The sequence below is a fragment of the Amycolatopsis halotolerans genome (assembly GCF_042647905.1).
Taxonomy (GTDB): Bacteria; Actinomycetota; Actinomycetes; order Mycobacteriales; family Pseudonocardiaceae; genus Amycolatopsis; species Amycolatopsis halotolerans.
In genome coordinates this window covers 111,143-165,462 of record NZ_JBHRWI010000043.1, presented here as the reverse complement: position 1 = coordinate 165,462, position 54,320 = coordinate 111,143, and the positions used below count along the sequence as shown (strand labels likewise).

General features: G+C 69.6%; 57 protein-coding genes and 1 pseudogene (2 of these 58 running past the window's edge). 27 read left to right on the top strand and 31 right to left on the bottom strand.

Annotated elements, in window-relative coordinates:
- Positions 1-15 carry the 3' end of a SpoIIE family protein phosphatase gene (locus ACFORO_RS32815; RefSeq protein WP_377896697.1) on the top strand. The gene continues 1,497 nt to the left of window position 1, outside the view, so only the last 15 of its 1,512 coding nucleotides appear in the window; its start codon lies off the left edge, out of view; it ends in the stop codon at positions 13-15.
- Positions 16-45: 30 nt separating this feature from the next.
- Here the strand turns inward: ACFORO_RS32815 and ACFORO_RS32810 are convergent, their stop codons facing one another.
- From ACFORO_RS32810 to ACFORO_RS32800, 3 genes are all read right to left on the bottom strand, one after another.
- Positions 46-207, bottom strand: a complete 162-nt coding sequence (locus ACFORO_RS32810) for a hypothetical protein (RefSeq protein ID WP_377873490.1) — start codon at positions 205-207, stop codon at positions 46-48.
- Positions 208-323: 116 nt separating this feature from the next.
- Positions 324-1,637, bottom strand: a complete 1,314-nt coding sequence (locus ACFORO_RS32805) for a serine/threonine-protein kinase (protein WP_377873489.1) — start codon at positions 1,635-1,637, stop codon at positions 324-326.
- Positions 1,638-1,712: 75 nt separating this feature from the next.
- Positions 1,713-2,483, bottom strand: coding sequence for an SDR family NAD(P)-dependent oxidoreductase (locus ACFORO_RS32800; RefSeq protein WP_377873488.1), 771 nt, complete (start codon positions 2,481-2,483; stop codon positions 1,713-1,715).
- A gap of 150 nt (positions 2,484-2,633) precedes the next feature.
- Between ACFORO_RS32800 and ACFORO_RS32795 the strand changes: the two genes are divergently transcribed.
- Entirely contained in the window at positions 2,634-3,086 is a 453-nt protein-coding gene (locus ACFORO_RS32795; protein WP_344283554.1) for a MarR family winged helix-turn-helix transcriptional regulator, read from the top strand.
- A gap of 59 nt (positions 3,087-3,145) precedes the next feature.
- Here ACFORO_RS32795 and aspS read toward each other — a convergent pair whose 3' ends face one another.
- Entirely contained in the window at positions 3,146-4,390 is a 1,245-nt protein-coding gene (gene aspS / locus ACFORO_RS32790) for an aspartate--tRNA(Asn) ligase (RefSeq protein WP_377873487.1), read from the bottom strand.
- A gap of 288 nt (positions 4,391-4,678) precedes the next feature.
- Positions 4,679-5,827, bottom strand: coding sequence for a xylose isomerase (gene xylA / locus ACFORO_RS32785; protein ID WP_377873486.1), 1,149 nt, complete (start codon positions 5,825-5,827; stop codon positions 4,679-4,681).
- A 79-nt stretch (positions 5,828-5,906) separates the two neighbouring features.
- Between xylA and ACFORO_RS32780 the strand changes: the two genes are divergently transcribed.
- Complete coding sequence (locus ACFORO_RS32780; protein WP_377873485.1) at positions 5,907-7,040, top strand: ROK family protein; 1,134 nt, start codon at positions 5,907-5,909, stop codon at positions 7,038-7,040.
- Here ACFORO_RS32780 and ACFORO_RS32775 read toward each other — a convergent pair.
- Entirely contained in the window at positions 7,037-7,759 is a 723-nt protein-coding gene (locus ACFORO_RS32775; RefSeq protein WP_377873484.1) for a dienelactone hydrolase family protein, read from the bottom strand. The two genes, ACFORO_RS32780 and ACFORO_RS32775, sit on opposite strands and share 4 nt — an antisense overlap.
- Positions 7,760-7,893: 134 nt before the next feature.
- On the opposite strand from ACFORO_RS32775, the gene ACFORO_RS32770 reads away from it, so the two are divergent.
- On the top strand, positions 7,894-9,123 hold the full coding sequence (locus tag ACFORO_RS32770) for an alkaline phosphatase (protein WP_377873483.1): 1,230 nt from the start codon (positions 7,894-7,896) through the stop codon (positions 9,121-9,123).
- Here the strand turns inward: ACFORO_RS32770 and ACFORO_RS32765 are convergent.
- From ACFORO_RS32765 to ACFORO_RS32755, 3 genes are read right to left on the bottom strand one after another with little or no spacing between them, the layout of a single operon-like run.
- The gene (locus ACFORO_RS32765) at positions 9,118-9,747 is read right to left on the bottom strand and encodes a dihydrofolate reductase family protein (protein ID WP_377873482.1); all 630 of its coding nucleotides are present in this window, start codon (positions 9,745-9,747) and stop codon (positions 9,118-9,120) included. The two genes, ACFORO_RS32770 and ACFORO_RS32765, sit on opposite strands and share 6 nt — an antisense overlap.
- Positions 9,747-10,217, bottom strand: coding sequence for an SRPBCC domain-containing protein (locus ACFORO_RS32760; protein WP_377873481.1), 471 nt, complete (start codon positions 10,215-10,217; stop codon positions 9,747-9,749). Before ACFORO_RS32760 ends, ACFORO_RS32765 begins: the two co-directional genes overlap by 1 nt.
- Positions 10,214-10,549, bottom strand: a complete 336-nt coding sequence (locus ACFORO_RS32755; protein ID WP_354739559.1) for an ArsR/SmtB family transcription factor — start codon at positions 10,547-10,549, stop codon at positions 10,214-10,216. Before ACFORO_RS32755 ends, ACFORO_RS32760 begins: the two co-directional genes overlap by 4 nt.
- Before the next feature lie 509 nt (positions 10,550-11,058).
- On the opposite strand from ACFORO_RS32755, the gene ACFORO_RS32750 reads away from it, so the two are divergent.
- On the top strand, positions 11,059-12,513 hold the full coding sequence (locus ACFORO_RS32750) for an amidohydrolase (RefSeq protein WP_377873480.1): 1,455 nt from the start codon (positions 11,059-11,061) through the stop codon (positions 12,511-12,513).
- A 1-nt stretch (position 12,514) separates the two neighbouring features.
- Here ACFORO_RS32750 and ACFORO_RS32745 read toward each other — a convergent pair whose 3' ends face one another.
- Complete coding sequence (locus ACFORO_RS32745; protein ID WP_377873479.1) at positions 12,515-13,279, bottom strand: SDR family oxidoreductase; 765 nt, start codon at positions 13,277-13,279, stop codon at positions 12,515-12,517.
- A 101-nt stretch (positions 13,280-13,380) separates the two neighbouring features.
- Here ACFORO_RS32745 and ACFORO_RS32740 point away from each other — a divergent pair, with 101 nt between their 5' ends.
- The gene (locus ACFORO_RS32740) at positions 13,381-14,220 is read left to right on the top strand and encodes an MmyB family transcriptional regulator (RefSeq protein WP_377873478.1); all 840 of its coding nucleotides are present in this window, start codon (positions 13,381-13,383) and stop codon (positions 14,218-14,220) included.
- A gap of 8 nt (positions 14,221-14,228) precedes the next feature.
- Here ACFORO_RS32740 and ACFORO_RS32735 read toward each other — a convergent pair whose 3' ends face one another.
- Positions 14,229-14,606 (bottom strand): winged helix-turn-helix transcriptional regulator, encoded by a 378-nt coding sequence (locus tag ACFORO_RS32735; RefSeq protein ID WP_354739551.1) that lies wholly within the window; start codon positions 14,604-14,606, stop codon positions 14,229-14,231.
- An 89-nt stretch (positions 14,607-14,695) separates the two neighbouring features.
- On the opposite strand from ACFORO_RS32735, the gene ACFORO_RS32730 reads away from it, so the two are divergent.
- Complete coding sequence (locus tag ACFORO_RS32730) at positions 14,696-15,538, top strand: NAD(P)H-binding protein (protein ID WP_377873477.1); 843 nt, start codon at positions 14,696-14,698, stop codon at positions 15,536-15,538.
- On the opposite strand, the gene ACFORO_RS32725 is transcribed toward ACFORO_RS32730, so the two are convergent.
- The 5 genes from ACFORO_RS32725 to ACFORO_RS32705 all read right to left on the bottom strand — a co-directional run bounded on the left by ACFORO_RS32725 (position 15,539) and on the right by ACFORO_RS32705 (position 19,652).
- Positions 15,539-16,087 carry a phosphoribosyltransferase family protein gene (locus ACFORO_RS32725; protein WP_370935565.1) on the bottom strand — a complete coding sequence of 183 codons (549 nt, stop codon included), beginning with the start codon at positions 16,085-16,087 and terminating at the stop codon, positions 15,539-15,541.
- 40 nt (positions 16,088-16,127) lie between these two features.
- Positions 16,128-16,997 carry an SAM-dependent methyltransferase gene (locus tag ACFORO_RS32720; RefSeq protein ID WP_377873476.1) on the bottom strand — a complete coding sequence of 290 codons (870 nt, stop codon included), beginning with the start codon at positions 16,995-16,997 and terminating at the stop codon, positions 16,128-16,130.
- 31 nt (positions 16,998-17,028) lie between these two features.
- Positions 17,029-17,907: a helix-turn-helix domain-containing protein gene (locus ACFORO_RS32715; protein ID WP_377873475.1), complete on the bottom strand. Its 879-nt coding sequence runs from the start codon at positions 17,905-17,907 to the stop codon at positions 17,029-17,031.
- 154 nt (positions 17,908-18,061) lie between these two features.
- A complete protein-coding gene (locus ACFORO_RS32710; protein WP_377873474.1) occupies positions 18,062-18,349 on the bottom strand; it encodes a DUF397 domain-containing protein in 288 nt (95 codons plus the stop codon).
- A gap of 1,012 nt (positions 18,350-19,361) precedes the next feature.
- Entirely contained in the window at positions 19,362-19,652 is a 291-nt protein-coding gene (locus ACFORO_RS32705; protein ID WP_377873473.1) for a hypothetical protein, read from the bottom strand.
- Between the two features lie 534 nt (positions 19,653-20,186).
- Here ACFORO_RS32705 and ACFORO_RS32700 point away from each other — a divergent pair.
- The 4 genes from ACFORO_RS32700 to ACFORO_RS32685 all read left to right on the top strand — a co-directional run bounded on the left by ACFORO_RS32700 (position 20,187) and on the right by ACFORO_RS32685 (position 23,279).
- Positions 20,187-20,813, top strand: coding sequence for a maleylpyruvate isomerase family mycothiol-dependent enzyme (locus ACFORO_RS32700; RefSeq protein WP_377873472.1), 627 nt, complete (start codon positions 20,187-20,189; stop codon positions 20,811-20,813).
- A 649-nt stretch (positions 20,814-21,462) separates the two neighbouring features.
- A complete protein-coding gene (locus ACFORO_RS32695) occupies positions 21,463-21,693 on the top strand; it encodes a zinc finger protein (RefSeq protein ID WP_377873471.1) in 231 nt (76 codons plus the stop codon).
- 163 nt (positions 21,694-21,856) lie between these two features.
- On the top strand, positions 21,857-22,330 hold the full coding sequence (locus tag ACFORO_RS32690) for a hypothetical protein (RefSeq protein WP_354739534.1): 474 nt from the start codon (positions 21,857-21,859) through the stop codon (positions 22,328-22,330).
- A gap of 463 nt (positions 22,331-22,793) precedes the next feature.
- On the top strand, positions 22,794-23,279 hold the full coding sequence (locus ACFORO_RS32685; protein ID WP_354739532.1) for a DUF2127 domain-containing protein: 486 nt from the start codon (positions 22,794-22,796) through the stop codon (positions 23,277-23,279).
- A gap of 6 nt (positions 23,280-23,285) precedes the next feature.
- Here ACFORO_RS32685 and ACFORO_RS32680 read toward each other — a convergent pair whose 3' ends face one another.
- From ACFORO_RS32680 to ACFORO_RS32660, 5 genes and pseudogenes are all read right to left on the bottom strand, one after another.
- Positions 23,286-23,987 carry a PP2C family protein-serine/threonine phosphatase gene (locus ACFORO_RS32680; RefSeq protein ID WP_377873470.1) on the bottom strand — a complete coding sequence of 234 codons (702 nt, stop codon included), beginning with the start codon at positions 23,985-23,987 and terminating at the stop codon, positions 23,286-23,288.
- An 88-nt stretch (positions 23,988-24,075) separates the two neighbouring features.
- Positions 24,076-25,905 (bottom strand): ArnT family glycosyltransferase, encoded by a 1,830-nt coding sequence (locus ACFORO_RS32675; protein WP_377873469.1) that lies wholly within the window; start codon positions 25,903-25,905, stop codon positions 24,076-24,078.
- The gene (locus tag ACFORO_RS32670) at positions 25,902-27,167 is read right to left on the bottom strand and encodes a glycosyltransferase (RefSeq protein ID WP_377873468.1); all 1,266 of its coding nucleotides are present in this window, start codon (positions 27,165-27,167) and stop codon (positions 25,902-25,904) included. The genes ACFORO_RS32675 and ACFORO_RS32670 overlap by 4 nt, the downstream gene beginning before the upstream one ends.
- Before the next feature lie 70 nt (positions 27,168-27,237).
- A pseudogene (locus ACFORO_RS32665) lies at positions 27,238-29,014 on the bottom strand (glycosyltransferase family 39 protein).
- A 39-nt stretch (positions 29,015-29,053) separates the two neighbouring features.
- Positions 29,054-30,577 (bottom strand): ATP-binding protein, encoded by a 1,524-nt coding sequence (locus ACFORO_RS32660; protein ID WP_377873467.1) that lies wholly within the window; start codon positions 30,575-30,577, stop codon positions 29,054-29,056.
- Between the two features lie 179 nt (positions 30,578-30,756).
- On the opposite strand from ACFORO_RS32660, the gene ACFORO_RS32655 reads away from it, so the two are divergent.
- On the top strand, positions 30,757-31,287 hold the full coding sequence (locus tag ACFORO_RS32655; RefSeq protein ID WP_377873466.1) for a hypothetical protein: 531 nt from the start codon (positions 30,757-30,759) through the stop codon (positions 31,285-31,287).
- A 1-nt stretch (position 31,288) separates the two neighbouring features.
- Here the strand turns inward: ACFORO_RS32655 and ACFORO_RS32650 are convergent, their stop codons facing one another.
- Complete coding sequence (locus tag ACFORO_RS32650; protein ID WP_377873465.1) at positions 31,289-32,137, bottom strand: fructosamine kinase family protein; 849 nt, start codon at positions 32,135-32,137, stop codon at positions 31,289-31,291.
- A 175-nt stretch (positions 32,138-32,312) separates the two neighbouring features.
- Between ACFORO_RS32650 and tig the strand changes: the two genes are divergently transcribed.
- From tig to ACFORO_RS32620, 6 genes are all read left to right on the top strand, one after another.
- Complete coding sequence (gene tig, locus ACFORO_RS32645; RefSeq protein WP_377873464.1) at positions 32,313-33,704, top strand: trigger factor; 1,392 nt, start codon at positions 32,313-32,315, stop codon at positions 33,702-33,704.
- 144 nt (positions 33,705-33,848) lie between these two features.
- On the top strand, positions 33,849-34,454 hold the full coding sequence (locus ACFORO_RS32640; protein ID WP_067595252.1) for a ClpP family protease: 606 nt from the start codon (positions 33,849-33,851) through the stop codon (positions 34,452-34,454).
- Positions 34,455-34,479: 25 nt separating this feature from the next.
- Positions 34,480-35,133 carry an ATP-dependent Clp protease proteolytic subunit gene (locus tag ACFORO_RS32635; RefSeq protein WP_009081146.1) on the top strand — a complete coding sequence of 218 codons (654 nt, stop codon included), beginning with the start codon at positions 34,480-34,482 and terminating at the stop codon, positions 35,131-35,133.
- A 223-nt stretch (positions 35,134-35,356) separates the two neighbouring features.
- Positions 35,357-36,652 carry an ATP-dependent Clp protease ATP-binding subunit ClpX gene (clpX, locus tag ACFORO_RS32630; RefSeq protein ID WP_009081145.1) on the top strand — a complete coding sequence of 432 codons (1,296 nt, stop codon included), beginning with the start codon at positions 35,357-35,359 and terminating at the stop codon, positions 36,650-36,652.
- A 67-nt stretch (positions 36,653-36,719) separates the two neighbouring features.
- Positions 36,720-37,118 (top strand): hypothetical protein, encoded by a 399-nt coding sequence (locus tag ACFORO_RS32625; protein WP_377873463.1) that lies wholly within the window; start codon positions 36,720-36,722, stop codon positions 37,116-37,118.
- Positions 37,119-37,159: 41 nt separating this feature from the next.
- Positions 37,160-37,654: a hypothetical protein gene (locus ACFORO_RS32620; RefSeq protein ID WP_354739518.1), complete on the top strand. Its 495-nt coding sequence runs from the start codon at positions 37,160-37,162 to the stop codon at positions 37,652-37,654.
- A 16-nt stretch (positions 37,655-37,670) separates the two neighbouring features.
- Here ACFORO_RS32620 and ACFORO_RS32615 read toward each other — a convergent pair whose 3' ends face one another.
- Both ACFORO_RS32615 and ACFORO_RS32610 read right to left on the bottom strand, forming a co-directional pair.
- Positions 37,671-38,600 carry an alpha/beta hydrolase gene (locus ACFORO_RS32615; RefSeq protein ID WP_377873462.1) on the bottom strand — a complete coding sequence of 310 codons (930 nt, stop codon included), beginning with the start codon at positions 38,598-38,600 and terminating at the stop codon, positions 37,671-37,673.
- A 48-nt stretch (positions 38,601-38,648) separates the two neighbouring features.
- Entirely contained in the window at positions 38,649-39,299 is a 651-nt protein-coding gene (locus tag ACFORO_RS32610; protein WP_377873461.1) for a TetR/AcrR family transcriptional regulator, read from the bottom strand.
- A gap of 65 nt (positions 39,300-39,364) precedes the next feature.
- Between ACFORO_RS32610 and ACFORO_RS32605 the strand changes: the two genes are divergently transcribed.
- A complete protein-coding gene (locus tag ACFORO_RS32605) occupies positions 39,365-40,678 on the top strand; it encodes a carotenoid oxygenase family protein (RefSeq protein WP_377873460.1) in 1,314 nt (437 codons plus the stop codon).
- On the opposite strand, the gene fdhD is transcribed toward ACFORO_RS32605, so the two are convergent.
- Positions 40,679-41,503 (bottom strand): formate dehydrogenase accessory sulfurtransferase FdhD, encoded by an 825-nt coding sequence (fdhD, locus tag ACFORO_RS32600; protein WP_354739512.1) that lies wholly within the window; start codon positions 41,501-41,503, stop codon positions 40,679-40,681.
- Positions 41,504-41,656: 153 nt separating this feature from the next.
- Here fdhD and ACFORO_RS32595 point away from each other — a divergent pair, with 153 nt between their 5' ends.
- The 4 genes from ACFORO_RS32595 to ACFORO_RS32580 all read left to right on the top strand — a co-directional run bounded on the left by ACFORO_RS32595 (position 41,657) and on the right by ACFORO_RS32580 (position 44,993).
- A complete protein-coding gene (locus ACFORO_RS32595; RefSeq protein WP_377873459.1) occupies positions 41,657-43,009 on the top strand; it encodes an L-lactate MFS transporter in 1,353 nt (450 codons plus the stop codon).
- Positions 43,009-43,140 carry an MFS transporter small subunit gene (locus tag ACFORO_RS32590; RefSeq protein ID WP_354739509.1) on the top strand — a complete coding sequence of 44 codons (132 nt, stop codon included), beginning with the start codon at positions 43,009-43,011 and terminating at the stop codon, positions 43,138-43,140. The genes ACFORO_RS32595 and ACFORO_RS32590 overlap by 1 nt, the downstream gene beginning before the upstream one ends.
- A gap of 69 nt (positions 43,141-43,209) precedes the next feature.
- Positions 43,210-43,752 (top strand): ArsR/SmtB family transcription factor, encoded by a 543-nt coding sequence (locus ACFORO_RS32585; RefSeq protein ID WP_377873458.1) that lies wholly within the window; start codon positions 43,210-43,212, stop codon positions 43,750-43,752.
- Positions 43,749-44,993 (top strand): MFS transporter, encoded by a 1,245-nt coding sequence (locus ACFORO_RS32580; protein ID WP_377873457.1) that lies wholly within the window; start codon positions 43,749-43,751, stop codon positions 44,991-44,993. Before ACFORO_RS32585 ends, ACFORO_RS32580 begins: the two co-directional genes overlap by 4 nt.
- Here ACFORO_RS32580 and ACFORO_RS32575 read toward each other — a convergent pair.
- Complete coding sequence (locus ACFORO_RS32575) at positions 44,977-45,324, bottom strand: hypothetical protein (RefSeq protein ID WP_354739503.1); 348 nt, start codon at positions 45,322-45,324, stop codon at positions 44,977-44,979. The genes ACFORO_RS32580 and ACFORO_RS32575 overlap by 17 nt on opposite strands.
- Positions 45,325-45,367: 43 nt before the next feature.
- Positions 45,368-46,045 carry a GntR family transcriptional regulator gene (locus ACFORO_RS32570; RefSeq protein WP_377873456.1) on the bottom strand — a complete coding sequence of 226 codons (678 nt, stop codon included), beginning with the start codon at positions 46,043-46,045 and terminating at the stop codon, positions 45,368-45,370.
- 72 nt (positions 46,046-46,117) lie between these two features.
- Between ACFORO_RS32570 and ACFORO_RS32565 the strand changes: the two genes are divergently transcribed.
- The 3 genes from ACFORO_RS32565 to ACFORO_RS32555 are packed head-to-tail and all read left to right on the top strand — an operon-like array spanning position 46,118 to position 48,761.
- The gene (locus tag ACFORO_RS32565) at positions 46,118-46,540 is read left to right on the top strand and encodes a VOC family protein (protein WP_354739499.1); all 423 of its coding nucleotides are present in this window, start codon (positions 46,118-46,120) and stop codon (positions 46,538-46,540) included.
- The gene (locus tag ACFORO_RS32560) at positions 46,537-47,280 is read left to right on the top strand and encodes an SDR family NAD(P)-dependent oxidoreductase (RefSeq protein ID WP_377873455.1); all 744 of its coding nucleotides are present in this window, start codon (positions 46,537-46,539) and stop codon (positions 47,278-47,280) included. The genes ACFORO_RS32565 and ACFORO_RS32560 overlap by 4 nt, the downstream gene beginning before the upstream one ends.
- A 56-nt stretch (positions 47,281-47,336) precedes the next feature.
- The gene (locus tag ACFORO_RS32555; protein WP_377873454.1) at positions 47,337-48,761 is read left to right on the top strand and encodes an LCP family protein; all 1,425 of its coding nucleotides are present in this window, start codon (positions 47,337-47,339) and stop codon (positions 48,759-48,761) included.
- 55 nt (positions 48,762-48,816) lie between these two features.
- On the opposite strand, the gene ACFORO_RS32550 is transcribed toward ACFORO_RS32555, so the two are convergent.
- The 4 genes from ACFORO_RS32550 to ACFORO_RS32535 all read right to left on the bottom strand — a co-directional run bounded on the left by ACFORO_RS32550 (position 48,817) and on the right by ACFORO_RS32535 (position 53,491).
- A complete protein-coding gene (locus ACFORO_RS32550; RefSeq protein WP_377873453.1) occupies positions 48,817-51,129 on the bottom strand; it encodes an FdhF/YdeP family oxidoreductase in 2,313 nt (770 codons plus the stop codon).
- A 46-nt stretch (positions 51,130-51,175) separates the two neighbouring features.
- Positions 51,176-52,519, bottom strand: a complete 1,344-nt coding sequence (locus ACFORO_RS32545) for an MFS transporter (protein WP_377873452.1) — start codon at positions 52,517-52,519, stop codon at positions 51,176-51,178.
- 74 nt (positions 52,520-52,593) lie between these two features.
- Positions 52,594-53,040 (bottom strand): MarR family winged helix-turn-helix transcriptional regulator, encoded by a 447-nt coding sequence (locus ACFORO_RS32540; protein ID WP_377873451.1) that lies wholly within the window; start codon positions 53,038-53,040, stop codon positions 52,594-52,596.
- A 109-nt stretch (positions 53,041-53,149) separates the two neighbouring features.
- Complete coding sequence (locus tag ACFORO_RS32535) at positions 53,150-53,491, bottom strand: hypothetical protein (RefSeq protein ID WP_377873450.1); 342 nt, start codon at positions 53,489-53,491, stop codon at positions 53,150-53,152.
- A 60-nt stretch (positions 53,492-53,551) separates the two neighbouring features.
- On the opposite strand from ACFORO_RS32535, the gene ACFORO_RS32530 reads away from it, so the two are divergent.
- Positions 53,552-54,320, top strand: the start of a protein-coding gene (locus ACFORO_RS32530) for a valine--tRNA ligase (RefSeq protein ID WP_377873449.1). Its footprint extends 1,859 nt past the window's final position; 769 of the gene's 2,628 nt are visible here — the first part of the coding sequence; it begins with the start codon at positions 53,552-53,554; the stop codon falls past the right edge of the window.

The following is a 54,320-nucleotide window of genomic DNA, read 5'->3' as shown; positions in this document are numbered from 1 at the left end:
CCGCGCGCGGAGTGAGCCAGATTTTTCTTGCCCGGCAAGGGGAACTCACTTCCCATGCTGGACTTCCGGCTCCGGTTCGGCCTTCGCCGCCCGATCCGGCTCCGAAACGGTCTCGACGTCCTGCTTCGGCTCGGCGGCGCGGGCGGTTTCCGGGTGCTCGAAGTGTTCTCGGCACTGCCGTCCGAACCGGCGTGCGTGCGCGGTCATCGCCTCCACCTCCCCGCTCGCCACCAGGATCGCGCGCCGGGGACGACTTCGCCACCGAATTGCGCCGGGTCAGCCGACCGGGTGGTCCGGCGGCGGGGGAAACACCCCGCGTCTGTCTAATGTGGAGGCATCCCGCCCGGCGGCCCCTGGCCGGGAGCCTTGGGTTTTTTCGTCTGTCCCGGCGGGGTTTTCGGCGGGTTCCGGTCCGGCGGGTTCGCCTGCCCCGGAGGCATCGGCACGGTGCGGGTCGTCGTGCTGGGCGGAATAGTCGTGGTCTGCGCGGGTGCGTCCGCTTTCGTCGAATGGGCTGTCGGCGCGGACGGGGTCGTCGGCGCGGACGACGAGTGCCGGGGAGCCGAGTCCGGTGAATCGGACGGAGCGGAAGAGGGCGGAGAAACCGGAACCGGAGCCGGCTCGGGGCCGGGCGCGGACCCGGTGCCCGGACGGAGCGGGGTCGCCAGCAGCAACGTGCCCGCCGCGACCAGCACCACCGGCAGGCCCGCCGCGAGCACCGCGCGCCGCCGGGACACCCGGTGGCGGCGGCAGAAGACCGCCAGCCGCGTTTTGATCGGGAGCCGCAACGTTTCCGTGCCGCGCAACGCGCGCGCCACGGCGGTCGCGGAGGGTCTTTCTTCCGGATCGCGCATGGTCATCGCGCGCAGAGTCCTCGCGAGCGGTTCCGGTGTTCCCGACGGCACCCCCGGCGACCGATGCAGCCGCACCACCGCGGTTTCCGCCGCCGTGCCCGGGTATTCGCGGACGCCGGTGAGGCATTCGAGGAGAACGAGCCCCAGCGCGTAGACGTCCGAAGCCGGGCCGGGGTGCTCGCCCAGCACCTGCTCCGGCGAGAGATAGGCCGCCGTCCCGACGACCGCGCCGGTGTTGGTCACGCGGGTCGCGTCCACGATGCGCGCGACGCCGAAGTCGGCGATCCGCGGCCCGTCGTCGGACATGAGGATGTTGGCGGGCTTGAGATCCCGGTGGGTCACCGCGTGCGCGTGCACGTGGGCGAGCGCCTCGGCCAGCTGCGCGCCCAGCTTCACGACCTGGTCGGCGGGCAGCGGTCCGGAGCGCAGCCATTCGGACAGGTTGGGCCCGTGCACGCAGTCCATGACGAGGTACGCGTGCCCCTCGTCGACCCCGGCGTCGACGAATCCGACCAGCCCCGGGTGTCGCACCGCGCGCAAGGCGGCGATTTCCTGGTCGCGGCGGTTGCGGCCCAGCTCGACCGCTCCGGCGTGGAACAGCTTCACCGCGACCGCGGTGCCGGTTTCGCGGTCTTCTGCCTGGTGGACGCAGGCCGTCGCGCCCTCGCCGATCCGCTCGCCGAGCTCGTACCGGCCGGCCAGGACCAGCGGCGCGGGCCCGTATCGGCCCAGCGCGAACCGTCTCGCGGTCGTGCCCGCGTCCGAATCGCCAGCGCCGGTCATTCGCCGATCACCTTTCCCCCGGGTAGCGGGGACAACTTACTCGCCGGAAGGCGAGGGCAAAAGCGGTGGCGCGGTTCAGGGGATGATCGACGAGGTCACGCCGCCGTCCACGCGCAGCGCGCCGCCGGTGGTCGCCGAGGACAGCTCGGACGCGACGTAGGTGATCAGGTTCGCGATTTCCTCCGGCCGGATCAGCCTGCCGAGCAGCGACGTCGGCCGGTCCCCGGCCATGAACCGGCGCTCGGCCTCGGCGAACTCGACGTCCGGGTGCAGGCTCGCGACGAACTCGCGCACGCCGGGGGTGAGTGTCGGCCCCGGAAGGACGGCATTCACCGTCACGCCGGTTCCCGCCAGTTCCTGCGCCATGCCGCGCGACAGGGACAGCTGCGCGGTCTTCGTGAGTCCGTAGTGGACCATTTCGGTCGGGATCTGCACGGACGAATCGCTGCTCACGAAGATCACCCGGCCCCAGCCGCGCTTGGCCATCCGCGGCGCGTAATGCCTGCTCAGCCGTACTCCGGACAGGACGTTGACCTCGTAGAACCGCTGCCATTCGGAGTCCGGGATCTCGAACACCGGCTGCGCGGCGAAGATCCCGGCGTTGTTGACCAGGACGTCGACGTCCGGCAGCTGGTCCACCAGCTCCGCGACGCCCTCGGCGGTGCCGACGTCCGCCGCGATCCCGCGCCCGCCGATCCGCGCGGCGGTCTCCGCGACCCGGCCCGGGTCCCGTCCGTTGACCACGACCTCGGCCCCGGCGGCGGCCAGCGCGGCGGCGGTCGCCGCGCCGATCCCGGAGGTCGACCCGGTGACGAGCGCGGTGCGGCCGGTGAGGTCGAGGTTCATCGGGGAGACCCTCCTGACGGTGCGCGAGTACAGTGGCACCTGGGTACTACCGGCGCGCGCAATACTTGCAGTTACATTGAGATGGGCACGCGCCGATGATGCTCGGGGCCGCGGCCGCCCGCAACCGGGGCCGTCTGGAGGAGGTGCACCATGTCGGTGTCGGACGACGCCGTCGAGGCGCGCGCGCAAGGCTGGCGGACGCTGGCGGCGCTGCACGCGCGGATCGAAGACCGGCTGAACCGGGCGCTGGAGAGCGAGCACGAGCTGTCGGTGAGCGAGTACACAGTGCTCGACGTGCTCGGCCGCCAGGACGGTTTCCACCTGCGGATGAGCCAGCTCGCCAACGCGGTGGTGCTGAGCCAGTCCGCGACGACCCGTCTCGTCACGCGGCTGGAGGAGCGCGGCCTGCTGTCGCGGTACCTGTGCCAGGACGACCGGCGCGGGATCTACACCGAGGTCACGCCGTCCGGCCAGAAGCTGCTGGCCGCCGCCCGCCCGACGCACGACGCGGCCCTTTCCGCCGCGCTCGGCGAGGCGGAGGAACTGCCTGAGCTGGCCCCGCTGGTCACCGCGCTGGGCTCGCTCACTTTCGCTGCCAAGTGACCGTCCGTGAAGGGCTCCTTGAGGGAATCAGATTCCCTCAAGGAGCCCTTCACGGATGATCAGGGCCGCAGGCGGTGCAGGTCGCGGGGGAAGAGCGTCGCCCCGCGTACGTTGGGCACGCCCAGCACTCGCGCGACCCACCGTTCCAGGCCGATCGCGAACCCGCCGTGCGGCGGCATTCCGTACGCGAAGGCGTCGAGGTAGTCGGAGTACTGCTCGGCCGAGTCGCCGAGTACGGCCAGGTAGTCCGCGTACCGGTGGAGCCGCTGGCCGCCGGTGACCAGTTCGAGGCCGCGGAACAGCAGGTCGAAACTGTTCGACTTAACCGGGTTCGCTGGGTCCGGGTGGGTGTAGAACGGCCGTTTCGCCATCGGGTAGCCGGTTACGAACAAGAATTCCGACCCGTGTTCTCGCTCGGCCCATTCGCACAGCCACCGTTCGTGCGCGGGCGCGAGGTCCGGTTCTCCGCGCGGGTCCTCGCCGGTGTGTCGGGCGAGAAGTTCTTGTGCCGCAACGAAATCGATGGACGGAATCTCTTCCGGTACCGTCGGCGCGTCCGGGCCGGCCGCGGCGGCCATCTCCGCTACGACGTCGCGCAGCACTCCCATCACGTCGCGATGGTCGGAGATGAAGCCGAGTTCCGCGTCGAGACTCGTGTACTGGGCCAGATGCCTTGCGGTGTCGTGGGGTTCGGCCCGGAAGACCGGCCCCACCTCATACACGCGCTCGAACACGCCGACCATGGCCTGTTTGAAGAACTGTGGCGACTGCGCGAGATAAGCCGGGCGTCCGAAGTAGTCCAGCTGGAACACATTCGCGCCGGATTCCGTCGCGGTAGCAACGATCTTCGGCGTATGGATCTCGGTGAACCCTTGACCGTCCAATGCCCGTCGAAACGCCGCGACACTGGCTGCGGCGAACTCAAACCGCCTGCGCAGCAACGGATGCCGCAACGCGACCGCTGCGTTATCCAGCACTACAGGCAAACCGGCGGTCACCTCTGGCCGATAAAGGGCAAACGGCGGCTGCTTCTCCGGTGCGAACAAGACCTCCACCGTGGGCTCGCGCAGCTCAACCCCTTGCGGTGCTTGAGGATTAGCGACCACCTTGCCAGTAAGCCGCACGACGGTCTCCTCGGCGACCTCCGGCGGCTCGGCGAAAACCGCCTGCGCGGTACCGGACCGGTCGCGGATGACGAGAAATGCCACGGATTTCAGCACTCGCCGGCGGTGCACCCAACCGGCGATCGTTGCGGTGGAGCCCACGCGGTCACGCAGGCAGGCCACCGGGGTGCGGGTACTCATTCCTTCTCCTGAGCGCACTCGGCGACCCCTTGGGGGTGCGGGCGAGAAGGGACACTCGCGGTGCCACCGCACCTTCGCCGCCAGACGGCGGCCTCGTTCTGACCGGATGACGGCGGCCGGGCCGGCGGGGCATTTCCTCCCCGCACTCAGGAGTGTCTTCGCGCTGGGCCGCGACGCTGCCTTCTCACCGGCGGCAGCTCTCTGTCCCTCGCCGTGCCCTGCGCTACTCGTCTCCGTCAACGTGTTGCCCGCAACGGTAAAACACCGCCGCCACCCGCGTCGCCTGATTTATCGCACCCCGAGCAGGTGCTCCAGTGCGAGCTGGTTGAGCCGGGTGAAGTGGTAGCCGCGTCGACCGGCCGCCTCGACGTCGAATTCGTCGGCAGCCAGGTCGTCGAGGGTCTCGCCGGGCGAGAGCGTCGGCGTGGCCAGCTCCGGCACCCGCGACGCCGCAAGAGCTTCGGCGACTTCCGGATCGGCTCGGAACGCGCGGGCTTTCTCGCGCAGGATCAGATACGTGCGCATGTTCGCCGCCGCGGAAACCCAGACGTCGTCGGGATCCTCGGTGCGCAGCGGTTTGTAGTCGAAGTGCCGCGGGCCGTCGTACCCGCCGTGTTCCAGGAGGTCGACGAGGAAGAACGCGCTGGTGAGGTCGCCGTGGCCGACGATCAGGTCCTGGTCGTACTTCGGGCCGTGCTGGCCGTTGAGGTCGATGTGGAACAGCTTGCCCTGCCACAGCGCCTGCGCGATGCCGTGCACGAAGTTCAGCCCGGCCATCTGCTCGTGGCCGACCTCCGGATTCAGCCCGAACAGCTCGGGCCGGTCCAGTTGCGAGATGAAGCCGAGCGCGTGGCCGATGGTCGGCAGGAGGATGTCGCCGCGCGGCTCGTTCGGCTTCGGCTCCAGCGCGAAGCGAAGGTCGTAGCCCTGCGAGACGGCGTAGTCGGCGAGGACGTCGAGGCCTTCCTTGTACCGGGCGAGCGCGGCGCGGACGTCTTTCGCCGCATCGGATTCCGCGCCCTCGCGGCCGCCCCACAGGACGTACGTCCGCGCGCCGAGTTCCGCGGCGAGGTCGAGATTGCGCCGGACCTTGGTGAGCGCGTACCGCCGGATGTCGCGGTCGTTGCTGGTCAGGCCGCCGTCCTTGAAGACCGGGTGGCTGAACAGGTTCGTCGTCGCCATCGGCACGCGCAGGCCGGTGTCCGCCAGCGCTTTCTTGAACCTGCCGATCGCGGCGTCGCGGTCCGGCTCGGTGGCGAGCAGGTCGTCGTCGTGGAAAGTGACGCCGTACGCGCCAAGATCGGCCAGCCGGTGCACGCTCTCGACCGGGTCGAGCGGCGGCCGGGTGGCGACGCCGAACGGGTCGGCGGCGGGCCAGCCGACGGTCCACAACCCGAACGAAAACTTGTCCTCCGGCGCGGGGGCGTAGTCGGCCATGCCCGTCCCTTCATTTAGTTCACGATGTAGACTAAATACTGCGCCGCGGCCGCCCCGGCCGTCAAGAGCGGAGGTTCGGATGGAGCCGGTTCGGCATGACGCGATGCGTGCGCGGAACCTCGAGCTGGTGCTCGGCGAGATCAGCCGCGGCGGCCCGCTGACTCGCGCCGCGCTGGCGGAGCTGACCGGGCTGACGAAGTCGACAGTGTCCACTTTGGTCGGCTCGCTGCTGGACGCGGGCCTTCTGGCTGAGACCGCCGCGGTGCGGGCGGGAGAACGCGGCCGACCCGGCGTCGAGGTGTCGCTGAGCGGCGGGCGGATCGCGTCGCTGGGGCTTGAGGCCAATGTGGACTATCTCGCCGCGTGCGTCCTGGACTTGACTGGCACGGTCCGGCGGTCAGTCCGGATCGAGCGCGACAACCGTGCTGTGCCAGCGGAAACTGTGCTGGCGGCGGTGCGCGAACTGGCTTCCTCGGAGCTGGCGGAGGCGCGCGAGTTGGGACTGACCGTCGCCGGGGCGGTGTTTGCGGTGTCCGGCCCGGTGCGGGACGGCGTGGTGCTGAGCGCGCCGAACCTCGGGTGGCGGAACGTTCCGGTTGAGCTGGACCTGCCGGTCCCGGTTTCGGTGGACAACGAGGCCAATCTCGGTGCGCTGGGCGAGCTGTGGTTCGGTGCCGGGTCGGCGGATTTCCTTTATGTATCCGGCGAAATCGGCATCGGCGCGGGGCTGGTGGTGGACTCGCGGTTGTTCCGCGGCACCGGCGGCGAGCTGGGGCACGTACTGGTTTCCCCGGCCGGCCCGCCGTGCCGCTGTGGCGCGGTCGGCTGCCTGGAGACCTACGCCGGACAGGAAGCGATGCTCACCGCGGCCGGAGTATCCACAGTGGACGCTCTCTCCACCGCGCTGAGCACGGGCGACGATGCGACGCTGTCAGCGGTCAAAGCGGCGGGGGAGGCTTTGGGGCTGGCATTGGCGTCGGCGGTCAATCTGGTCGATGTGGACCGCGTGGTGCTCGGCGGAGTGTTCGGGCCGCTGTTTCCGTGGCTGGCCCCCGCCGCGGAGGCGGTACTGCGGGCACGTTTGACCGGCCTGCGCGGATCGGTGCCGGTGCTGAACCCGTCCGTCCTCGGCGATTCCGCCGCGACGCTGGGTGCGGCAGGCCGGACGATCCATCAGGTCTTGGCCGATCCGGGGCCGTTCCTCGTCCGTTAGCCCAGGTTTTCGGCGAGCAGAGTCACGACGTCGCGCCAGGCCCGCTCGGCGTGCCGTGCGTGATAGCCGACGCCGGGGACGAGCCGCTGCTTCGGCCCGACCGGCGGGTGGTGGAAGGCGTGCAGGGCGCCGCCGTAGACCGTCAGCTGCCAATCGACGCCCGCCGCCTGCATCTCGGCGGCGAACGCGTCCCGTTGCGCGGGCGCCATGATCGGGTCCTCCGAGCCGACGCCCGCCCACACCGGGCAGCGAATGTTCGCGGCCTCGCCCGGCCGTCCGGTGACCAGCCCGTTGACCGTGCCGATCGCGCGCAGGTCGACGCCCGCGCGGCCGAGTTCCAGCACGATCGCGCCGCCGGTGCCGTAGCCGATCCCGGCGATCCGGCCGGGGTCGGTGCGAGGTTCGGCGAGCAGCACATCGAGCGCCGCGTGGCCGATGTCCCGCATCCGGTCGGGGTCGTCGAGCAGCGGCAGGCAGCGGGCCAGCATCTCGTCGGGATCGGTGAACCAGCGGCCGCCGTGGATGTCGAAGGCCAGCGCCACGTAGCCCAGTTCGGCCAGCGCGTCGGCCCGGGCGCGCTGAAAGTCGTTGAGGCCAGTGCCTTCGGGGCCGATCAGGACCGCGGGCCGACGGCCGGCGCCCGCGGGGAGCGCGAGGCGGCCGACCATGGTGAGGCCGTCGGCCTGGTACTCGACGGTGCGCGTCGTGACGGTCTCCATGAGAACCCACCGTAATGAGCGCCGGGTCCCGGCGGGGTGCTGTTCACCGTCGGCGGACACGTCCATTCAGGTGACCCCCTCGCGGTGCTCTCGGAAACATGTTAGGAAAGCTTCCTAACTAAAGGAGGATCCGGATGCGCAAGACGATGGTGCTCACCGCGGCCGTGCTCGCGGTGGCCGGAGCGGTGCCCGCGGTCGCGATGGCCGGGGACGGTCCCGCCGCGGACTCCAGCGGCTGGCATCCGAAGGCGCGCAACATCGTCTACATCCAGGGCGACGGCATGGGCGCGGCGCAGCGGGAGTTCGTCCGGCTCGCGACGACCGGCCGGGCGGGCGACCTGGCGATGAACCGGCTCCCGGTCACCGGCCTGGTGCACACCGACCCCGCCGACCCGGAAGAACTCGTCACCGACTCGGCCGCCGCCGCGACCGCGCTGGCCACCGGGCACAAGACCCGCAACGGCGCGGTCGGCCAGGACGCGCAGGGCCGTCGGCTGCTGACCGTCCTCGAACAGGCGAAACGCGCCGGCAAGTCGACCGGCCTGGTCACGACCGCGCAGGTCACCGGTGCGTCGCCGGCCGCGTTCGCGTCGCACGTGCCTTCCCGCGACCTGCAGAGCGACATCGCCAAGCAGTACCTCACCGAAAGCCGCCCGGAAGTCCTCCTCGGCGGCGGCGAGGACTGGTGGCTGCCGAAGGGCGACCCCGGCGCGTGGCCGGACAAGCCGGGCGAGGAAAGCCGCAGCACGCACGGCAATCTCATCGAACAGGCGAAGCGCTCCGGCTACACCTACGTCCGGAATGCCAGCGAACTCGCCGCGACCCGCGCGCCGCGGCTGCTCGGACTTTTCGCGAACGAGGACATGGTCGACTACGGCCCGGACGGCAAGGGCGCGTACCAGCCGAAGGTCGCGCTGCCGGTGATGGCGCGGAAGGCGCTGGACACGCTTTCCGCCAACCCGCGCGGCTTCTTCCTGTTCCTGGAAGAAGAAGGCATCGACGGAATGTCCCACGAGAACAACGCACACGGCGTCCTCGACGCGGGCCGAGCACTCGACGCGGCCGTCTCCGAGGTGCTTCGCTTCACCCGCTCGCACCCGGACACCCTGGTGATCATCGGCGGTGACCACGAGACCGGCGGACTGGCCATTGAGGACACTGACGGTGCCCCTGAAGGCAACGAAGACGGTCCGTTCCCCGTTCCCGGCACCAAACTTTCGCTGACCGTCGACTGGACCACCGGCGACCACAGCGGTGTGCCGACCCCCGTCACCGCGACCGGCCCCGGCTCGGACCGGCTCGACGGAACGCTGGACAACACCGACGTCTACCGCGCGATGGTTTCCGCCGCACACCTTTCATGAGGCCAAATTCGTGACCCCTTCGTAGTCGCCGACCGCGGCTTCTCCGGTGACGTCGTACTCCAGCAGCACCAACCCGCTGGGCGTGGCTTCGTGATGGGTGAGCCGTAACCCGGTCGCCGACCCCGGGTGCGGAAACTGCAGACGTCCCGCACCAAGCACCGTCGGCGTCACGACCAACCGGACTTTGTCCACGACTCCCTCGGACAGCAAAGTGTTGCCGAGCCGGGCGCTGCCGTGAATCTGCAGCTCCCGGCCCGGTTGTGCCTTGAGTTTTTCTACGGCGGCCACCGGATCGCCACGCAGCACGGTGGTCGGTGCCCAGTCGCCGGTTTCGATCGTGTTCGACACGACGTACTTCGGCAGCGAATTCATCCGCTCGGCGAACGGATCTCCCGGATCGTCGACGGCAGGCCAGTCTCGCGCGAACGAGGTGTAGGTGCGACGGCCGAACAACAGTCCGTCGGCGCGATCCAGCCACTCAGAGGCGAGCTGGACGAAGCGCTGGTCGAGATGCGGGACGAACCAGCCGCCGCGGCCGAACCCGTCGCTGGTGTCCTCTGTGGACGATCCAGGCCCCTGGCTGACGCCGTCGAGGGTGACGAACGCCGTGATCGTTACCCGCATCAGGAACCGCTTTCCGCGACCTGGGAGAGCTGAGCGGTGACCGTGCCCCATCCGTCCGCGAAGCCGAGATCAGCGTGCCGTTCCCTCGACGCTGGATCACCGTGCCGAACAATAACGCGATAATCCGTACCGTCGGGATGATCGCGAAGGACGACCTCCGCCGTCATCGAGACCGGCTGCGGTTTCGCTGGCCGCCAGCCGCTGTCGAGCGCGTTCGTGAAAACGATCCGCTCGTAGTCCTCGACGACGAGGAAACACGCGTCGAGATGCGGGACGAAGATGTCGCCGTCCTCGCTCATCCGCGTGACGAACGCACCCCCAGCGCGCACGTCCAGTTCGTCGACGCGACACCGCAGCGGCGCGGGAATCCACCACTGCGCGAGGCTGGCCGGGTCGGTCCAGGCGTCCCAGACGCGCTTGCGGGGCGCGCGGATGACGCGGTCGAGGGAGAGATCGAGGTCGGGATTCACGGCTGGTCCTCCTGGCTGGTGACGAACTGCTCGAGCCGGTCGGTGCGCCCGGCCCAGACGCGCCGCTGCTCGGCGAGCCAGTCCTCGACGAGCGCGAACCGCTCACGATTGAGCTCGCACGTCCGCACCCGCCCGGACTTCACGGTGCGGATCAACCCGTGCGACTCGAGCATCCGCACGTGCTTCATGAAGGAGGGCAACGTCATCGGCGCCTCGCCCGCGAGGTCGCCCACGCTTGCCGGACCCCGCCCGAGCCGCCGCACGACCGCCCGCCGAGTCGGATCGGCGAGGGCGGAGAAGACCCCGTCGAGGGTGGTCGAATACTGAGCCATGGGGCTAAGTATTGCGGGTGGGGATAGTTAGCGCAAGGGCTAAGTGTTGGGAGGGGTGATGCGGTGGATTGCGCTCGGGTTCGGCGAGCATGGCCTTCGCTTGTTCTGCGCGGGCTGGCCGAACAGCGCGTCGCTGGTCGTGTCACGGATGAGGGCCGGACATCGGCCCGGAGGAAGCGCTGAGAGAGCTGGATATCTGGACTGGCGGCGGACGGGCGCGAAGATCGGTTGGGGCTGACTGCAGTCGAAGGGCCCCGGTGATCTGCCGCCTCAGCCCGTCGAACGCTGGCGGCCCGGCAGTCCGCGCAAACAAAACCGCGGTTCAGCGGTGAAAGAAGTGGCAACCGAGGGAGTCGAACCCTGCGCGGCTTGTGAAGGCGGCGCTCCTGACCGGCCCTGACCCTTCGGCGGGCGACGGCTGCCTGGCTTGTGGATACCCATTCCAACGTCGGCCCCCGCACCGGAATTCCCGCTTCACCCGAACGGGGGCGGCCTGGCAGGCTGGGCGCATGGACGATCTTCTCCTCCGCCGGGTCCGGGTCGGGTTGCAGGGGCCGCTCGCTGACGTCCGCGTGCGCGACGGCGCCGTGTCGGCCGTCGAGGAACCGGGTGCTGGGGCCGGATTCGCCGCGCGGGTGCTCGACGGGCATGGCGGCACGCTCCTGCCCGGGCTGGTCGACGCGCACGCGCATCTGGTCCAGTGGGCGGGTTTCCGCAGGCGCATCCCGCTGGACACTGCCCAGTCCGCCGTGGGCGCGGTCGAGTTGCTGATGGAGAAGCTGCTCGACGCTCCGGCGCGGGAACTCGTCGTCGGGGTCGGGTTCCGGGACGGGCTTTGGCCGGACAAGCCGCACAAGGATCTGCTGCAGCGGGCGCTCCCCGGCCGTGCGGTCGCGTTGTTCAGCGCGGATCTGCATACGCTCTGGCTCAGTCCGGCGGCGTTGAAGCTGATCGGGCGAGAGCATCCGACCGGCGTCCTGCTGGAGAACGACTGCATGAGCGCCACGGCCGCGCTGCCGTCCGCGCCGGTCGAGATTCAGGACGGCTGGGTCGCGGACGCGCTGACGGCCGCGGCCAAGCGGGGCGTGACGTCGGTGGTCGACTACGAATACGCGGACACGGTCGCGGATTGGACTCGTCGGGCCGCCGCCGCGAAACCAGCGACAAGGGTTTCCTGTGTCATCGCGCGGTATCTGCTGGACGAGACCATCCAAAGAGGGCACCGAACCGGCGACGTTCTCGAAGCAGGCGAAGGATTGCTCACGGTCGGCCCGTTCAAACTGTTCGTCGACGGATCGCTCAACACCCGCACGGCTTACTGCCACGACGCGTACCCGGGATCCGGCGAGAAGGGGTTGCTGGAGCTGCCGCCGGAGGATCTGGTGCCGTTGCTGCGCCGCGCGCACGAGCACGGCCTGACTCCGGCGGTGCACGCGATCGGCGACCACGCCAACACCATCGCGCTGGACGCGTTCGCTGAGGTCGGCTGTCCGGGCCGGATCGAGCACGCGCAGTTGTTGCGGCCCGAGGACGTGCCGAGGTTCGCCGCGCTCGGGCTGGTCGCGAGTGTGCAGCCCGCGCACCAGCCCGACGACCGCGACGTCGCCGACCGGCATTGGCACGGCCGCACCGATCGCGCGTACGCCTATCGCGCCCTGCTGGAGTCCGGTGCCCGGCTGGAACTCGGCTCCGACGCGCCGGTCGCGCCGCTCGATCCGTGGGACGGGATCGCCGCCGCGGTCGGGCGGACCGACGACGAGCGGGAACCGTGGCATCCGGAGCAGGCCATTCCGCTGGCGGACGCGCTGGCGGCGTCCTCGGGCGGCCGCCGTGACGTCCAGGTCGGCGATGTGGCTGATCTGGTGCTGACGGCGGCTGACCCGAGTGGACTGTCCACAAAGGAGCTGAGGAGCATGCCGGTGTCGGCGACGATCGTGGCGGGAAGGCCGACGTACCTGGCGTAGCTCACTTCCCGTGCGGGTCCGCGGCGTTGAGCATCGCCACGACCTGGTGGTAGTCGCCGCGGGCCTCGCCGTACCGGAGGAACTTGACGTTCTCGACCTGGATCTCGGTGGCGTCCGGCTGCGTTTCGAGCAACTCCAGGACCTCGGCGACGAACGTGTCCAGCGGCATCGCGAACTCGCTTTCCTCCTGGCCGGGCAGGAGCGCGGTGCGCACGGACGGCGGCTCCAGTTCGATGACCTGCACCGACGTGTCGGCCAGCTGCAGCCGCAACGATTCGCTGAGCATGTGGATCGCGGCCTTGGACGCGTTGTAGCTCGGCGTGGCTTTCAGCGGCGCGAAGGCGAGGCCGGACGAAACGGTGAGAATGGTGGCGTCCGGACGCGTCCGCAGGTGCTCGACGAACGCGGCGATGAGCCGGATCGGGCCGAGGACGTTGGTGGTCACGGTCGCTTCCGCGCTGTCCAAAAAGGACTCTGGACGGCGCCAGTCCTCGACGCGCATGATGCCCGCCATCGGCACGAGCACGTTGAGATCCGGATGCTTCGCGAGCACTTCCTTGGCCGCGGCTTCGATGCTCGCCGGGTCGGTGGTGTCGATCCGCACGGTGTCGAGACCGGGGTTGTCGGCGGCGATCCGCGCGAGCAGTTCGGCACGCCGGCCGCCGACGATGACGGTGTTCCCCTTCGCCCGCAGTTCGCGAGCGAGGGCGAGGCCGATGCCGCTGGTCGAGCCGGGGATGAAGACGGTGTTTCCGGTGATGTTCATGCCACCGAGTTTCGGCGGCCCGGAGCGACGGCGGCAGAGACCGCATATCGGGGGATCGGCGATCCCTGGCTGGCGCGCCCGGCCGAGCCGATACTGGACACATGGATCGAGCTGAGCTGGCTGTCTTCCTCCGCAGCCGTCGCGAGGGGCTGCGGCCCGCGGACGTCGGGCTGCCCGCGGGGGCGCGACGGCGGGCGGCCGGGCTGCGGCGGGAGGAGGTCGCGGCGCTGGCGGCGATGTCCACCGACTACTACACGCGGCTGGAGCAGCAACGCGGACCGCAGCCGAGCGAGCAGATGCTGGCCGCGCTGGCCAGAGCCCTGCGGCTGACCGACGACGAGCGCGACTACCTGTTCCACCTGGCGGGCCGCAACGCGCCGTCACCGATCGTGGCGGCGACGCACGTCGCGCCAGCGCTGATGCGGGTGCTCGACCGGCTGTCGGACACTCCCGCGCTCATCCTGTCGAACCTCGGCGAGGTGCTGGTGCAAAACCGGCTCGCGGACGCCCTGTACGGCGACCGGTCGCAGTACACCGGGCTGGCGCGCAGCGAGATCTACCGGTGGTTCACCAACCCGGACGAGCGGCTGGTCTATCCCGAGCACGACCGGGACCGGCAGAGCCGCGCGCTGGTAGCGAACCTGCGGGTGGTGCACGGGTCGATGGGCCCGCGATCGCGCGCGGGCGAGCTAGTGCGCGCGTTGACCCGCGAGAGCCGCGAGTTCGCGCGGTTGTGGGACGAACATCAAGTGGCCAAACGGTTTGAGGACCACAAGGTGCTCGTGCACCCGCAGCTGGGGGAGATCGAGGTGGACTGCCAGGTGCTGTTCACCGAGGACCAGTCGCAGGCGCTGCTGGTGCTGACCGCGCCGCCGCGCAGCGAGGCGTTCGAGAAGATCCAGCTGCTGGGCGTGCTGGGGAACGAGCAGTTCGCGGGCTAGCCAGGGCGTCAGCGCGGAAGCGGGCCGGTGTAGGAGTCGCGCGCCTGCTCGACAGCTGGCAGATGTTCGTCAGTCCACTCGGCGAGCGCGGCGAACACCGGCGACAAGCTCCGGCCGAGTTCGGTGATCTCGTACTCGGCCCGTGGCGGCACCTCGGCGTAGTAGTGCCGCTGCACCAAACCGTCGCGCTCGAGCTGGCGGAGCCGTTGCGTGAGGACCTTCCCGGTGGCGCCGAGCCGCCGCTCCAACTCGACGAAACGCACCGGGCCGGACTGGCTGAGCGTCCACAGGATCGGGGTCGTCCAGCGGCTGAACAGCAGGTCGACGGCCGGGCTGATCCGGCACGCGGCGAGCGGATCGGCCCCGGTGCGCTCGGTGGCGGTCATGCGGCTCCAATACTTTCCCTGGGGAACCTACTGTACGGCGGGTTTTAGCCTCGCTGTGTCGCTTTCGACCCCTAGCTGAGGAGCAAGTCTTGATCGTCGTCACTGGTGCCACGGGCAACGTCGGCCGCCTGCTTGTCGAATCCCTGACCGAATCCGGCCACGCCGTGACCGCCGTCTCCCGAGGGGTGACCTCCCCGCCGCCCTCGCTGCCCGGCGTCACCCCGATGGTCGCGGATCTGGCCGACGCGGACAGCCTGGCCCCGGCGCTGAAGGGCGCGGACGCACTGTTTCTGCTGGTCTCCGGCGCGGGAGCGCACGTCGACGGGGAAGCTGTCCTGCAGACCGCCGTCGATGCCGGAATCAAGCGGGTCGTCCTGCAGTCGTCACAGGCCGCCGGTACGCGGCCAAGCGCGGTTTCGCACGCGCCGCTGGCCGCATTGGAGGAGACTGTCCGGTCGTCCGGTCTGGAATGGACAGTCCTTCGTCCCGGCGGGTTCACGACCAACACCTTCGCGTGGATCCCGTCGATTCAGGCGCAGCGCAAGGTTTTCTCGCCGTTCGGCGACGTCGCGCTCCCTGCTGTGGACCCGCTCGACATCGCTGAAGTCGCCGCGGCGGCGCTGACCGAGCACAGCCACGCGAGCCGGACTTATGTCCTCACCGGACCTGAGGCGACGAGCCCGCGGCAGCGCGCGGAAATCCTCGGCGCCGCGCTCGGCGAGCCGCTGGAGTTCGTCGAGCTCGGCCGTGAGCAGGCACGGGAGCAGATGCTGCAGCAGATGCCGGAGCCGGTCGCCGACGGCACGCTCGCCATCCTCGGCGAACCCTTGCCGGAGGAGGTTCGCATCAGCCCCGACGTCGAGAAGGTGCTGGGCCGTCCGGCGACCTCGTTCGTTTCGTGGGCCGGCCGTAACGCCGACGCGTTCCGGTGATCAGAAGTCGCGGGAGTGGAGGAGGGATCGCACGCCGAGCTGTCGACGGGGTTCGTGGCGGCGGAGCCCGTCGACAATCACGGCGACTCCGATCCACGTCGCCCCGGCGTCGGCGACCAGGGCCTGCGCGGCGAAGGCTTGGCCGCCGGTGTCGATCCAGTCGTCCACCAGCAGCGCGCGGTCGCCCGCCCGCAGCAGCCGGCGGCTGAAGCCGAGCCTCAGGTGGCGATCCTGGTAATCCGGCGGCGAGGTGCGCTGGAGCCACCGGTCGGAATCGCAGGCCGGGTACCGGTTTTTGCGCACCTCGACGAAGCCCGCGCCGAGTTCCACCGCGACCAGCGGTCCGAGCAGCGACCCGCGGGATTCGGGGCCCAGCACGACATTCGGCCGCTCGTCGGCGAACAACCCGGCGAGCGCCGGGCCCAGTTCCCGCAGCAGTTCGGGCGCACGCCACCAGCCCGTCGGGTCGGGGAAACGGTGCCGGTCCGTCCGGTCCCCGAGCACGACGGTGGCTTCGCGGATCCGGTCCGCCACAGTGCTCGTACGCATGCGTCGATGGTCGCAGCGGCGGCTGCCCGAAGCGAGCGAATTACGGCTTCTGTGCCGCTCCGGCGAGAATCACCGAATGCGCTGGCGTCAGGAACTCCACCTGCGGCGCGCCCTCGCCGGACTCCTCCGGATGCCACGACGGCGTCCAGGTGAGTCCCGGTTCCAGCATCTCGAACGGCCCGAACAGCGCCTGGATCTCCTCGCGCGACCGCCAGATCACCGGGCTGCTCGACCGGTCGTAGAGCTGCTTCAGCTCGACCAGCCCGTCGTCCACATCGGACGGAACGCCCTGGTCGGTGAGGTGCGAGATGGCGAGAAACGAGCCAGGGGCAAGGAGGTCGCGGTACTGCGCGACGAGCGACGGGCCGAGGTCGTCGGTGCTGCCGCTGTCCTCGGCGGGCGGCTGCTGGACGTGCAGCACCGCGATCAGCAGCAGCGCGAGCGGCTTGTCGACGTCGATCACGCCGGTGGCGGCGATCTGCTCCCACAGCCGCTTCGGATCGCGCATGTCGGCGTGGATCACCGCGTGCCGGCCGAGGTCGCCCGCCTCGCGCAGCAGGGTTTCCGAATGCGCGACGGCGACCGGCTCGTAATCGACGTAGCAGACGCGGCTCTCGCCCGGCGCGAGTTCGTCGGCGACCTGGTGCGCGTGGCCCATGGTCGGCACGCCGGAGCCGATGTCGACGAACTGGCGGACGCCCTTTTTCACCAGATGCCGCACGAGCCGGTGCAGGAACAGCCGGTTGGCCTTCGCGATCGGGCGGATCAGCGGGAACTCGCGGATCACCTCGTCGGCGAAGTCCCGGTCGATCGTCCAGTTGGTGGTGCCGCCGAGGTAGTAGTCGTACACCCGCGCGACGCTGGGGTGGTCGAGATCGACCCCGGGAGGCGGGAAGGGTTCGTCGGCCACCGGTGGCTGTTCCTTTCGTCCGGGACTGCGGTCAGCGGGCGGGCGGTGCGCAGCGGCTCGCCCATTCCTTGAGGTATTGCAGGGATTCCTCGCGCGACAGGGTGGCGGCGAGCTGGGCTTCCCACGACTCCTCGTAGGAGGCGAACTCGTCCTGGCCCTGCGGCACGGTGATCAGCTTGACTTTGCTTTCCTGGTAAGCGAAATCGGGAAGGTCGGGGTGGCCGAAGCGGAGGATGGTGAAGTCCTCGTCCGGGTAGGCGGCCGCGTCGCGCGGGAGGATCCGGACCTCGGCGAAGGGATGCGTTTCGACGATCCGGATCATGTGCTCGAGCTGATCGGTGGCGATGCTGGCCTTGGTGCCGTAGACAAGTTTTTCGATGCAGCTGTACTCCATCATGAAGACCGCCTGCGGACCGGGGCGGGCGTCGAAAAGCCGTTGCCGCGCCTTGCGTTCGGCGACCCGGTCGGTGACCCGCTCCTGGCGGCTGGCCTGGAACTGCGCGAGCATGTAATACTCCGATTGGAGCAGCCCCGGGATGCGGTTCCCGGTCCAGCTGAGGATTTCCGCCGCGGCCTGCTCCCGTTCGAGGATCTCGCGGAACCACTGCGGCGTGATCATCCGGCGCTCGGCCCGGCGTGCGGAAGGATCGTTGGCCTGGTTGAGTTCCCGCAACTGGTCGGCCTCGGCGGGCGGGATGCCGAGTACCTCGACGATCCGCTCGAGGTCGTCGGGCCGGGTGCCCGCCTTGCCGCATTCGATCTTCTGGATCTTGGGCTGTTTGCAGCCGATCCCGTCGGCGAGGTCGACCTGGGTCAGCCCGCGTTCGGTGCGCCACTTGAGGATCCGGGAGCCCAGCCGGGAACGCTGGGTCCGCAGGGAGGGCGGCGGTTGCCGGATCGGCGAGGTCACCAGGGGCTCCGTCATTTCGTCCAGCGGCCGATGTGCGAACCTCTGATGATAATGCGCCGACCCGGCGGGCAAAACTCCGGGTCGGCGCCTTTTTCGCAAGGTGCACTGCGGCCGGACGGCGGTTTCGGCGGGGTGGGATTGTTGTCGTGCCTGGTCAGCCGTCGAATTCCCCGCGCCGCACGGCGGAGACGAACTCGTCCCACTCGCCCCGGTCGAAGACCAGCACGGGGGAGCTGTCGATCTTGCTGTCCCGCACCCCGACGAGCCCCTGGGCGGCCAGGTTGACCTCGACGCAATTGCCGGAATTAGGCCCGCAAGCAGCGGGTTTCCGCCAGGCGTGGTCGGGGAACCTCGCCGCCGGACCGGCCGCCGGGAGGCGATGCGCCCGGGCCGGGTTCGCGTGCGGGTGCTCGTGCGGATCGTGCGGGTCGAAGGTGTCCACTGCAACCCCTCGTTTTCTTGTTTTCGGTTCGGGTAATGGAATATTCCGCGATACACGGAATGTGTTCGGAATATTCCTGAGGGTAGTGGGCCGGTGGATCAATCGCGCGGTGCTTCGGGGAATTCACCTGAATGGACACTTCTCGTGCATTGGGGGGTGCTTTCGCACGTGCAATGCGGAATTGATGATGCGGATTTCGTTGTTGAATTGGATTGGGGTTGCTTTTTTCGTGGTGTTGTGGGGGTGGAGGGCGGTGTGGGGTGTCTGCAGTTGATGACACCTGTTGAGCGGTTGATTAGCCGAGCTGCTTGGTGCTGTTTCGGTTGTGTCGCTTGCGATGCGGACTTCTGGCGCGGCGGACGCGGGACGGCCGCGTCGCGGCTCGGTCGTGCGGGCCGGTCTGGGTTGGCGGGCCAGGATGAGCAGGCGGGCCGAGCGGCGAGCGTGGCCGAGTCGAGCGGCCGGGCTGAGCTGAATCTCGCCGAGCGGCTCAGGGACGCTAGGCCGCGCCTAGCCGGAAACCACGAGCGGACGAGCCGGGCTGCATCTTGTCGAGCTGCTCGGCAGCGCTAGGCCGCGCCTAGTCGAGGCCCGCGAGCGGACGAGCGGAGCGGGGTAGATCGGGTTGAACCGAACGGCCGAGCCGTGCGTCGAGCGTGGCCGAGCCGAGCGGCCGGGTTGAGCGGAATCTTGCCGAGCGGCTCAGGGGCGCTAGGCCGCGCTTAGCCGGGAACCACGAGCGGACGAGCGGAGCAGAGTAGATCGGGTTGAGCCGAGCCGAGCTAGTGCGCAGACGCCGCGCCATGCCGATTCGGCAGCGACCCCCCGGCATCGCCCTTGCCACCGTCGTCCCGCCGCTGGCCGGGCGCTGAGCGGCACCCGCCGCGACTCCGGAAACCAGTCCGCGCGACAGCGACCCTCGTCTCCCGGTGCCCGGCCCTGCCCGGCCGGGCACCGGGAGCGCAGAACGCGGGCGGCCGTGAGCAGCCGCCGGCGTCCGCTTCGAGGGTGGTCAGGCGTCCCGGTCCGCGGTGTGCCGCTTGCGGAGCACCGCGCCGGTGACGTGGACGAGCGCTACTCCGCCCGCGGTGGCGAGTCCGGCCAGGACTCCGGCGGTCGCGAAGACGATCGCGGTCGCCCCGACGAGCAGCGTCAGCAGGAGCGCGATCAGCTGCCACGGCCGAGTGCCGCCGTCCGGCTGCCGCGCGGCCAGTTCGACCGACGTCCGCGCGGTCTTCCACGACGGATACGCCGGGCGCGTGCTCGGCCGCGGCGACGGTACGGCCGGCGCTGGTTGCGGCATGCCTGGTTCGTGAAACGTCACGGTCACCCGTCCGGGGCGTTGACTTACGGCGACCGCATACGGTCTGTTGTCGCCGGTGTCCGATTTTCCTGTCCGACGGTATGCCTGGCCTGCATTTTCCGCGCCAGGACCGGTCATTGTGGATCCTTTCTTGTCCGCCGGAAAAGTGCCGGAACACAGTTCCCAGCCCGCCCCCGAGGGGAACTGGTTCCGGCGACCGCGGCGGGTGTCCGGGGAATGGAATATTCCACCCTCTTAACCACTCCTGCCTGCGGCAACGCTATCTTTGCATGCCCGCTGCCGATCGCGCTAACCCGGGGCGCGAAATTCTTCGCCGAAGCCGCGCGGCCTGGTGTTTCGATGCCCGGTATTCGCGATCTTCCGGACTATTCCGTGCGTTATCAATGCGCACATATTCGACCCGATCGGATGAATGTGCGCAGAGGCACACTTTGGGGTTCGCTGTCCTGTTCAACCCAGCGAACGCGAGGGGGTCGCTGCTACGGTGAGTGTTCGGCGCGGACAGGGGAGAACATGGATGTACGGACGCTGGCTCGCGACGAGCGCGCCGACTTCGCGGACTTCCTCGAGACGCTCACGCCCGAGCAGTGGGATGAGCCGACGCTGTGTGCCGGCTGGAACGTGCGCTCGGTCGTCGCTCACGTCGTGAGCTACGACGAACTCGGCGGACGGCAGCTGGCGCGGCGGTTCGTCCGCGCGGGGCTGTCGCTGAAACGGTCGAACGAGATCGGCCTCGCCGAGTACCGGGTGCGCGCGCCGGAGGCACTGATCGACGTCATGCGACGGCACCCGCAGCCGGGGCGGGTCCTGGGCAAGTTCGGCGGGATGGTCGGCTTCCTCGACGGCCTGATCCACCAGCAGGACATCCGCCGCCCGCTCGGGCAGCCGCGGACGATCCCGGCCGCGCGGTTGCGCCGGGCGCTGGAACTGTCGCTGCGCGCGCCGCCGATCGGAGTGTCGCGCCGGCTGACCGGGCTGCGCGCGGTGGCGACCGACCTGGACTGGGCGTCCGGGAGGGGCATCGAGGTCCGCGGCCCGGCGGAGGCGCTGCTGCTCGCACTGGCAGGCCGTCGCGCGGCGGCGGACGACTTGACTGGCCCGGGACTCGACGTGCTGATCAGCCGCACCATCGTGGCTTGACCCGGCTTGATGTGCCGGCCAAAGCCCGCTGCGTGCTGCCCTCCAGTCTGGCTCGGAGTGTCCACGCTGCACGACTCGGACGCTGCTTCCGGAGTGTGGCGTGATCCGGCTTGATGCTGGCCAACGCCCGTGACGTGCTGTCAGCTGCTGCGACCCTGCCCGGCCCTGGATGTCCACGCTGCATTGCCCAGACGCCGCCTCGGGCGACCTGATCGGTCGCGTCATCGTGGCGTGATCGGGCCCGGTTTGCTGACTATCTGCACCACTGTCGTGTGACAACCCTCGCGCGGGGGTTGCGTATGCGCTTGGCGACAGCGGTCATGGCGGCGACCGCACTCCCGAAAGCGAGGTGATGCCCGCACGGACGCCCGCCGCTCTTCCCCCTCGCAGCACCCGTGACTGCCGCCGCGCCTCGCATCGCTCAGGCGGGCACGGGTGCCGGCAACCGCGGCGGCGTCCGCCCTCCGGGGTGTCACCAGATGGTGACGGCTAACCCGGCGGTAACCCGCGCTCGGCCCCCTGTCGCACGCCGAAAGTGCTTGCGGCTGAGGGAAAATCCCGACTTCGATGATCACCCGGACCGGGGGCTTGCGTTACGCGCGGGCGACATCCCAAATGGGACTCCAAGCACCACAAGGGGAGGAGTCCGGTGTTCAGGTGGCAGCAGGCGGAAGGAAAACGGCACGCACTGGACGGGCCGTTCGCACCGCGACCCGGGGAAACGTTCACCGCACTGTGCGGGGCCGAAGTCACGGTCGCCCGCCGAGACGTGCCGCAACTCGGCGGCCATTGGTTCGATCCGACGTGTGCCGAATGCGCGGAGGAATGGCTCCGTCAGGAGGGACAGGCCTGCTCGAGCGAGGCCCGGTGCCTGGCGTGAGCAGTGCGGTGACCGCCTTGCGCGCGCGGATCGCGGCGAGGGCGGATGCAGCGCGCGGGACGCTGGCAAAAGCATCGAAGTCGGGATCGAGGTGCGGTGAATCTGGTGTCTGGCGCGTGAACGGCGCGGGAAATGGCCACGCGATGCCCGCGGGGAACGGCGCATGACCGGACGCTGGAGCAGGCTGCCGGAGCAGCGCAGTTCGGCGGTGGGGCTCACCGGACCCGAACTGGTGACCTGGATTCGTGACCTGCAAGCCACCCTGGCACTCGACCTCGCCTTCCTGACCCGGGCGCTCGACGAACGATCCCCGCGCCCGGACGCGGTGCGGGACCTCGGCGAGCGGCTCCTCGACCTCGGCCGGGCGTTGATCCGGCGGGCCGATCACCTGAACGAGGCCGTCCTGGCGAGCCTGCCCGCGCACGGCTGGCTGCCCCAGGCTGGCGCGCCGGAGAACGCGGCACGGCTGGCGCATCAGGTCGGACGCCGTCCGCTTCGCTGCGGGCCGGTGTATCTCGGACTGTGCGGGGCGGCGTGTTTTCCGGTGTTCGGGCAGGATCCGCACGATCACACGAAAAGGTACGAGCGCTGTCCGGAATGTCTGAGCAAGGGCGGTGCCGCGATGCGCATCGAGTGAGGGAAAGCCAGGGCGCGGTAACAGGCCGGACGGTGGAGTTGTGAGCCGTGGGCCGGAACGAGTTCGGCCGAGGACGGGTTGAGTCGCGGGAGCGTAGCGGCACAGTCGGTGGGCGAACGCGGGTTCGCGAGCTGTCGGGCAGGCTGCTGGGTGCCAGCCTGGGCCAGCGCGCCTAGACCCCCGGTGGTGGGGTGTGCATGACCGGGGCGCTGGGCGGAGACCCGAGCGGCAGGGTGAGCAAGACCGGAACACCGGGCCAAGACCCGAGCGGCGGGGCGCAGAACCGATCACTGGCCCGAGACCCGAGCCGTCGGTGCCACATCATGGGCCAGAGCACTGTGCCGGAGCGCTGAGCCGAAACCCGAGCCGAAACCCCGAACCACAGGTCACGCAAACCGGATCACCCGCCCGAAACCCGGCCGTCAACCCAGCACCCCGCGGGATTTTCCGGTTTCCTGTACCGATGAGCGAGGAGACCTCCACCCGTTCCACCGAGCGGCTGTTCCGGATCGCGATCACGCTGAAGGGCCTCGACGGAGCCCTTCAGCTGATCGGGGCGCTGATCCTGGCGTTCATCCCCGCGACGGCCGTCACCGGGTTCGTGAACGCGGTCATCACCCGCGACCTGCTCGGCGATCCCTCCGGCACGCTCGCCCGGCATCTCGAAACCGCCGCCGAGCACTTTGTCGGCGGGGGGACCAAGACGTTCGCCGTCGCGTACCTGCTGGCGCACGGGTTGCTCAAGCTCGGCCTCGTGTGGGCGCTCGCGCGCAAGTGGGTACGCGCCTATCCGGTCGCGATGGTCGTGCTCGCCGCGTTCGTCGTGTACGAGATTTACCGTGCCTTCGAAACCCACTCCATCGCGCTGCCGTTCTTCGCCGCGCTCGACGCGGTGATCATCGTGCTTGTCTTTCGCGAGTACCGGAACCTCAAACGCGATCACGCCTGACCTCGCTCAGGCGGCAGCGGGAAACCTTTCCGTCACCAACGTCGCCACGTCCGCCGGTTCCACGAACAGGGCCGTCGCGTTGTCGCGGCCGCCCAGGGCGATGGCGGTCGCGACCAGCGCGGACGCGCCGCGGGCCGGGTCGGCCAGGATTTCGTCGATCGTGGCGGGCGTCAGGACCTTGTGGACGCCGTCGCTGGTGAGCAGGAGACCTCCGCTCGACGTCTCCGTTGTGCCGATCTCCTCCGGTTTCGTCGTGCGGACGCTGGTGGTTACCAGGTGTTCCATCCGCGGCGAGTACGGCTGGTGCCGCGAGCGGAAGTACTCCGCCATCGTGTGGTCCTGCGTGAGTTTGTGGATCATCGACCCGTCCCAGGCGTACGCCCGCGCATCGCCGACCCACGCGATCCGGTACCCGCCGGCGAAGGGCATCGCCACCACCAGCACCGCGTCTCCGGTGCCGCCCAGCCGGTGAACTGCTTGCTGTGCGGCCAAAATCGCCTTGGCCGGGCCGAATTCGACGGGGGTGCGCGCGGCGGCCGCGGCGGCGACCTGCGCGGCCCGACCGGCGCCGGGGTCGTCCCCGACGCCGTCGGCGAGCGCGAAGGTGATTCCGCGCGCCCCGGCGGCCGCGTAGGCGCTCACCGCGTCGGCGTTGCGCTCGCGCGGCCCCTGCTCGCTCGCGGTGTGCCAGCGTGGATATCCGGCCATCGTGACCTCCCGGGCATTCGCTGCGGATGACTCTCCGTGCTTTCCAGAATGCGCCTCGTTCCTGGGAAGAGGCTGAGGATCCGCCGTCTCACCGGGTGAGCTGGTAGACAGTTTCGCCACCGACAGTGGTCGCGGTGAAGTTCGCGGCCACCCACTCGGAGATGTCGTTCGACCCGCCGCCGGGACCGCCGCCCCGCCCGCCGTCCACGTAGTACGCCACTTCGCCCGCCGCGACGTACTGCTTGAACTGCTCCAACGTGGGAGCCGGGTCGCTGCCGTCCCATCCGCCGATGCCGATCACCGACTTGCCGCTCGCCAGTTCCAGGCTCGCCGCCGATTGCGACCCGGTCGTCGCGGCGGCCCACTTCGTCGTCGTGCCGCCGAGCAGCTGACCGACGGAGCCGTTGGTCTCTTCCATGCCGCCCCCGAAACCGCCCATGCCACCAGTACGCGGACCCGAGGTAGGGATAGAACCGCTGTGCGGCAAGGAAACCGTCTCCACGGCGTACCCGGCGGTACCGACCCCGAGCGTCAGGACGATCGCCGCTGCGAGACCGATCAAAACGGTCCGCGTTCGCGGCACTCCGACCACCACAACGGTGCTCACGAGCAACCCCAGCACCACGATCGCCCAGCGTAGCAACGGGAACCAGTCCGGCGTGCGGTCGAGCAGGATGAAGTCCCACACCGCGGTAGCCGCGATCATCCCGCCCAGCACCATCCTCGGCGCGGGGTGCGCCCGGCCGCGCCACAGCGCGCGCCCGGAAATCGCGACCAGCGCGGCGATCGCGGGGGCGAGCTGCACCGCGTAGTACGGGTGCACGGTGCCGCTCATGAAGCTGAACACCAGCCCGGTCACGAGCAGCCAGCCGCCCCAAACGACGAGCGACGCCCGGGTCCGGTCGGTGCGCGCAGCCCGCCGGGTGAACCACAACCCGGCCACCAAGCCGATCAGCGCGGCGGGCAGCAGCCACGAGACCTCGGTGCCGAAGCTCGCGCCGAACATCCGCCCGAGACCGGAACTGCCGCCGAAAGCGCTGTTCCCGCCGCCGCCGAAACCGCCGCCCATCCCGCCGCCGTTGCCCTGCCCGCCGAAGATCCGCCCGAGCCCGTTGTACCCGAGCGCCAGCTCCAGCAGGCTGTCCCCGGTCGACCCGCCGATGTACGGCCGCGACCCCGACGGCCACAGCTCCACCAGCGCCACGAACCACCCAGCCGATACGACCACCGCGACCCCGGCGTAAACCAAGTGCAGCAACCGTTTCCCCAGCCCGGTCGGCGCGGCGATCAGGTACGCCAGCGCGAACGCGGGCAGCACGAGGAACGCCTGCATCATCTTCGTCAAGAACCCGAATCCGATTGCCACGCCAGCGAAAACGAGCCATCGAGGACTGGCCTTCTCGATCGCCCGCACCGTGCAGTACGCGCCGGCGATCAGCAGCAGCGTGAGCAACGCGTCCGGGTTGTTGAAGCGGAACATCAGCGCGGCGACCGGCGTCAGCGCGAGCATCGCACCAGCCAGCAATCCCGGCAGCGGCCCGGAAACGCGACGCACGGTCAGGTAAAGCAACCCGACCGAGCCGACTCCCATCAGTGCCTGCGGGGCGAGCACAGTAAAGCTGGAGAACCCGAAGACTCGCGCGAAAGCCGTCCCCACCCACAGCGCGGCAGGCGGTTTGTCGACAGTGATCACGTTCCCGGCGTCCAGCGAACCGAACAGCCAAGCCTTCATGCTCTGCGTGCCCGATTGCACGGCCGCGGCGTAGAACGAGTTGCCGAACCCGGAAGCGGTCAGGTCCCAGAAGTACAGGACAGCGGTGAGCGCCAAGAGCCCGAACACCGACGGACGGATCCAGCGAGGTGTCGCGCGATCCGGCGCGTCCGGGGCGGCAGGCCGGGCGGACAGGACAGTGGTCAAGACGACTCCTCGGTAGCGGTGCGGCGCGGATTGAAGACCCAGCCCCGGAGCAGCAGGAAGCGGAGCACCGTGGCGGCGAGGTTCGCCAGCACGAGCACGGTCGTTTCCAGGACGAGCCCGGGATGGGTGGTGTGGTTGAGCAAGGCGAGCGAACCGCTGGTCAGCGCCAGCCCGAGGCCGAACACGATCAGCCCTTCGAACTGATGCCGTCCGGCGCCGGTGCGGCCGCGGACGCCGAAGGTCACCCGCCGGTTCACCGCGGTGTTCGCGATGGCGGTGACGAGCAGTGCGGTGAAGTTGGCCGCCTGCGCGCCGACCATCGTCCGCAGCAGCAGGAAAAGCAGCAGATACGCGACGGTGCTGGCGACGCCGACCGCGGCGAAGCGCACGAGTTGTTTCACCAGGCTCGGGGACACTCCGGGGGCCTCCACGCCGATCGGTTCGCGGCCGAGCTGTTCGCGCAGCCGGTGCACGGGAATCTCGCCGGTGAAGGTCGCGCGGGTGACCCTGGCGATGCCTTTGAGGTCGGCGGTGGCGGTCGCGATGAGGTCGACCGACGAGTCCGGATCGTCGACCCAGTCGACCGGCACCTCGTGGATCCGCAGCCCGGCGCGCTGGGCGAGCACGAGCAGTTCGGTGTCGAAAAACCAGCCGGTGTCGCGCACGTGGGGTAGCAGCGCGCGGGCGACGTCGGCGCGGATCGCCTTGAACCCGCATTGCGCGTCGGAGAACCTCGCCGCCAGCGTGCCGCGGAGGATCAGGTTGTAGCAACGGGAGATGAACTCGCGCTTCGGCCCGCGCACCACCCGGGCGCCGCGGGCCAGCCGGCTGCCGATCGCGACATCCGAATGTCCGGACAACAGCGGCGCGACGAGCGGGGCCAGCGCGGCGAGGTCGGTGGACAGGTCCACGTCCATGTAAGCCAGCACCGCCGCGTCCGAAGCGGACCAGACCGCCTGCAGCGCGCGGCCGCGGCCCTTCTCGTCCAGGTGGCGCACCTCGACCTCGGGGAACTCGCGGGCCAGCCGTTCGGCGACAGCAAGGGTTTTGTCGGTGCTCGCGTTGTCCGCGACAGTGATCCGGTACGGGTAGCCGGCGCGTTCGGCGAGGTGTGCCTGTAGCCGGCGGATGCACGGCTCCAGGTCGGTTTCCTCGTTGTAGACCGGGATGACGACGTCCAGTACGGGCTGGGGGCCGCCGAGGCCGACCGGAGTCGTCCCGGGCCGCGGAGCGCTGCTGCGGGAGGGGGCGGTGGCGTTCATGAGACCACCGTCGTCCGCCGGGCTTTGGCCACGTTGTGGTGTTCCTGTGCCTGCGCTGTGCGACCGTGAATCAGGCAGTCAGGTCGTACACGGACACACCGTCCACTGTGGTCATTCGGTAGTTCTCGGCCACCCACTGCGCGATCTGTTCGGCGGCGTCGCTTCCGCTGCTGGAGCCGCGCATCGTCATGCCGTCGCCGAGGAAGTAGCGAATCTGTCCTTGCCGGACGTACTGCTCGAACTGTGCGAGGGTCGGATACGCGTCGGTGCCGTTGAACCCGCCCACCGCGAGCACGGGTTTGCCGCTGCCGAGCTGGTATCCGGCGGCGTTGTTGGACCCGACCGTCGCCGCGGCCCATCGGTGATCGCCGGAGTTCCGCAGCAACGCCGTCAGGTTCTCGCCGGGCATGGTGGTGCCGAGCAGTCCGCCCGCGCCGCCTCCGCCGAACATCTGCCTGGTGTTCGGTCCGGCGGACGGGATCGCGCCGGTGTGCGGAGTGGATGCGGTGGCGAGGCTGTACGCGCCGGTTCCGGTGAGCAGCACGACCAGACCCAGTACGGCGGCGATTCGGCCGAAGTGCTGGACGAAAAACAGTGCGATAGCGGCTAGAAGCCCGAGGATGAGCACTGTCGGGGCGAGCCACGGTTGCCACGCCGCCGCTCAAAAGCCCTACGGCGGCCGGATTGCCGCGGATCCGCCACAATTGGACGGCCGCGATCCCGACGAGCGCGGCGATCGCCGGGGCGAGCGCGACGGTGTAGTAGGGATGGATGATCCCGCCCATGAAGCTGAACACGACGGCGGTCACGATCAGCCAGCCGCCCCAGAGCAGCAGCGACGCGCGGCTGCGGTCAGTACGGGGCGCGTAGCGGGTGAACCACAGACCAGCGCCGAGTCCGAGCACCGCCGCGGGCAGCAGCCAGGCGATGCCGCCCGCCATTTCGCTGCCGAACAACCGGAACAGTCCGGTGCTGCCCCAGCCGCCGCCCGGGCTTCCGCCGACGCTGCCGGTCTCGTCGCCGGTGATCCGGCCGAAACCGTTGTACCCCAGGGTGAGTTCGAGCAGGCTGTTGTTTTGCGACCCGCCGATGTACGGCCGGTCGGCGGCTGGCCACAACGCCACGACGGCGAGGTACCAGCCTGCCGAAACCACGACGGCGGCGAGTCCGGCGAGCAGGTGCAGGAAACGTTTGCCGAGAGTGATCGGCGCGGCCACGAGGTACGCGAGTGCGAAGGCGGGCAGGACGAGGAACGCTTGCAGCATCTTGGCGAGAAAGCCGAATCCGACTGCGACGCCCGCGAAAACGAGCCATCGAGGGCTGGCCTTCTCGATCGCCCGTACGGTGCAATAGGCGGCCGCGATCAGCAACAGCACAAGCAGCGCGTCCGGGTTGTTGAAGCGGAAGATCAGTGCCGCAGCCGGGGTGAGCGTAAGCACCGCGCCCGCGAGCAATCCCGCTGCCGCACCGGAAGTGCGTCGCACGGTCGCATACAGCAGCCACGTTGAGCCGACACCCATCAATGCCTGCGGCACCAGGACGCTCCACGCGTTCACTCCGAACAGCCGTGCGGACAGGCTCATCACCCAGAGCGCGGCGGGAGTTTTGTCGACGGTGATGCCGTTGGCCGCGTCGGTGGAGCCGAAGAACAGTGCCTTCCAGCTTTGCGATCCGGCTTGTGCGGCGGCGGAGTAGAACGCGTTGGCCCAGCCGGATGCGCTCAGATCCCACAGATACAGCGCGGCGGTCGCGACCAGGAGCAGCGCGAGGCTTGGGCGCACCCACCTCGGTTCGGCGCGCTGTACCGGCGCGGCGGGGACGGCTGGATGGGGCGCGACTGCGGTCATGCGGTCAGCCTCGTGGCGCGACCTGGGGCCGGGATGTGCCTACCCTGTGTGCCCGCTGTGGGACCTGGGGTCATGGGCTAGCGGCGTGCGCTGCGCCGGGACCGCGATCGGCAGACGGACGGCGAAGGACGTTTGGCCGGGGCAGCTGTGCATCGTGATGGCGCCGTGGTGTGCGGTCAGCACTGCCGACACGATCGCCAGGCCCAGGCCGGTTGACCCGGCTGCCCGCGATCGCGACGAATCTCCGCGCGCGAAGCGTTCGAACACCGCGGGCCGCAGTTCGGGCGGGATGCCGGGGCCGTTGTCGGTCACGGTCACGACAGCGCTGCCGTCTGCGGATCGGGTCAGGGCGGTGATGACGGTGCTGCCCGGTGGCGTGTGGACGCGGGCGTTCGCTAGCAGGTTCGCCAGAACTTGGTGCAGGCGCTGGACATCGCCTAGTACGAGGATCGGTTCGTCGGGCAGGGCGAGTTGCCAGACGTGGTGCGGACCGGCTACGTGGGCGTCGCTGACCGCGTCCGCGACCAGGCGGGTCAGGTCTACTTCGGCGACGTCTAGCGGGCGGCCCGCGTCCAGGCGGGCCAGCAGGAGGAGGTCTTCGACCAGGGCCGTCATCCGGTCCGCCTCGGATTCGATTCGGGTCATCGAATGGGCGACGTCCGGTGGGGCGTGGCTGTCGGATCGTCCGGCCAGTTCGGCGTAGCCGCGGATGGCGGCTAGCGGGGTGCGCAGTTCGTGGCTGGCGTCGGCGACGAATCGGCGGACGCGCAGTTCGCTGGCGTGGCGGGCTTCCAGGGCGGTGGAGATGTGGCCCAGCATGTGGTTCAGTGCCGCGCCGACTTGGCCTACTTCGGTGCGGGGGTCGGTGTCTTGGGCTGGGACTCGGACGGACAGGTCTACGTCGCCTCGGTCTAGGGGGAGTTCGGAGACTCGTGATGCGGTTTCCGCTACGCGTTCGAGCGGGCGCAGGGTTCGGCGGACTGCGAAGGCGCCTAGGAAGGCCGCGCCGGTTACTCCGGCTGCGGCTACGCCGAAGAGGATCAGGCCGACGGTCAGCAGCGTCTGGTGCACCGAGGCCAGCGGTACGCCGGTGACGACCGTGCCGTCGCCGGTCGGAGCGGCGGTCAGCCGGTAGTCGCCGAGATCGCCGACGGCGCGGGTATAGGGGTGGCCGTCGACCGGAAGGCCTTGCAGCACCGCGAGTTCGTCGGAGGTGAGCGAGATGCGCTGACCGTGCTGCGAGAGCCAAGCACCGGTGGCCGGGTCGCCGTCGGAAGAGAAGCGCGCGGTGACGGTTCCCGCTCCCTGCCCGGGTGCGTCGAGGGGGTTGTGCTCACCGTCGCCGGGCGGGCCGCCGCGGGTGGCGAAATCCAGCGCGCGGGAGGCGGCGGCGGAGAGCTGGTTGTCGGTCTGCGAGATCAGGAACGCGCGCAGGGCGAACTCGCTGATCACACCGATCACCAGACAGACGAGGGACAGCAGGATGACGACGGACACCGTGAGTTTCGCGCGCAGGGACCGGCACCCGAACCGGGCAGCGGCGAACCTCCTGCGTGAACTCATGCCCCGAGCGTGCGTTCCGACGGTGTGGGGGCGATGTGTGCTTCCTGTGAGTGCGCTGTGCGGTCGCGCCCGGTTCCGGTGATGTGCGGGGCCACAGGCGGGACTTGCCGTCCGCACAGGACCGGCACAGCCGCCGTGCGGACGGTGGGATCAGCAAGCCTCGAACGAAGGAGAACGCCGTGACCGCACCGCATCCCGCGCCGCAACGGCCCGTCGCCCCCGAACCGGCCTGGGGCGCCGCGCCCGAACCCGGCCCGGCTCGCAAGAACCGGTCCGCCTGGATCGCGGGAGGGACCGCCGCGGTGCTCATCGCGGGCGGTGGCGCCGCGGTCTGGGCGGCCACGTCGTCTTCGTCGTCCGCCGCCGAACCCCCGGCTTCGGCGCCGGGCGGACAGAACAGTCCGGGCGGTCCCGCCGGTCCGGACGGCGGGCTGGGCTCCGTCCTCCACGGCGAGTTCGTGACCAGCGCCGACGGCACCTCGAAGTTCACGCAGACCGGTGAGGTCACTGCGCTGAGCGCCACCTCGCTGACCGCGAAAAGCACCGACGGGTTCACGAAGGTCTACGTCATCGACTCCGCGACGGCCACCGGGATCAAGACCGGCGAGGACGTCACGATCGTCGCGACGGTGAACGGCGCCACCGCGACCGCGACCTCGGTCAGGGAGGCCGGAGCCCAACCCGGCGCCGCCGGACCCGGCGCGGGCTGACTCAGCCCAGCGAGCGTGCGGCGGCGGTCGCTTGTCCGGCGTAGGAACGTCCGAACAGGACCGTGTGCACCAGGAGCGGGAAAAGCTGATGCAGCGCGATCCGCTCCCGGTAGCCGTCCGCCAGCGGTGCGAACTCGTCGTAAGCGGCCACGATTCGCTCCAGTTGCGGGCAGCCGAACAGGTGCAGCATCGCCAGATCCGTCTCCCGGTGTCCGCCGTGCGCGGCCGGGTCGATCAGCACCGCTCCGTCCGCGTCCCACAGGACATTCCCGCTCCATAGATCTCCGTGCAGCCGTGCGGGCGGTTCCGTGGGGCCAGCTATCGACGGGATTCGTGTGCAGGCGCGTTCGAAGACCGCCGTGTCGAGAATCTCGGACGCCATCCGGACGTAGGGGAGGATTCGGTATTCGGCGTACCACTCGGGCCATGACTCACCAGGCGAGTTCTCCATCGGCGCGGTCCCGATCCACGCGTCCGCCAAGCCGTCCGGCGGAGGGGCGCCGAATGCGGGGGCTCCGGCTGAGTGCAGCCGGGCGAGGTTGCGGCCGAACTCCTCGGCGTGCGACGGGCTGGTCTCGGTCACCCGGTCCAGCACCAGCCATGTGTCGTCGGCGCCGTGTACCTGGGGGATCCGCACTGCGTCCGCCGCTGCCAGCCAGTGCAGTCCGGCCGCCTCGGCCCGGGTCGCGCCCGGAGCGTGGCCGCGCTTCACCACAGCGTCGAAATGCTGGTGGCCGTCGGTCAACGTGATCTCACTGAGGGCGCCTGAAAACCCTCGTGAGACTGTCCCGAACCCGGTGAGCCGCGCCGCCGCCGCGGCCGGACCTTCGCTCTGTTGCCCGGAAACCACGTCCCCGACGCTACGGGCGCGCACCGGCGCGTGCTGAGCGGCTCTGCCTCGGCAGGTGCCCCGCAGCCGGTCTTGTCAACCCTCTGGCCTAGACTCGGATATCCCGGTCAGCAGGTGACCGGGGCGGTCCCGAGGGACTGTCCGCCCCCATCGTTTACCGCTCGAGGAGAAGACCTTGAAGAGCACCGTCGAGCAGCTCAGCCCGACGCGAGTGAAGATCAATGTCGAGGTGCCGTTCGACGAGCTCAAGCCGAACTTCGACGCCGCGTACCGGAAGATCGCCCAGCAGGTGCGGGTCCCCGGTTTCCGTCCCGGCAAGGTCCCCGCTCGCGTCCTGGAAAGCCGGATCGGCCGCGCGCCGGTGCTCGACGAGGTCGTCAACGAGGCCATCCCGGCCAAGTACATCGAGGCCGTCCGCGCGGGCGAGGTCCGGACGCTCGGCCAGCCCGAGTTCGAGGTGACCAAGCTCGAGGACCGCGAGGTGCTGGAGTTCAGCGCCGAGGTCGACGTGCGGCCGGAGATCGAGCTGCCCGACCTCGCCGGCCTCGAGATCAGCGTCGACGACGTCGAGACCACCGACGAAGAGGTCGCCGAGCAGCTCGACGAGCTGCGCGCCCGCTTCGGCACCCTGACCGGCGTCGAGCGCCCGGCCCAGACCGGCGACTTCGTGTCGATCGACCTCTCGGCCAGCGTCGACGGCAAGGCCGTCGAGGAGGCCTCCACCACCGGCCTGTCCTACGAGATCGGCTCCGGCCAGCTCGTGGACGGCATCGACGAGGCCATCGTCGGCGCCAGCGCCGAAGAGACCAAGGTGTTCACCACCAAGCTGGTCGCGGGCGAGTTCGCCGGCCAGGACGCCGAGGTCACCGTCACCGTGCAGTCGGTCAAGGAGCGCGAGCTTCCCGAGGCCGACGACGAGTTCGCCCAGCTGGCGAGCGAGTTCGACACGATCGACGAGCTGCGCGAGGACCTGCGCACCCGGCTCGGCCGCGTCAAGACGATGCAGCAGGGCGTCCAGGCGCGCGACAAGGTCCTCGAGATCCTCCTGGAGCGCACCGAGGTGCCGCTGCCGGAGAAGGTCCTCGAGGCCGAGATCGAGAACCGCAAGCACGACGCGATTCACCCGTTCGACCACGACGAGGAGCAGTTCGCCAAGGCCCTCGAGGCCGAGGGCCGCACCCTCGACGAGTTCAACGCCGAGGTCAAGGAGGAGTCGGAGAAGGCCGTCCGCACGCAGCTGCTGCTGGACACCATCGCCGACAAGGAGAAGACGTCGGTCAACGACGGCGAGCTCACCGAGCGGATCATCTACCAGGCGCAGCGCTTCGGCGTCAGCCCGGACGAGTACGTGCAGCGGGCCCAGCAGTCCGGCCAGCTGACCGCGATCTACGCCGACGTGCGCCGCGGCAAGGCGCTCGCCTCGGTCGTGCGCGGCACCACGGTGAAGAACGAGTCCGGGTCGGAGGTCGACCTGACCGAGCTGTTCGGCGCTGACGAGTCGGACACTGCGGCCGCCGAAGAGGAGACCCAGGTCACCGAAGAAGCGGCGGCGACCCCCGCGGAGTAAAGCTGTGAGCGAACTTGGGCGGTGTCAGGCATTCTGCACCGCCCAAGTTCGTTAGGGTCGGTTGCAAGATCTCAAGCATCTGAACACGACAGCGGCGGCGCGGCTCTCACAGGCGGCCCGCCGCCGGTGAAAAGGCAGGCAGACGTGAAGCAGCACATGCCCGAGGGGCGGACCGGCACCGCGGGGCTCAACCTCACCGACTCGGTGTTCGAGCGGTTGCTCCAGGAGCGCATCGTCGTTCTCGGCTCCGAGGTCAACGACGAGGTCGCCAACCGGCTCACCGCGCAGCTCCTGCTGCTCGACGCGGACGACTCCGAATCCGACATCCGGTTCTACATCAACTCGCCGGGCGGCTCGGTGACGGCCGGGTTCGCGATCTACGACACCATGCAGCTGATCAAGCCGGACGTGGCGACCTACGCGATGGGCATGGCGGCCTCGATGGGGCAGTTCCTGCTCTCCTCGGGCACCCCCGGCAAGCGCTACGCGCTCCCGCACGCGCGCATCCTGATGCACCAGCCGTCCGCGGGCGTCGGCGGCACCGCCTCCGACATCGCGATCCAGGCGGACCTGTTCAACAAGTGGAAGCAGGAGCTCGCGAAGATCACCGCCGAGCAGACCGGGCAGACCACCGAGCAGATCATCAAGGACGGCGACCGCGACCGCTGGTTCACCGCGCAGGAGGCGAAGGACTACGGCTTCGTCGACCACGTGCTGACCCGCGACAGCGGCCTGACCTCGAGCAACTGAGCCCGCAAGCACACAGGAGAGCGTCATGAGCAACTTCCGGCTCCCGGGTGACTTCCGGGCCCCGCAGACTCCCCAGTCGCGGTACATCCTCCCGTCCTACGTCGAGCGCACCAGCTACGGCGTGAAGGAGTCCAACCCGTACAACAAGCTGTACGAGGAGCGGACGATCTTCCTCGGCGTGCAGGTGGACGACGCGTCGGCCAACGACGTGATGGCCCAGCTGCTGCACCTCGAGCACGAGGACCCGGACCGCGACATCAGCATCTACATCAACTCCCCGGGCGGGTCGTTCACGTCGCTGATGGCGATCTACGACACCATGCAGTACATCCGCCCGGACATCTCGACCGTGTGCCTCGGCCAGGCCGCCTCGGCCGCCGCGGTGCTGCTGGCGGCGGGCACGCCGGGCAAGCGCATGGCGCTGCCGAACGCGCGCGTGCTGATCCACCAGCCGGCCACCGAGGGCACCTACGGGCAGGTCTCGGACCTGGAGATCCAGGCCAACGAGATCCAGCGCGTGCGCCGCCAGATGGAGGTCATCCTGGCGAAGCACACGAACAAGGAACCGGACGAGATCAAGGCCGACATCGAGCGGGACAAGATCCTCACCGCCGAGGAAGCCAAGGCCTACGGCCTGATCGACGAGGTGCTTCCGTACCGGAAGGCCTCGGCGAACTGACCGCGACGGGCCGGTGCGCGGCGAATCCGCGACGCGCACCGGTCCGCTGGTCTACTGTCGGTCGTCGACGTGCCCTATGGGGGTCGGGTGTTCCCGCCCGCGCCTTCGGGCGGGTACCGTCGGTGGCAATGCGTGTTGGTCCCGGGAACGCCTGGCAGTCCCGGGGCCGCCATCCAGTAGTGCAGGTGCGCCCCGCGCACCGGAGGGGACGAGGTCAACGGCCATGGCACGGATCGGTGACGGCGGCGACCTGCTGAAGTGTTCTTTCTGCGGCAAGAGCCAGAAGCAGGTGAAGAAGCTCATTGCCGGGCCGGGGGTCTACATCTGCGATGAGTGCATCGACCTCTGCAACGAGATCATCGAAGAGGAACTGGCCGAAGCCGGCGACGTGAAGCTCGACGAGCTCCCGAAGCCCGCCGACATCCACGAGTTCCTCGAGCAGTACATCATCGGCCAGGACGACGCGAAGAAGACGCTCGCGGTCGCGGTGTACAACCACTACAAGCGGATCCAGGCCGACGACAAGTCCGGCCCGAAGGACTCCAAGGACGAGCCGGTCGAGCTGGCCAAGTCCAACATCCTGATGCTCGGCCCCACCGGCTGCGGCAAGACCTATCTCGCGCAGACGCTGGCGAAGCTGCTGAACGTCCCGTTCGCCATCGCCGACGCCACCGCGCTCACCGAGGCGGGCTATGTCGGCGAGGACGTCGAGAACATCCTGCTGAAGCTGATCCAGGCGGCGGACTACGACGTCAAGCGCGCCGAGACCGGCATCATCTACATCGACGAGGTCGACAAGATCGCCCGCAAGAGCGAGAACCCGTCGATCACCCGCGACGTGTCCGGCGAGGGCGTGCAGCAGGCGCTGCTGAAGATCCTCGAGGGCACCACCGCGTCGGTGCCGCCCCAGGGCGGGCGCAAGCACCCGCACCAGGAGTTCATCCAGATCGACACCACGAACGTGCTGTTCATCGTCGCGGGCGCGTTCGCCGGGCTGGAAAAGATCATCAACGAGCGGGTCGGCAAGCGCGGCCTCGGCTTCGGCGCGGAGATCCGCACGAAGGCCGAGATCGAGGGCAGCGACGTGTTCTCCGAGACCATGCCGGAGGACCTGATCAAGTTCGGGCTGATCCCGGAGTTCATCGGCCGGCTCCCGGTCGTGGCGACGGTGAACCACCTGGACAAGGAATCGCTCGTCTCGATCTTGACGCAGCCGCGCAACGCGCTGGTGAAGCAGTACAAGAAGCTCTTCGAGATGGACAACGTCGAGCTGGAGTTCACCAAGACCGCGCTCGAGGCCATCGCCGACCAGGCCGTGCTCCGCGGCACCGGCGCCCGCGGCCTGCGCGCGATCATGGAGGAAGTCCTCCAGCCGGTCATGTACGACATCCCGAGCCGCGAGGACGTGGCGAAGGTCGTGATCACCGAGCAGACCGTGCGGGAGAACGTCAACCCCACGATCGTGGCCCGCCAGCCGTCGCGCCGCACCCGCAGCGAGCGCGGCGAAAAGTCGGCCTGACCCGGCCGCCGGGCGTTAGCAGGAGTCGGCTGTCCGGGTGTCGGCGGCAGGCGCGATAATGGACAGGATGACAACCGTGCCGCTGACCGCACCCCGGGGGGACGAGACTGCCGACCCCGGCGAAGCGGTTCCCGCCGAGACCGAGCGCGCAGCCGCGCCGGTCGTCGGCATCCTGGAGTTGAGCGAGCGGGTAGCCGCGTCCGTGTTCACGCGCTTCCCGTGGCTGCCCCGCGCCGCCGAGATCATGCTGGCGCTGTGCACGCTGGTCTGCCTGGTCGCGGTCGGCACCCGGCTGTCGGCGCTGCCGCTGCTGCCGATCCCGCTGTTCGTGGTGGCGTGGCTGTTCCTGCGCCAGTGGCGTGCCTCGGAGACCCGGGCGCTTCAGCTGCGCTGGTCGCTGCTGACGGCGCTGGCGGCGATGGTCGGGTTCTGGGTGATGTCCGTCGTGGCCCGCTGGGTCTCGTAACTCGCTCGCGGCGAGCGTCCTTCGCGGTGAAGGATGCCGCTATGGATGCGGTAGTGCAGTGGGTGTGCACCTCGTGGACGAAGAAATCCCGAGGTGGTGCGGAGGCGGCTCGCCGCAATGCGGCCCCGATCGCGTTCCCGCTTCCGGCGTTGACCGCGCCCTTCACCCACGTGGTGCGGATGGGCGAAGAGACGGGTTTCGAACCGCGATGTGAGGCATGGGAAGGCGAGCGGGAAAAAGCGCCGTCGCCGCTGGATTCGACGGTCCGCCTCGACGTGGCCGAAGACCGGCTGCGGGTGAAGCTGGAAACCACCCAGTTCGGGAGGCGCTCCGGCCGCCCGCGCCGCCCTCCGGCGTACCGCCTGGCACGCGGGGAATGGCTGCGGTGGCAGGTGAATTACCGCTTCACCGGTTTCCGCAGCGGCAATTGGCATTACCGGCTGGACACGCTGAATGTCGCGTACGGGCCGGTGACGCCGGAACTGTTCCTGGGCACGCCGACGCATGCGATCGACGAACTGGGCTTTCTCCGCTGATCTCGGCGTAGCAGGCTCAGACCTTCTGCCGCAAATGCTTCCCCAAGAACCCCACCATGCTGGGCACCGTGGTCCGGAAGAACGTGTCGCTGTGCTTCCCGTGCGCCGTATACCCAATGGTCGGGTGCGTTTCCGCGATATACCGCCGCACGCCGGTGATGAACGGGTCTTCCGTACCGCAGTAAACCGCCGTCGGAATGCCCTGCAAGGACGCCTGATGGCGCAGCGGGTCGAGCGAAGTCCAGTCCGTCATGCCGGTGAAAATGCGGCGTTTCGCCATTTCCGGCCACGACGTGAGCAGTGCGGGCGCGATCGCGGCAACCGCGGCGGGCGGCTGGCGGCGTTCGGCGCGGCGGCGGGCGTACAGCAGTGCTCCGAAGCCGCCCATCGACACTCCGGCGCACGCGAACGGCAGGCCGTCCGTGCCGCCGAAACCGCGGGCGCGCAGCCACTGCGGGACCTCTTCCAGGAGCATCGCCATCGGGTCGTCGCCCGGGTGGACCTGGTGCCAGTAGTTGTCGCCGCCGTCGACCGCGACGAAGCCGTACGCCGGCACGGCTTTGCGCGCGACGTCGCTGCCCAGCTGCTTCAGCAGGCCGCTCGGCGCGGCGGAGCGCGCGGATCCGTGCAGGCCGTGCAGCATCAGCGACATCGGCAGACCGGCCGGCGGCTTCTTGCTCGGCAGCTGGAAAACAAGGTCCACTTCCCGGCCGCGGGCGTGCGAGTAGACGCGTTCCACCCGCATGCTGCCGAGCTGGGTGACCGGCGTCGACGACGTCACGCCCAGTGCCCGCTGCATCGCTTGGTTGAACGGCACCACGCCGGTCGCGCTCCCCACCGCGAGCCCGGCGATGCCGAGGCCCGAGGCGCCCGCGATCAGCATGGACCGGCGGCTCACCCGCCTTCGGCCCTCAGTCTCCTCGTTCACCCAATCCCCCTCACCCATATAGCGTAAGACGTGGCGAAGGGACAAAACGTTGCCTTCAGAAGATCTTCACACGGTTGTTGTGACCAGACCCACGGACGCCCGAGCGGCGGCAGGACTGTCTCCGAGCCCGACGACGAGCGTCACGCAGAGTGGCGAGAGCACCTCGGCCACCCCTCGGTCGCCCCGGCCGAAGTGGCCCAGCAGTTCGAGGGTGACATAGCCGTGGATCGCACTCCAGATCTGTGAGGCGACCGACAGCGGGTCGCCCTTGAGCCGTCCGGCCTCGATCGTGCGCGAGACGGCCGCGACCATGCCGCGGAACGACGCCGCGGCCTCGCTGCTCGGGCTCTCCTTCATCAGGTCGCCCACTGCTTGCCCGCGCGCGCCCGCCTCGCGGAACATCAGCGTGAACAGTTCCGGGTGTTCCACCGCAGTGCGGCGGTAGGCCAGCGCCAGGCCGTACAGATCGGCCACCGGGTCGTCGCTCTGCCCGACCGTCGCCATGTTCGCGATCAGCCGCCGAAACCCTTCTCGCGCAACGGCATCCATGAGCGCGGCCATCCCGCCGAAGTGGGTGTAGACGGCCATCGTGGACGCGCCGATCTCGGTCGCGAGCTTGCGGGCCTGCAGTGCTTCCGCGCCGCCGTCGGCCAGCAGCCGGATCGCTGCCTCGACCAGTTGGGTCCGCGCGTGTTCGCCCCGAGTCCGCTCGCTCATGCTTGCCAGTATCCCATAACCCTGTTATACCGGTGCCCATAACCACGTTATGGACGGAGCGTGTCATGGGCAATCTCTTCCTCGAAGGCAACTTCGCGCCGGTCGAGCGCGAGTACACGAGCACCCGGCTGACGGTGACCGGGCAGTTGCCCGACTACCTCGACGGCCGCTACCTGCGCAACGGGCCGAACCCGACCGACCCGGATCCGGAAACGCATCACTGGTTCCTCGGCCGCGGCATGGTGCACGGCGTGCGGCTGCGCGACGGCCGGGCCGAGTGGTACCGCAGCCGCCGGGTCGGCACCGACGAGGGCGGGGCCAACACCAACGTCATCGGGCACGCCGGGCGCACGATCGCGCTAGTCGAGGGCGGGATGCCGCAGTGGGAGCTCAGCGAGGAGTTGGACACCCTGGGCATCTGCGACTTCGACGGCACCCTCTCCGGGTACACCGCGCACCCGAAGCGCGACCCGAGGACCGGCGAGTTGCACGCTGTCTCGTACCAATTCGGACTGGGGAACAAGGTCCAGTATTCGGTGGTCGGCACCGACGGACGGGCGCGGCGCACGGTCGACGTCGAGGTCACCGGTGCGCCGATGATGCACGACTTCTCGCTCACCGAACGGTATGTCGTGTTCTACGACTTGCCCGTCACCTTCGATCCGGACCAGGCGCCGGTGCCGGTCGACGTGCCCGATCCGCTGACCGCGCGCACCGGCCGCGGCGTGAGTTCCTTGCCGTACCGGTGGAATCCGGACTACCCGGCGCGCATCGGCGTGATGCCGCGCGAGGGGGACAACGGCGACGTCCGCTGGTTCGACGTCGGCCAGTGCTACGTCTTCCACCCGCTCAACGCCTACGACGAGGACGACCGGATCGTGCTCGACGTGGTCCGGCACCCGAAGATGTTCGACCGCGCGCTGCACGGCCCGGCCGAGGGCGAGCCGACGCTCGACCGCTGGACCGTCGACCTCGCGCTCGGGAAGGTCGTCGAGGAACGGATCGACGAGCACGGCCAGGAGTTCCCGCGAGTGGACGAACGTCTCGTCGGCTTGCCGCACCGGTACGGCTACGCGACGGCGCTCGACGACCGGTCCCGCAGCGTCGGCGCGGTGTACAAACACGACCTGCGCAAGGGTTCCGTGGCGGCGCACCGCTTCGGTCCCGGGCGTGAGCCGGGCGAGTTCGTGTTCGTTCCGTCCCGTGCGGACGCGGGCGAGGACGAGGGCGTGCTGATGGGTTACGTCTACGACGCGGCCGAGGCGCGCAGCGATCTCGTGCTGCTCGACGCGGGCACCCTCGAAACCGTTGCCGCCGTGCACCTTCCGGACCGGGTCCCGCACGGTTTCCACGGCAACTGGGTGCCCGCCGAAGGGTGATCAGGTGAGCAGCCGCCGGTCTCCGGTGTAGAGGTTCATGCTGTCGCCGCGCAGGAAGCCGATGAGCGTCATGCCGTTCTCCTCGGCCAGTTCCGCCGCGAGCGACGACGGCGCGGACACCGCGGCGAGGAGCCCGATGCCGGCCATCGCGGCCTTCTGCACCAGCTCGAACGAGGCGCGGCCGGAGACCAGCAGCCCCAGGTCCGGGGCGGGGATCCGGCCCGCCTGCAGGGCCCAGCCGAGCACCTTGTCCACCGCGTTGTGCCGTCCGACGTCCTCGCGCACCACGACCAGCTGACCGTCTGAGGTGAACAGTCCGGCGGCGTGCAGGCCGCCGGTGGACGAGAACACCTTTTGCTGTTCCCGCAACCGATCCGGCATCTGGGTGAGGACGTCGGACTTCACAGTGAACTCGGACTCGCCGGGGGAGAACCGGCTGCGCAGCTTCACCGCGTCGAGCGCGGCCTTGCCGCAGACACCGCACGACGAGGTGGTGTAGAAGTTCCGCTCGACGCCGGTGTCCGGCGGGGCAACTCCCTCGGCGAGTGCGACGTCGAGCACGTTGTAGGTGTTGCGGCCCTGGTCGTCGACCCCGTCGCAGTAACGCGCGACGGCCACGTCCTCACGGGACCCCAGCACGCCTTCGGACAACAGGAAGCCGTGCGCCAATTCGACGTCGTGGCCCGGAGTGCGCATTGTCACTGCCAGCGCCTTGCCGCCGACCCGCAGCTCCAACGGCTCCTCGGCGGCCAGCGAGTCCGGCCGGCGCCGCTCGCCGGTCGCGGAGATCCGCCGTACCGGCCGCCGTACCGTCACTCTGCCCATCGCCTGCTCCGCTCGTCCTCGTTGTCCACTTCGGCGTCGATTTTTGGTGTCATCGACAAGACATTCTCAAGTCATTCGACAGTCATCCGGCGGAGCGCTGAGGATCTGGTAAACCATTCCCAGCACCTCGTCACTGTTGGGAGGAGACCGCCGATGGCTGTCCCCGGCTTCCTTGCCCGTTCCCGCATCGTCGCACCGCCTGGCTGGACCCGCTGGCTCGTGCCGCCCGCTGCGCTGTCCATCCACCTGTCGATCGGCCAAGCCTACGCGTGGAGCGTCTTCAAGACGCCGCTGGAGAAGACCCTGGGACTGTCCGGCACGCAATCCGGGCTGCCGTTCCAGCTCGGCATCGTGATGCTGGGCCTGTCCGCCGCGTTCGGCGGCACGCTCGTGGAGAAGAACGGCCCGCGCTGGGCCATGGCCGTCGCCACGGTCTGTTTCTCCGCCGGGTTCCTGCTCGCCGCGCTCGGCGTCGCGACCGGACAGTTCTGGCTCGTCGTGGCCGGTTACGGCGGCGTCGGCGGGATCGGGCTCGGCATCGGCTACATCTCGCCGGTGTCGACGCTGATCAAATGGTTCCCGGACCGGCCGGGCATGGCCACCGGGATCGCGATCATGGGCTTCGGCGGCGGCGCGCTGATCGCGTCGCCGTGGTCGTCGGCGATGCTCGGCACCTCGCCCACGACCGGCGACATCGCGACGGCGTTCCTCATTCACGGGATCGTGTACGCGGTGTTCATGACGCTGGGCGTGCTGATCGTCCGCGTCCCGGCCGACGACTGGCGTCCGGCGCGCGCGGCGGCGCAGACCGCGGCCAAGCCGATGATCTCCACGGCGAACGTCTCGGCGGCGAACGCGCTGAAGACGCCGCAGTTCTGGTGTCTCTGGATTGTCCTGTGCCTCAACGTGACCGCGGGCATCGGCATCCTGGAGAAGGCCGCGCCGATGATCAGCGACTTCTTCAAGCACACCTCGGCCCCGGTGAGCACCGCGTCCGCCGCCGGGTTCGTCGCGCTGCTCTCGCTCACCAACATGCTGGGCCGGTTCGTCTGGTCCTCCACGTCGGATCTGGTGGGGCGCAAGAACATCTACCGGTTCTACCTCGGCGTCGGCGCGCTGCTGTACCTGGTGATCGCGTTGACCACCAACTCCTCCAAGCTCGTGTTCGTGCTGTGCGCGATGCTGATCCTGTCCTTCTACGGCGGCGGGTTCGCCACGCTCCCGGCGTACCTCAAGGACCTGTTCGGCACCTATCAGGTCGGCGCGATCCACGGCAGGCTGCTGACCGCGTGGTCGGCGGCGGGCGTGCTCGGGCCGCTGATCGTGGACGGGATCGCGGACAGCCAGAAGGCGGCGGGCAAGACCGGGCCGGATCTGTACCAGCTGTCGTTCTGGATCATGATCGGCCTGCTGGTGGTCGGGTTCGTCGCGAACGAATGCGTACGGCCGGTGAAGGAGAAGTTCCACGAGCCGACCGGGCAGACCGCGGTGGGGAGTGAGGCGTGATGACGAGTGCCGAGGGCCGCTCCGGCGGCCGGACCGCCCTGCTGGTGATCGCCTGGCTGTGGGTGCTCGCCCCGTTCGCCTACGGCGTGGTCGAGCTGATCCGGAAGGTGGTCGGGCTGTTCGGCGGCTGAGCCGCTGGCCAACGCTGCTCCGAAAATAAGCACTGGACAAATGGTCAAGAGTCGTTGACCATTGTCCCCGTGACTGGGGACGACCAGGCGGGCTATGTCCCGCCCCAAGAATCTGTCCAGGTGGAGACGACCGATCAGCTGCGCGCGGTGAGCAACGTCGTGCGGCACCGCGTGCTCGCGGTGCTGCGCGACGGGCCCGCGACGATCACGCAGGTCGCCGAGCAGCTGGACATCGCGAAAGGCAGTTCCAGCTACCACATGCGGGTGCTGGAGCGGGCCGGGCTCGTGCACGTCGTGCGCACGCGGAAGGTGCGCGGCGTGCTGGAGCGCTACTACGCGCACGTCGGCAAGAGCATCGAGCTGCCCGAACCCGCCGCGGGACAGCGGGATGTGCTGATGCAGCACGCGATCAACGACCTCTCGACCGCGCCCGAGGGCTCGCACCGGTTCGTCCGGATGCAGCACACACGGATCAGCGAGACGCAGTTCGACGAGTTCGAGCGCCGGCTGGCCGGACTGCTCGACGAGCTTCGGGACGCGCGCGACGCCGACGAGGCGGCTGCCACGGTCGCGGTCGCGTTCTTCCGTCCGGGGCCGGGTGCGGCCAGATGACCAATCCGAAGATGCCGCCCGCGTTCAGTCGCTTGTGGACAGCCGCGACGGTCAGTTCTCTCGGCGACGGCGCGTATGTCGCGGCGTTGCCGTTGCTGGCGCTGCTGCTGGACAGCGATCCGCTGGTGGTCAGCCTGGTGACGGTGGCGGTGCTCGCGCCGTATCCGGTGGCCGGGCTGTTCGCCGGAGCGCTGGTCGACCGCTGGGATCGGCGGCGGACGATGTGGATCGCCGACCTGGCGCGGGCGGTGTTGCTGGTGCTGACGGTCGCCGCTGGCGCGTTCGGCTGGCTCAGCATTCCGGTCCTGCTCGTGGTGGCGTTCCTGCTCGGCACTGGCACGCTGTTCTTCGACACCGCCGCGCAGGCGTACCTGCCGGATCTGCTCGCGCGGGACCAGACTTTGCTCCGCCGGGCCAACGGCTATCTGCGCGGGGCGTCCACTGCCGCCGGGCAGTTCGCCGGGCCGCCGGTCGGGAGTTTCCTTTTCACCGTGGGAAGAACGCTGCCGTTCGCGGTGAACGCGCTGACCTACGTGGCCAGTGCGGTGCTGATCCGGACGCTGCCGCCCGCACCGGTGCCGAAACGCGAACCGGGTCGCTCGGTGTGGGCGGACTCGAAGGAGGGTTTCGCTTACGTAGTCAAGGATCGGCTGCTGCTCGGCCTCGCCTTGCGGCCCGCCGTCGGGAACCTGGCGTTCGGCGCTTTCGGGGCGGTGCTGGTGGTGTTCGCGAAGGATGCGCTCGGCCTGCACACCGCTGGGTACGGCTTCCTGCTCGCCGCGGAAGCCGCCGGGGGATTGGTGGGCGCGATGGTGCTCGCCGGGCCGCTGGAGAAATGGCTGGGCACCGGAACCGCGCTCACCGTCACTGCGGTGATCGAGGGCGGCGCGGTGCTGGTGTTCGGCCTCGCCCGCGACCCATGGCTCGCCGGGGCGATGTTCGCCCTGTGCGGCTGTGCCATGGCGGCGACCATGGTGCTCGGCGGCTCGCTGCGACAGGTCGTGGTCCCGGCACGGCTGATGGGCCGAGTCGCCGCGGCGTCGCGCCTGGTCTCGGCCTCGGCCGCACCGGCAGGCGCCGCGCTTGGCGGCTGGCTCGCCGCGACGGCCGGGGTGCGGGTGCCGTATGTCGGGGCGGCGGGGGTGCTCGTATCGATGACTCTGGTGACGATGAGCATGACGAGCAACAAGCGGATCGAAGCGGCGCTCGCGCGGGCGAAAGAGGCTACCCCAGTCGCATAGAAGCCACGACGGCGAAGAGGATCGGGAACACCAAGGTGAGCGGGCAAACCGTGAGCCACACGCGGCGCGCTGGTCGTTTCGGCTGGCCCAGAGAAGCGACCAGTGCGCCGATTCCGGCCGCGACCGGCAGCGCGAAAAGCCCCCACTGCGCGAAGGAAGCGAGCACGATGATCCCGAGCACGACCGGCAAGCTCAGCCCCTTCGAACCAGCCGCCACTCCAGCCGCGAGCGCGCAGAGCACCAAGGCGCTGACCAGGAACGCGCCCGCGCCGTGCAGTGCGCCGGCAAGCGCGGGGCGCGCTTGGGTCGGTTCGCTCGGGTCCGGGTCCACGCAAGGATCCTGGCAGGTCGGCAAGCGCGGCGGATGCGTGGAACTACTCGGTTCGGATACGGCCGAGCAGGCTTTCCCGGGCGGACTCCACGTGATGTTCGGCCACTCGGGCCAGCCGTTCCCGGTCTCCGGCACGAATCAGCTCCGCCAATTCCCGGTGCTCGGCGACCACTCGGGCCCGGTAATGCTCGTGTCCCAGCGAAACCCGCTGCAGCTGGAACAGGAACACCTGCGATCGCACGGCTTCCCAAGCCTCGGTGAGCCGTCCGTTACCCGCCGCCGCGTAAACGCGGTCGTGGAACGCGATATCCAGCGCCAGCAGCCGCGGGCCGTCCGCTTTCGTGCGGACGGCCGTCGCCAACTCCGCGACTAACGCGTCCAGCGCGTCCAGATCCTCGGCGGTCGCAGTGGTGCGCGCGGTGACCGCGGCGAGCCGGTCGAGGGCGGCGCGCACCGAGTAGACCTCTGCGACATCCTCGGCGGTCACGTCGACCACCGTGGTCGGGCGATGCCAGCCGCAGCGGACCAGGCCTTCCCGGGCCAGCTGGGCGATGCCCTCGCGTACCGAACCGCGGCTGATTTCCAGCGACGCGGCCAGTTCGACCTCGCGCAAAGGCGCGCCGGGCCGGAAATGGCCGGCGAAGATCGCTTCGCGCACCCGGTCGGCGGCCTCGTCGGCGAGCCCGCGGCGCGCGGCCTTCCTCAGGGGGGTGACTTCCACGTCCTAATGTTGACATTCGAACATTGGCCAGTCAACGTGAAGAGACCGATCCCCGTGCCGAAGGAGTGCCCCATGGCCGTCCGTCCCGCCTTCCACCTGGCCATACCGGTCGACGACCTGCCGAAAGCGCGCGAGTTCTACGGCACCGTGCTCGGGCTGGCGGAGGGCCGCTCGGCGGACGCGTGGGTCGACTGGAACTTCCACGGCCACCAGGTCGTCACGCACGTGGTCCCGGGCGCCCGCGCGGAAGCCGGCCGCAATCCGGTCGACGGGCACGACGTTCCGGTGCCGCACTTCGGGCTGGTGCTCGACGTCGACAGCTTCCAGGAGCTGGCCGGACGGCTGCGCGCGGCGGGCACCGAGTTCGTGATCGAGCCGTATCAGCGGTTCCCCGGCGAGCCAGGGGAGCAGTGGACGATGTTCCTGCTCGACCCGGCTGGGAACGCGCTGGAGTTCAAGGCTTTCCGCGACGAGACGCGGTTGTTCGCGAAATGAACGTCCTCGTCACCGGAGCCTCGCGCGGGATCGGCCGCGCCATCGCCGTCGCCTTCGCCACCAGGGGCGACCGGGTCGCTGTCCACTGTGGATCCAACCGGGAGGCCGCGCGCGAGACGCTCGAGGCGCTGCCCGGGTCCGGCCACGTGCTCGTGTCCGGCGACCTCGGCAACCCCGACGCCGCGCAGTGGATCGCCGACGTCGCCGAGGAGCAGCTCGGCGGGGTCGACGTGCTGGTCAACAACGCCGCGGTCGGGACCACTCCGGCCACCCGCACCTCGATCAGCGAAATGTCCTATGCGGACTGGCAGGAGGCGTGGCGGCGCACGCTGGACGTCAACCTCCTCGGCGCGGCCAACGTTTCCTTCCACGTCGCCCGCCATCTCATGGCTCGCGGCGTGCCCGGCCGGATCGTGAACATCGGCTCGCGCGGGGCGTTCCGCGGCGAGCCCGAATACCTCGCGTACGGCGCGAGCAAGGCCGCGCTGCATTCGTTCGGCCAGTCGATGGCGGTTCAGCTGGCACCGCACGGCATTTCGGTTACGTCCGTGGCCCCGGGCTTCACCGCGACCGAGCGCGTCGCCGACCGGGTCACTGACCAGGTGCGGGAGCAGAGCCCGTTCGGCCGGGTCGCCGAGCCGGAGGAGATCGCCGAAGCGGTGGTGTTCCTGGCCTCGTCGGACACGCCCTGGGCGTCCGGCTCGATCCTGGACCTGAACGGGGCCTCGCACCTGCGCTGAGCTGTGAGCTGTGTCACGAATGCAGCAGATCGGGGCCGCCGGACGTCCAGAGGGGCGTGCGGATCGCAGGGAAAGTTATCGCCGGCACGCTGTCGATGGTGGTGTTCGCCGGCACGGCCTACGGGTTCTCGACGCTGTCGGCGCTGGACGACATCACGCGCAGCGACGTCATCGGCACCGGCGGATCGGTGGAGGAAGGCCAAAAGCACGCCGACGGGGCGCTGGACATCCTGTTGGTCGGCCGGGACGCGCGCAAGGGCCCGGACGGTACCCCGCTGCCGCAGAGCGTCCTGGACGAACTGCGCGCGGGCGCGAACGGCGACGACCTCACCGACACGTTGATCGTGCTGCGGATCCCGGACGGGCAGCAGGAGGTCAAGGCGTTCTCCATCCCGCGCGATTCGTACGTCTCCATGCCTGGCGGGAAAGGCAAGATCAACGCCGCGTTCGGCCGCGGCAAGGCGGCCGAGGCCTCGAAACTGCGCGCGGCCGGGGAGACGGACAAGGACAAGATCGAGAAGGACTCGATGACCGCGGCGCGCAAGTCGACGCGGCAGGCGGTCGAGGATCTCACCGGCGTCACCATCGACCACTACGCCGAGGTCAACCTGCTGAGCTTCTCCGAGATCAGCAAGGCCGTCGGCGGGGTCGAGGTCTGCCTGAAGAAGGCCACCAAGGACGAGAACTCGGGCGCGGACTTCCCGGCGGGCAAACAGCGGCTCTCCGGCGGCGCCGCGCTCTCGTTCGTGCGGCAGCGAGACAACCTGCCCGGCACCGACTTCGGCCGGATGCGGCGGCAGCAGGTGTTCCTCGCCTCGATGGCGCACGAGGTGCTTTCGGCCGGGACGCTCGCCGATCCGGGCAAGCTGAGCGATCTCATCGACGCGGTGAAGCGGTCGGTGGTGCTGGACCAGTCGTGGAACATCCTGGACTTCGTCAGCAAGATGCGCGGGGTGTCCGGCGGCGGCATCCAGTTCACGACGATCCCGGTGGTGAACCCGGACTACCGGTACGACAAATCCCATCCCACGGCGACCGCGGTGCAGGTGGATCCCACGCAGGTGAAAGCGTTCGCGTCCGGGCTGATCGGCGCGGCCGCGCCCGCCGCGCCGCCGGATGCGCCGAAGGCGTCGGTGGAGATCTCCAACGCCGGCGGCGCGTCGGGCCTCGCGGCGCGGGTCGCGGATGTGCTGAAGGGCAAGGGATTCGCCGCCACCGCCGAGGGGAACGCGCCGTCGCAGCGGACGTCGATCGTGCGCTACCCGGCCGCGCTCGCCGCCGAGGGCGCGGAGGTGGCGAAGGAACTGGGCGGACTGTCCGCTAAGGAATCAGCGGACGTTCCGGCGGGGCACATCCAGGTGGTGCTCGGGAAGGTCTACTCGGGACCGGGGGTGTCGGACGGCGGGTCTGCGGCTGGGGTGCCGGCGAAGGCCGACCAGCCGCAGCCCGTCACGTCAGACGGTGACAACTGCATCGACTGACGCCTCGCGGGTGGCGGTGCCGGGGTTCTGACCGGCACCGCCACTCACGAGCAGGTCACGCGTGGTTGTGCGGCTCCAGCCGAATCACCACAGCCTTCGACACCGGCGTATTCGACTTCTCCGCAACAGAATCCAACGGCACCAACGCATTGGCCTCCGGGAAATACGCAGCCGCACACCCGCGAGCCGTCGGGTAAGCCACCGCCCGGAAGCTCGGCGCGCGCCGGTCCCCGTCCCGCCACTCCGAGACCAGGTCGACGATCTCGCCGTCCGCCACCCCGAGCGCGGCCAGGTCGTCCGGGTGCACGAACACCACCCGACGCCCGTCCTCAATACCGCGATAACGGTCCGACAGCCCGTAAATCGTGGTGTTGTACTGGTCGTGGCTGCGCAGGGTCTGCAGCAGCAACCGGCCCTCGGGAACTTCCGGATACTCCAGTTCCGACACCGTGAACGTGCCCTTGCCGGTAGCCGTGCCGGTGAATTCCCGCGAGTCGCGCGGTGCGTGCGGCAGCACGAAACCGTCCGGCTCGCGGACGCGCTGGTTGTAGTCGTGGCAGCCCGGCACCACGGCGGCGATGCGGTCGCGGATCAGGTCGTAGTTCTTTTCGAACGACCGCCACGGCACCGAGTGGTCGCCGCCGAGCAGCTTCTCCGCCAGGCGGCACACGATGGCGACCTCGGACAGCAGCTCGTCGCTCGCCGGAGCCAGCCGTCCGCGCGAGGCGTGCACCTGCGACATCGAGTCTTCGACGGTCACGAACTGCCGTCCGGATTCCTGTTCGTCACGCTCGGTGCGGCCGAGCGTCGGCAGGATCAGCGCGGTGCGGCCCGGGACGACGTGCGAGCGGTTGAGTTTCGTCGACACGTGCACGGTCAGCGAGCACGCCCGCAGCGCGTCCGCGGTCCGGTCCGAATCCGGGGTGGCGGAGGCGAAGTTGCCGCCCATCGCGAAGAACACCTTGCCGCGGCCGTCGAGCATCGCGCGGATCGAGTCGACGGTGTCCCAGCCGTGCTTGCGCGGCACGGCGATGCCGAACTCCCGGTCGAGCGCGTCCATGAACGGCTCGGGCATCTTCTCCCACACGCCCATGGTGCGGTCGCCTTGCACGTTCGAGTGGCCGCGCACCGGGCACAGGCCCGCGCCCGGCTTGCCGATCATCCCGCGCACCAGCGCCAGGTTCACGACCTCGGCGATCGTCGGCACCGCGTGCTTGTGCTGGGTCAGCCCCATCGCCCAGCAGTAGATGGTGCGCTCGGACGTCGCGATCATCCGCGCGATGTGCTCGATCTGCTCGCGGGCCAGACCGGTCGCCTTCTGGGTCTCCGGCCAGTCGATCTCGCGCAGCTGCTTGGCCCAGTCCTCGAAGCCGTGCGTGGACTTCTCGACGAACTCAAGGTCCACAATGGACCCCGGCGCGGCGTCCTCCCACTGCAGCAGCAGATGCCCGACCGCCTGGAACAGCGCGAGGTCGCCGCCGAGCCGGATCTGCGCGAACTCGTCGGCCAGCGGCGTGCCCTTGCCGACGACGCCGCGCACGTTCTGCGGGTTCTTGAACCGCATCAGCCCGGCCTCGGGCAGCGGGTTGACCGCGACGACCTTCGCGCCGTTGCCCTTCGCCTGCTCCAGCGCGGACAGCATCCGCGGGTGGTTCGTGCCGGGGTTCTGCCCGACGACCACGATCAGGTCGGCCTGGTGGATGTCGGCCAGCGACACCGAACCCTTGCCGATGCCGGTGGTCGCCGACAGCGCCGCGCCGGACGATTCGTGGCACATGTTCGAGCAGTCCGGCAGGTTGTTCGTGCCGTACGCGCGCACCAGCAGCTGATACGCGAACGCGGCCTCGTTGCTGGTGCGGCCGGAGGTGTAGAAGATCGCCTCGTCCGGGCTCGCCAGGCCGTTCAGCTCGTCGGCGATCACGCCGAACGCCTCGTCCCAGGAAATCGGCTCGTAGTGCGAAGCGCCCTCGCGCAACACCATCGGCTCAGTGAGCCGGCCTTGCTGGCCAAGCCAGTAGTCGGTGCGCTCGTTCAGCTCCGACACCGGATGTGCGGCGAAGAACTCGCGGCCGACGCGCCGTTTCGTCGCTTCCTCGGCGACCGCCTTCGCGCCGTTTTCGCAGAACTCCGCGAACTTCCGCTTCTCGCCGTCGACCTGCCGCGGCTCCGGCCAGGCGCAACCGGGGCAGTCGAAGCCGTCCCGCTGGTTCAGCAACCGCAGCGTGCGCGCGGTGCGGACCGGGCCCATCTGCTCCACTCCGCGCGCGAGCGAAACCGCGACGCCCGGGATTCCGGCCGCCCAGCCTTTCGGCTTGCCCACTTCGAGGCGGGCTTCGTCCACGTCACCAGTCGGAGCTTCGCGAGTCATGGGCTCATCGTCCGCCTTTGCCTCGCAGAACCCAAGACGGGGGTGGTCACACTGCCGCCTCGCGGTCCCGTTCCCGGCGTTCGGCCCGCAGCAGCGCGCGGTCCGCGGCGGTCACGATCAGCAGCAACCCGCTGGTCACGATCAGCACGACGGCCAGCCGGTGCAGCCCGCCGGAGTCGGCGTGCCCGCCATAGCACTGCGCGATGACCGTGGCCGCGACTATCGCGCCGAGGTATTGCGCGGTCCGGAAGAGCCCGCTCGCGGTGCCCATCGTCTCGGACGGGGTCTCGCGGTACAGCGTCGTTTGGTTGGCGACGCTGGTGAGCCCTTGCGCCAGACCGAACAACGCGGCGAGCACGAGGAGCCAGATCAACGCGGTGTCGTCGTTCACGAACAGCAGTGCGACGGAGCCCGCGAGGAGTGCGGCGCCGACGAGCAGCAGCCTCAGCCGGACACCAGTCGGACGGCCCGACAGCGCGGCCGCGCCCACTGCGACCCCGGACATCGGCAGAAGCATCAGCCCAGCGGCGGATTCGGCGAACCCGCGAGCCTCTTCCAGCCATTGCACGTAGCCGAACATGATCGTGTAGATCGCGAGGAAACTCAGTGCCTGCCGCAAATACGTGCGCAGGACCGCGCCGTTCGCGGCGAGCATCCGCAGGTCGATGAACGGCTTCCGGGCGCGCAGTTCCACTCGCACGAACAGCGCGCCGAGCACGATCGCCGCGGCCAGCAGCCACAGATCGCCGATGCCGGGCGCCATCAGGTAGCACAGCAACACCAGCAGCGCGGCGGAAAACAGTGCGATCCCGGCGACGTCGATCCGCTCGGTCGGCTTCTCCGCCGGAGTGTCCTTCGGCACCCACAGCAGCGTGAGCACCAGCGAAATGCCGGCCAACGGCAGGTTCACCGCGAAGATCGCCGGCCAGCCGAAGAGCGCGATCAGCACGCCGCCGAGCGTCGGGCCGATCACCATGACCGTCTGCGCGGACATCGCCAGCACGGACAACACCCGCGCGGGCACGCCTTCGCCGATCTCGTCGGCGCGTCGCCGCAGCACCGCCATCGCGGCCGGGAACCCGGCGCAGGTGCCGATGCCGAGCACCGCTCGCACGCCGGTGAGCCATTCGACCGAGATTGGGATCATCCCGGCGATCCCGGCCACCATCACCACGGACGCGCCGCCGAGCAGCACGCGCCGCGCGCCGTAGCGGTCCACGAGCAGTCCGACGACCGGCTGCCCGACCGCCGTGGCCAGGTACAACGAGGAAATCAGCCAGGCCGTGCGGCCCGGTCCGGCGCCGAAGGCCTGCCCGATCGGGACGAGCGCGACGGCGATGAGCGTGGAGTTGATCGGGTTCAGCACGGCGCTCGCGACCAGCGGGGTCACCAGGCGCGCGCCGAAGCGGGATTTCGCGGGGGCGGTCGCGGTGTTCGTCAGTGCTCCTCAGGTTTCAAGGGGGGTCAGCGCTGGGCGATCCGCTGCAGCAAGGGCAGCGCGCGCCGGACCGTTTCGAGTTCGTCCTCGGTGAGCTCGTCGGCCAGCGCGGCGGCGAGCCATTCGTCGCGGTGCTGCCGGATCCCGATGACGGTCTTGGCGCCGAGATCGGAGAGCGAAATCACGACGCGCCTGCCGTCGGCGGGGTCGCGCGTGCGGTTGAGGTAGCCGAGCGTGTCGAGCACCCCGAGGGTGGCGGCCATGGACTGCTGCCGGACGTGCTCCGCCGCGGCCAGCTCGGCCTGGGTCCCGGGACCCTCGCGATGCAGCCGGTTGAGCACGGCGGTCTGCGTCGGCGTGAGGATCTCGGCGTTGTCGACCTGCCGCAACCTGCGATGCAGTTGGCCGACGACGCCGCGGATCCACCCGGCGGACTCGGCTACCCGCGGCGGGACGGACGGGTGTTCGGACATAAGCACAGTCTAGCCTGTTGAGTCCAGGCTGTGCATCCTCGGGTGAAAAGCAGTGAAGGGCTCCTTGGGGGAATCTGATTCCCTCAAGGAGCCCTTCACGGACTTCGAGCTAGAGCGGCTGGCTGCTTGGCGCGGCGGACGAACCGAGCCCGACGATGTACCCGATCTTCTCGTCGTTCACCCCGATCGGCTGAACCTGGTGCACCACGATCGCCGCCGCGAGCAGCAGCACCAGGCCGACGATCGCCGCGATCCCCGGCAAGCGGCTCGGGGCCGCGCCGCCGCGGCCGTAGACCGCGGCCGGGGCGGTGCGGCGTTCGCGCTTGCGCCGCTTCTTCATGTCCTTCTTCGCGCCGAGCCACGCGTCCCGCTGGGCGTGCTTGCGCCACTCCGGGTCCATGAGGTCCGGATGGGTTTCCATCCGGTCGTCCGGATCCTCCGGCCGAGTCATCGGCGCACCGCCTTTCCCCCTGCGTAACCCCGCCGCGGCGGGTTCGTAGACTTGTCCATTGTGACCGAGAACGCTCCGCAGCAGAAAACCGACCTTCCGGGTGCCTGGGACCCGGCCGCCGAGGAAGCCCCGATGTACGACCGCTGGGTAGCCGCGGGCTATTTCACCGCGGACGCGGGGTCGGACAAGCCGCCGTTCTCGATCGTACTGCCGCCGCCGAACGTCACCGGCAGCCTGCACATGGGCCACGCGCTCAACCACACCCTGATGGACGCGATGAGCCGCCGCCGCCGGATGCAGGGCTACGAGGTGCTCTGGCTGCCGGGCATGGACCACGCGGGCATCGCGACGCAGAACGTCGTCGAGCGCCAGCTGGCCGGCGAGGGCCTGTCGCGCCACGACCTGGGCCGCGAGAAGTTCGTCGAGCGCGTCTGGGAGTGGAAGGCCGAGTACGGCGGCAAGATCCTCGGCCAGATGAAGCGGCTCGGCGACGGCGTCGACTGGTCCCGCGAGCGCTTCACCATGGACGAGAACCTGTCCAAGGCCGTCCAGACGGTGTTCAAGAACTTCTACGACGCCGGCCTGATCTACCGCGCCGAGCGGATCATCAACTGGTGCCCGCGCTGCCAGACGGCGCTGTCGGACATCGAGGTCGACCACAGCGACGACGACGGCGAACTCGTGTCGATCCGCTACGGCGACGGCGACGCCTCGATCGTCGTGGCCACCACCCGCGCCGAGACGATGCTCGGCGACACCGCGGTGGCCGTGCACCCGGACGACGAGCGCTACGCGCACCTGGTCGGCACCGAGATCGAGCTGCCGCTGA

What these genes read in the sequence shown, in the direction of transcription:
- ACFORO_RS32810 (WP_377873490.1), bottom strand. Translation starts at nt 207, where the DNA reads ATGACCGCGCACGCACGCCGGTTCGGACGGCAGTGCCGAGAACACTTC.
- ACFORO_RS32805 (WP_377873489.1), bottom strand. Translation starts at nt 1,637, where the DNA reads ATGACCGGCGCTGGCGATTCGGACGCGGGCACGACCGCGAGACGGTTC.
- ACFORO_RS32800 (WP_377873488.1), bottom strand. Translation starts at nt 2,483, where the DNA reads ATGAACCTCGACCTCACCGGCCGCACCGCGCTCGTCACCGGGTCGACC.
- ACFORO_RS32795 (WP_344283554.1), top strand. Translation starts at nt 2,634, where the DNA reads ATGTCGGTGTCGGACGACGCCGTCGAGGCGCGCGCGCAAGGCTGGCGG.
- aspS (WP_377873487.1), bottom strand. Translation starts at nt 4,390, where the DNA reads ATGAGTACCCGCACCCCGGTGGCCTGCCTGCGTGACCGCGTGGGCTCC.
- xylA (WP_377873486.1), bottom strand. Translation starts at nt 5,827, where the DNA reads ATGGCCGACTACGCCCCCGCGCCGGAGGACAAGTTTTCGTTCGGGTTG.
- ACFORO_RS32780 (WP_377873485.1), top strand. Translation starts at nt 5,907, where the DNA reads ATGGAGCCGGTTCGGCATGACGCGATGCGTGCGCGGAACCTCGAGCTG.
- ACFORO_RS32775 (WP_377873484.1), bottom strand. Translation starts at nt 7,759, where the DNA reads ATGGAGACCGTCACGACGCGCACCGTCGAGTACCAGGCCGACGGCCTC.
- ACFORO_RS32770 (WP_377873483.1), top strand. Translation starts at nt 7,894, where the DNA reads ATGCGCAAGACGATGGTGCTCACCGCGGCCGTGCTCGCGGTGGCCGGA.
- ACFORO_RS32765 (WP_377873482.1), bottom strand. Translation starts at nt 9,747, where the DNA reads ATGCGGGTAACGATCACGGCGTTCGTCACCCTCGACGGCGTCAGCCAG.
- ACFORO_RS32755 (WP_354739559.1), bottom strand. Translation starts at nt 10,549, where the DNA reads ATGGCTCAGTATTCGACCACCCTCGACGGGGTCTTCTCCGCCCTCGCC.
- ACFORO_RS32750 (WP_377873480.1), top strand. Translation starts at nt 11,059, where the DNA reads ATGGACGATCTTCTCCTCCGCCGGGTCCGGGTCGGGTTGCAGGGGCCG.
- ACFORO_RS32745 (WP_377873479.1), bottom strand. Translation starts at nt 13,279, where the DNA reads ATGAACATCACCGGAAACACCGTCTTCATCCCCGGCTCGACCAGCGGC.
- ACFORO_RS32740 (WP_377873478.1), top strand. Translation starts at nt 13,381, where the DNA reads ATGGATCGAGCTGAGCTGGCTGTCTTCCTCCGCAGCCGTCGCGAGGGG.
- ACFORO_RS32735 (WP_354739551.1), bottom strand. Translation starts at nt 14,606, where the DNA reads ATGACCGCCACCGAGCGCACCGGGGCCGATCCGCTCGCCGCGTGCCGG.
- ACFORO_RS32725 (WP_370935565.1), bottom strand. Translation starts at nt 16,087, where the DNA reads ATGCGTACGAGCACTGTGGCGGACCGGATCCGCGAAGCCACCGTCGTG.
- ACFORO_RS32705 (WP_377873473.1), bottom strand. Translation starts at nt 19,652, where the DNA reads ATGCCGCAACCAGCGCCGGCCGTACCGTCGCCGCGGCCGAGCACGCGC.
- ACFORO_RS32700 (WP_377873472.1), top strand. Translation starts at nt 20,187, where the DNA reads ATGGATGTACGGACGCTGGCTCGCGACGAGCGCGCCGACTTCGCGGAC.
- ACFORO_RS32690 (WP_354739534.1), top strand. Translation starts at nt 21,857, where the DNA reads ATGACCGGACGCTGGAGCAGGCTGCCGGAGCAGCGCAGTTCGGCGGTG.
- ACFORO_RS32685 (WP_354739532.1), top strand. Translation starts at nt 22,794, where the DNA reads ATGAGCGAGGAGACCTCCACCCGTTCCACCGAGCGGCTGTTCCGGATC.
- ACFORO_RS32680 (WP_377873470.1), bottom strand. Translation starts at nt 23,987, where the DNA reads ATGGCCGGATATCCACGCTGGCACACCGCGAGCGAGCAGGGGCCGCGC.
- ACFORO_RS32670 (WP_377873468.1), bottom strand. Translation starts at nt 27,167, where the DNA reads ATGAACGCCACCGCCCCCTCCCGCAGCAGCGCTCCGCGGCCCGGGACG.
- ACFORO_RS32660 (WP_377873467.1), bottom strand. Translation starts at nt 30,577, where the DNA reads ATGAGTTCACGCAGGAGGTTCGCCGCTGCCCGGTTCGGGTGCCGGTCC.
- ACFORO_RS32635 (WP_009081146.1), top strand. Translation starts at nt 34,480, where the DNA reads ATGAGCAACTTCCGGCTCCCGGGTGACTTCCGGGCCCCGCAGACTCCC.
- clpX (WP_009081145.1), top strand. Translation starts at nt 35,357, where the DNA reads ATGGCACGGATCGGTGACGGCGGCGACCTGCTGAAGTGTTCTTTCTGC.
- ACFORO_RS32625 (WP_377873463.1), top strand. Translation starts at nt 36,720, where the DNA reads ATGACAACCGTGCCGCTGACCGCACCCCGGGGGGACGAGACTGCCGAC.
- ACFORO_RS32620 (WP_354739518.1), top strand. Translation starts at nt 37,160, where the DNA reads ATGGATGCGGTAGTGCAGTGGGTGTGCACCTCGTGGACGAAGAAATCC.
- ACFORO_RS32615 (WP_377873462.1), bottom strand. Translation starts at nt 38,600, where the DNA reads ATGGGTGAGGGGGATTGGGTGAACGAGGAGACTGAGGGCCGAAGGCGG.
- ACFORO_RS32610 (WP_377873461.1), bottom strand. Translation starts at nt 39,299, where the DNA reads ATGAGCGAGCGGACTCGGGGCGAACACGCGCGGACCCAACTGGTCGAG.
- ACFORO_RS32605 (WP_377873460.1), top strand. Translation starts at nt 39,365, where the DNA reads ATGGGCAATCTCTTCCTCGAAGGCAACTTCGCGCCGGTCGAGCGCGAG.
- fdhD (WP_354739512.1), bottom strand. Translation starts at nt 41,503, where the DNA reads ATGGGCAGAGTGACGGTACGGCGGCCGGTACGGCGGATCTCCGCGACC.
- ACFORO_RS32595 (WP_377873459.1), top strand. Translation starts at nt 41,657, where the DNA reads ATGGCTGTCCCCGGCTTCCTTGCCCGTTCCCGCATCGTCGCACCGCCT.
- ACFORO_RS32590 (WP_354739509.1), top strand. Translation starts at nt 43,009, where the DNA reads ATGACGAGTGCCGAGGGCCGCTCCGGCGGCCGGACCGCCCTGCTGGTG.
- ACFORO_RS32580 (WP_377873457.1), top strand. Translation starts at nt 43,749, where the DNA reads ATGACCAATCCGAAGATGCCGCCCGCGTTCAGTCGCTTGTGGACAGCC.
- ACFORO_RS32565 (WP_354739499.1), top strand. Translation starts at nt 46,118, where the DNA reads ATGGCCGTCCGTCCCGCCTTCCACCTGGCCATACCGGTCGACGACCTG.
- ACFORO_RS32560 (WP_377873455.1), top strand. Translation starts at nt 46,537, where the DNA reads ATGAACGTCCTCGTCACCGGAGCCTCGCGCGGGATCGGCCGCGCCATC.
- ACFORO_RS32550 (WP_377873453.1), bottom strand. Translation starts at nt 51,129, where the DNA reads ATGACTCGCGAAGCTCCGACTGGTGACGTGGACGAAGCCCGCCTCGAA.
- ACFORO_RS32540 (WP_377873451.1), bottom strand. Translation starts at nt 53,040, where the DNA reads ATGTCCGAACACCCGTCCGTCCCGCCGCGGGTAGCCGAGTCCGCCGGG.
- ACFORO_RS32535 (WP_377873450.1), bottom strand. Translation starts at nt 53,491, where the DNA reads ATGACTCGGCCGGAGGATCCGGACGACCGGATGGAAACCCATCCGGAC.